Source organism: Pseudomonas sp. S1_G07 (assembly GCF_054668565.1).
The window spans coordinates 3,200,095-3,257,471 of the sequence record NZ_CP162778.1 but is presented as its reverse complement, the minus strand read 5'-3'; the positions used below and the strand labels follow the sequence as shown (position 1 = coordinate 3,257,471).

The window sequence follows — 57,377 nt, the reverse complement described above, 5'->3', positions numbered from 1 at the left end:
ACACACCGCCCAGCGGCGGCAAAAACCGGATCCCTGCCACTTGTTCAATTGATAAGGTTATGTTTAATAACTATCTCAGCCGTTACTCATATCGATCATTCGCTTTGCAGGGGCATAACAATGACCAATCCCCACAGCGCTGTGCCTGAACATCCGACGGCCACTGCGCCCTATCATCCGCGCGGCGACAGCCGCCAACTCAGCGACAACAGTTCGCCGACGCCTGCGGAACTGACCGACTGCCTGTTCTTTTCTCCCGAAGACGGACGCATCTGGCTCAATGACCAGCGCATGCTGTTGCTGCACAGTTCCGCCTTCGGTGCCCTGCGCGGGGAAGTCATCGAACGTCTCGGCCTGGAGCAGGCGCGCGGTCTGTTCACGCGCACCGGTTACGCTTCCGGCCTGCGGGACGCTCGCTTGATCCGGGAACGCTGGCCCCAGGCCGATGCCGCTGCGGTGTTTCGCGCCGGCACGCACCTGCACACCCTGGAAGGCATGACCAAGGTGGAACCGCTGCACTTCAAATTCGATGCCGACTCGGGGTTCTATGAAGGCGAGTTTCTCTGGCACCACTCGTGCGAGGCCGATGAACATGTGAGCGCCTACGGGATCGGCCAGGACCCGGTGTGCTGGACTGAAACGGGCTACGCCATCGGTTTCGTCAGTGGCCTGTTCGGGCAAATGGTGATTTTCCGTGAAGTGCAATGTCGAGGCATGGGCCACAGCAGTTGTCGGGTGGTGGGCAAGACGGCCGAGCAATGGGGTGACGTCGAACAGGACCTGCGCTACCTGAATGTGTTGCAGCCCGGCACCAGCCCCGCCGCCGCCGCCCCCACCCCGCCGCTCAGTGGTGGTGCGCGGCTCGACCAGCCGCAACCGTTGATTGGCGCCAGCGCCGCCTTCAACGCCGCGACCCAAGCCCTGCAACGCGTCGCGCTGACCCCGGCCACGGTGCTAATCAGCGGTGAGTCCGGGGTCGGCAAGGAGATGTTTGCCCGCCAGTTGCATCAGCTCAGCCCGCGCCGCGACAACCCGTTCGTGGCCCTCAATTGCGCGGCCATCCCCGACAACCTGATCGAGGCCGAACTCTTTGGGGTCGAGCGCGGCGCGTATACCGGCGCGACCCACTCGCGCGCCGGGCGTTTCGAGCGCGCCCAGGGCGGCACACTGTTTCTGGATGAAATCACCAGCCTCAGCCTGGCCGGGCAAAGCAAACTATTGCGGGCCTTGCAGGAACGCGAGATCGAACGGGTCGGTGGCGTACGCGGCATCAAGGTGGACGTACGGGTGGTGGCCGCCACCAATATCGATCTGCGCAAAGCCGTGGCGGACGGCACCTTTCGCGAAGACCTGTTCTACCGGCTGAATGTCTACCCTATCGCCCTGCCGCCCCTGCGCGAGCGCCGCGATGACATCCCGCTGTTGATCAATGCGTTCCTCACCCGCTTCTGCCAGGAATATGCACGCACGCCGGCGGGCTTGACCATGCGCGCGCTGAAGGTGCTGCTGCGTTACGACTTCGCGGGCAATGTGCGCGAACTGCAGAACCTGATCGAGCGCGGTCTGATCGCCAGCGATGAAGGCCAGGCCATCGACCTGGTGCACCTGTTTCGCAACGAAGCCCTGCCCGCCGATCCCTACAGCCTGGATGACCACGGCAGCCTGTCAAACAGCGGCCCGGTCGCGTGCCCCGCACTGCTGGACACCCTTGGCCAATTGGACCAGGGGTTTTCCATCGAAGGCCTTGAATCACGTCTGATCAACGAAGCACTGCAACGCAACGCCGGCAACCTGGCCGCCGCAGCCAGACTGGTAGGGCTTAGCCGCGCGCAGTTTGCCTACCGCTTGAAGAAACATCAGCGGCAGACCCGCTGAGTTGGCGAACACAATCGCCGGCCTGGCAATCAATGCTTTAAAAGTTTTACCCAATTAAGTATTTTGCTGGGGTAACGGGCGACAAGCGCCCTCTTCTTCCTCGTGACAAGGACCCCCCGTGAGCGGACTGCGTGAACGTCAGAAAGCCGAACGACGGCAAGCCATCAGCCAGGCGGCCATCGAGCTGTTCGAGCGCCAGGGCTTCCAGAACACCACCATCGAGCAGATCGCCAGCCAGGCCGGCGTATCGCCGCCCACCGTGTTCAAGTACTTCGGCAACAAGCAGGAAATCATCCTGGAAATCCTGCACCACGCCGACCAACGCGCCATCACCGACACCCGCCGCCTGATCAAGGACATCGAGGACCCGGTCGACGCGATGTGCCATTTGGAGCGACTGCTAACCGGTTACGCCCTGGAAGTCATGCACCCCAGCCTCTGGCGCGAACTGCTGCCGTTGATCCTGTTCGGCGGCAGCAACGAACTGCCCGCAGGCTACCGGGCCATGAACGATGCGCTCAGGGCCGAAATCAGCCAACTGCTCAGGGAACTGCAACAGGCCGGCAAACTGCGCCCGCAACTGGATGTGGAACTGGCCGCGTTCCTGTTGAACGACTACTCACACCTGCAACTGTTCCGGCTGGTAAACCAGGAGCAACCGGATATCGAGGCGCACTCCTTGCAGGTCAGGCGTATCACTGAGCTGTTGTTTTATGGCATGCAGGCCTGACAGACCGAAGTGCCTGCATCGCAGCATAGGTATCTACACAAAGGTGTAACCACGATGCGAAGCGAGCCGCTCTTGATCTTGCTTTTGATCTCAGACGCCCCGTTAACCACGCTGGCCGTAATCCGATATTGATTTGGGGGGTAAACCGGCAGGGATGCCGGTTTAGCCGCCCCGCGCCATGGATGGCGCGTGGCGGCGGCCCCCCAAATCAATGTCGGATTACGGGCACACCGAGCCTGGGCGAGGTGCCAAGTGGTGGGGCAAGACCTTTGGTTACTTTTGGGGCGTTTGCCAAAAGTGACCCGCTGTAAGAGCGGAACCCTAAGTCGCCGTTACCGCAGCAATGGATATGTACTCATTCCACTCCAACATCCTGGTCGGCCCAGATGCCGCCATCGGGAGCAAACTCTCACAGAAAAGCAAAAACAGTTCTGCTTTTGCTTTTCTTTTGATCTGAGGCGCCCGTCAAACACGCTGGCCGAACGCAGGCTTTGGAGCGTGCCACCCCGCACCGGGCCACACTGATCAGCGGTTGGTCTTGATGGCGGTCCAGGTACGGTTGCGGATGCGATCCACTGCGGCTGGTACCGGTTCCAGGGCGAACAGGGTCTTGCGTGCTTCATCCGGCACATACATGTTGGGGTTGTTGCGGATACTGGCATCCACCAGCGCGGTGGCGTCCTTGTTCGGGTTGGGGTAGCCGATTTTGTTGCTGATGCGGGCGATCACGTCCGGGCGCAGGATGTAATTGATAAACACATGGGCCTCCGACAGGTCGGGGGCATTGGCCGGTATCATCATCACGTCCGACCACATCGGTGCCCCTTCCTTGGGCAGTGCCATCTCGACGTGGACGCCCTTGCCGGCGGCGTCCGCCAATCGTGTGGCCAGTGCCACCCCACCCGACCAACCCACACCGATACAGATATCGCCATTGGCCAGGTCCATGCCATAGCGCGACGAGTTGAAGTAGGTGACGTAAGGGCGAATCTTCATCATCAAGGCCTGGGCCTGCGGATAGTCCTCGCGTTTCTGGCTGTTGGGGTCAAGGCCCTTGTAGTGCAAGGCAATGGGCAGGATCTCGTTGCCGGCGTCGAGAAAGCCCACTCCGCAACTGGCGAGCTTGGCAATGTTTTCTTCCTTGAAGATGATGTCCCAACTGTTCATCGGCACATCGGGCCCCAGGGCTTTGCGCACCTTGTCGACGTTGTAGCCGATCAACGTGGTGCCCCACAGGTAAGGCGCGGCGTAGCGATTGCCGGTGTCCCCCACCTTTTCCAGCGACTGCATGAACTGCGGGTCCAGGTGCTGCCAGTTCGGCAACTGTTTGCGGTCCAGGGGCTGGACGGCACCGGCCGTGATCAAGTGCCCCAGGTTGGCGGTGCCCGGAAACACCACGTCATACCCGGAGTTGCCCGTCAGGAGTTTGGACTCCATGGTTTCGGAACTGTCGAACACATCGTAAATCGGGCGAATGCCGGTTTCTTCCTGGAAGCTCTTGAGCACTTCCGGCGGCAGGTATTCGATCCAGTTGTAGATGCGAACAGTGCGCTCTTCGGCCAGGCAAACCCCGCTGAGCACCAACGAAGCCAGGGTGCCCAGCAAGGTGTTACGCAAAAAACTATTCATGATAAAACACTCCAGCGCGGCCGCGATGGCTCGCAGCACTTAATAGCGATAGGTGAAATACAGTTCCAACGCACTGAACTTCTGGTCGTTGCCGAACACTTGCTTGGCGGCGGCCAGTGGCTTGACCCAGTTATAGGACAGCGACGTATAGAACGACGGCGTGGGCGTCCAGTCGAGGAATATCACGCTCTCATCGGCAAAACGCCGGTCGCTGACCGCCGCGCCCATGTAGTTTTTCTCATCCAGCCAGAACTGGTAGTGAATCGCGCCGAGGGTCAGGGTCTCGTTGAGGTGGGTCTTGAGTGAGAACTGCTGGACATTTTCGTTGCTGTTGAACAGCAGGTAGTTGCCGACCACGTCGCCGACGAGCCATGTGCTCCAGTCGACGAAACCCTTGCTCAACGGGTCCCAGGCTTTCTGGCGGTTGTCGGCCAGGTTGTCGTCGCCGGAAAAGCTCGCGTAGCGATAGCCGATGACAGGCGTCAGCGGCAGCGTGCTGAAGGCGTAGTCCGCCTGACCATACCAAGCCTCGGCATCGTAATCGACACCCTCGCCACTACCTCGCTCCAGCGCGTATTCGGCGTTGAGGGTCAGTGCAGGCACGCCCGGCACCTTGGCGTTGAGCGCCCTCACGTTGTACACCAGCATCCCGTCCCGCCGACGCGGCAGTGTGCTGCCTTTGGGGCCCAGGGCGTTGACCTTCATGGCCATGGCACCCAGGGTTACCTGGTCGTCGAGGTTGTAATCGAGGTTGACACCGGTCATACGGAAGTCGCCCAGATCATCATCGGTGCGCAAAGTGAACGCCTGCGACTTCAGCGCGCCATGGTTCCAGGCCAGGACCGCCGAATCCTTGAAGGCGGTTCGAGGGCCCAGCCAGTAGGCCCCATCCTTGAACTGGTCGAGGTTACCGTCCATGACGATGAACCCGGTACCGATCATGTAGTTCTGGCGGCCTGCGGTGAACGTCCATTCGCCGCTGCGAAAACCACCGTAGAGTTCTTCGGCGGCGACCTTGCCGTCGGAGCTGCGGGTGAAGCCGCCCGCATCGCCATCGCCGAACGTGGTGGCGGCCACCAGGGAACCGCCGGCCAGCAGGCTGAAATCGGGTTGCAACGTGTAGTCGAGCTTGACGCCCGGCTTGACGTAGAACTCTTGCCAGCCAATGCGGCTGCCGCCGTTCTTGCCGTTGCGCCCATCGACACGACCGCTGCCGAAGTTGACGCCACGGGTGGAGAGCGTCGCACCGCCCATCGTGAGGTTGACTTCACCCTTGAGGTTACCGTCCTCAAAGGTGTAGCCCGCCAACGCGACATGGGTGGTCAAGGGCAAGCCGACCGCTAGGAACGCTTGAGAGAATCGCTTGGTGAACACCATGAAAAGCTCCTGTGGAATTATTGTTGTTACAGGGCAGTCAACGGCGACGCAACGCGCCGCCAACACCTGGCCAGGGCCAGGTGAATAGAACGCAGGACTCTTATTGTTGGGCGTGTGTCAGTGGCTCAGGTGGTCGGCAATCGCGCGCAGCATGCGCACGCTGTCGGCATCGAACGGGCCGACCGCCTCAGTCAATGACGATTGCTTGACGATCACCACGCCGGACGGCTTGTCGATGAACAGGTACTGGCCGTGGATCCCGCCGGCCATCAGGGCTTGGCTGTGGTCGTTGAACACGTACCACTGGCTTCGATAGGACGCACCCGGCGTCCAGCTGGCGAACTCGGTATTTTGCGCGTAGATCGCCGGATCGGACCCGGCGGCGATACGGGCCACGGTCTGCGGCGACAGCAGCTCAACCCCCTCGTGGCGCCCGTCATTGGCCAGCAGGCGGCCGAAACGCGCCATGTCTCTCAAGGTGGCACTGAAACCCGCCCCGGCCACATTGCGCCCCCAGGGGTCGGCCATGAAATAGCCGTCGCGGTCGCACCCCAAACGCTCCCAGATCGCCTCCAGCATCTGGCTGCACGCCTTGCCCGAGGCACGCTCCATGACCCAGGCCAAGGCTTCGGTGGTGGCGGTCACGTAATGGAAAAAGCCGCCGTGACTGCCGCGCTTCTGGAGCGACGGCAAGTACTGGTACAAGGATTCGAACTGCGCGTATTGCGCCGGTGCCGGTTGAAAGCCGCAGGCATAACCGTACTGCGAGCTCTCTGAGGCCGGATCGTCGTACACCTCGCTGTAGTTGATGCCGACCGCCATATCAAACAACTGGCGCACCGTCGCATCACCAAACGCACTGCCCGCCAACTCGGGCACGTAGTAGGCAGCGGGCAACTCCGGCTTGAGCATCCCTTGGGTCACCAGTTGTTCGCCCAGGGTTCCGATCAGCGACTTGGTCACCGAGAACATGATGTGGCGGTCACTGGCGCGCTGCCCGTTGAAGTAACGCTCAAACAGGACGGTGTCGCCCTGCATCACGATAAAGGCGTCGGTCTGGCTGGCGACAAGGTGGTCGCTGACGCTGATGCTCAACCCGCACTCGCTGTTGAAATGCACCGCATCCAGTGCTGTCGGAGCCTCCTTGAGCGGCCCCGCAGACGCTGCGCCTGCTTGCACATCGATGGTGGGACGCAGGCGCGCCAGGTTGCGAAACCCCCATTGACTGAAGGGCGGGCTCATCCAATTGCTCCACGTGACCCGGTGTTTCGGTTCTGCCGGGAAGCCCTGCATAAGGACCGGCGCCAAGCGCGGCTCGGATAAGGACTCGGCAGTCTGGACATAAAGACTGGCGAGTGACGGCGTGATTTTCTGACCCATGGCATAACCCTGGAAATGACTCTGCGTTCGAGCAGATGCGCAGCAATCATTAACCAGCAAATATTCTTTAGTCAATAAAATATTTTACAGACATCAACAATGCTCAGCCATCGATCAGTCCGCCCAACGACAACGGATGAGCATGCTTCAATCCTCTATGCACACACGCCTGGCAATCGTCGCCCGTGCTGTCAGCAGGCTTTCGACGCCTGGCCCAGACGGTGGTAGGCGCGGTTGAAATACACCAGCCCTTCGTCGGCGCCGCTCTGGCGAATGGTCTGGATCTCGCAGTAGAAAATACTGTGGGACCCCACCTCGTGTACCTGCGCGATACGGCAGTCGAAATTCACCAGCGCTTCAAGCATCACCGGCGCACCGCTTTCGAGCGTGGTCCACTCGGTGACAGCAAAGCGTTCATCCATTGTCAGCGTGCGGTCGGCGAAGGCACCGGACAGGTGCTGATGATCACCACACAAGGTGTTCACACACACCGAGCCGTTGCGCTTGAAATGCTCGTTGGAATGGGAAGACCGGTTCATGCACACCAACAGCGTGGGCGGTGAATCGGTCACGCTGCACACCGCCGAGGCGGTAAAGCCGAACCGCCCCGCCACGCCATCGGTGGTGATGACCGACACAGCACCGCCCAGCATGGCCATTGCATTGCGAAAGCTGCCTACGTCTACCATGGTCGTTCCCCTTAGATATCCAGCACGAGTTTTTTGGATTTGGCTCGTGAACAGCACACTAGAATTTGATCGTTGCCGGCCTTCTCATCGTCCGTGAGGTACACGTCACGATGGTCCGGCTCACCTTCGAGCACGTCGCACAGGCAGGTCCCGCACACACCCTGCTCGCAGGAAATCTCGATCTTGATACCCACCTGCGCCAGTGCGGCGAGAATGCTCTGCCCTTCGGCCACCTGGACGGTCTTGCCACTACGGGCGGCCACCACTTCGAAACTGCCACCCGAGCTGTCCACATCCACCTGGAAATACTCCTTGTGGATATGCGCCTCGGTATAGCCCTGGTCGCGGGCGCCCTGGATCACCCAGTCCATGAACCCGGCGGGGCCGCAGGTGTACAGGTGCACGCCGGCCTCGCCACGGCCCAGCACCTTGGTCAGGTCGAGCTTTTGTTCAGCGCCTTCATCATCGAAGTGGGTGAACACCTGCGCGGCAAACGGCGCGCCGGCCAGTTCCGCCAGAAACGCACTGCGATTGCGCTCACGCCCGCAATAGTGCAGCTCGAAGGTCTGGCCGGCCGCGTGCAGCGCATAGGCCATGGCGATCATCGGCGTGATGCCGATCCCGCCGCCCAGCAGCAGCGAACGCCGCGCCTCGGCCGCCAGCGGGAACAGATTGCGCGGCGCGCTGATCTGCACCTCGCGGCCTTCGAGCAGGGTGTCGTGCACCCCGACCGATCCGCCACGCGAGGCCGGGTCCTTGAGCACGCCCAAGCGATACAGGCTCGAGTCGGCGGGGTTGCTGCACAGCGAGTACTGGCGCACCAGCCCGGGGCCGATATGGATATCCACGTGGGCACCGGCATCGAATACCGGCAGCGGCGCGCCGTCGCGCCGGGTCAGGTCCAGAACGACAACGCCGTCCCCTTGCAGCTCGCGCTTGCGCACGACTACGTCCAACAATTCTTCAGTCATGGCGTTATTCCATGGAGTTCGCGAAGGCCGCCGTGGCGGCCGGTATCAGTCAGCGCATGAACAGGCCGCCGTTCACGTCCCAGGTGGCCCCGGTGGTGAAATAGGCTTCAGGCCGTGCCAACTGCACAATCAGGTCACCCAGAAAATCCGCATCACCCAGACGCTGCACCGGAATATTGGCCAGCAGGCCCGGCAAGCGTTCCGGCGGTATCGCCGCGCGCACCGCCGCCGACTCGATCGGGCCCGGGGCAATGGCGTTCACCGTGACCCCGCGTGCGGCAAATTCCTTGGCGAAGACCTTGGTCAAGGTCACGATGCCGCCCTTGCTCGCGGCATAATGCGCGCCGGTCGCGGTGCCGCCGTTCTGCCCGGCCAGGGACGCCATGTTGATGATGCGCCCGTAGCCGGTTTCGGCCATGTACGCGCCCAGCACCTGGCACCCCAGGAACACGCTGCGCAGGTTCAGCCCCACTACGGCGTCGAATTCCTCGGGGCTGATCTGCATCAGCGGCGTGGTCTTGGTCACCGCGGCGTTATTGACCACCACATGCAGCGCGCCAAAACGCGCCAGCACCTGGTCCAGGCCAGCCTCGAAATCGGCCTTGCTGCCCGCGTCCAATTGCAAGGCAAGGCTGCGCTCGCCACTGGGGTCCAGGTGTTGGGCGCAGGCGTGTGCGGCCTCAAGCCTGATGTCGGTGATAACCACCGAGTACCCCGCCCGCAGCAGGCTGGCGCAGAAATGCTGCCCCAGGCCCTGCCCCGCCCCCGTTACCAATGCGATCTGGCTCATGTCGGCGCTCCTTAAAGGATGTAGCCGATACCGGCGAGGGCATCGTCACTGTTGATAAGGCTGACCACTTTGCGCTGGATCTTGAACCCCGTGTCGCAGCGGATCAGCTCGTAGGTGAGGTCGGCGCTGTAGAACTTCAGGCTTTCCTTGCGGAACTCACGCACGTTCTGTGCACAGCGCACGGTAACGGACTGGCCGTCATCGCTCAGCACCCGAAAGCGCGATTGCATACGCACCGTGCGTGGCTGCGGGCTGGTGGAAATCGACTCGCCGCCGATCAGGCGTTGCACGCGCAGTTCACGCATATGATGGTCGTCGTAGGCGTAATTGAGCGTGTTCTCGAAGTCGGTTTCCCTGGGGTCGATGGGAATGATGTAGGTACCTTTGTCGGTCCACATCTTCAACCAGCTGGCGTATTCACCGTGGTCGAGCATGTCGCCTTCCTGCCAGATGAAAGCGGTTACTTCTTGCAGCAATTGCAGGTTCATAAGGTTCTCCACAGGTCAGGCCGACATCATCTTCTTCCACTGCTGGTACGCAGCGCGCATGCCGGTCTCGGCACTCACGTCAGACACCCGCCCGTCTTCACTGGGTTGCTCGCCGGGCAGGCCGCGATTGAGCATGATCCACAGGTCTTCACCGGCGCTGGCGCCCTTCTGCACGCGCTCCCAGGCCTCCGAATCGTCCGGGGTGCCGAAGCCCATCGGGCCCTGAAAGTGCTCATGCAGGCGCAGGCGATAACGGTTGGCCACGGCCGGCCCGCCGTCCATGGTGATCACCGAGTGGTGGATTTCGGTCTCGGTCACCGAGATCGGTTGCAGTACCCGGAAGAACGCCATCGAGCAGGCGACGTTAGGGAACAGGTTGAGGTTGAAGCCGGTCCCCCCCACCGCACGCACGATCCGGCGCACCTGTTGCTCTTCGATGCCTTCGTCACGCAGCTCGGCTGCCAACGCCATGAAGCGCTCGGGGATCGGCTTGTCCAGGTCGGCTTCGAGGTCGATCAGGTCGGGGATCATCACCATCACGCTATGGCCGTTGCCCAGGTCTTCGACGTAACCGGGGCCCTTGACGAAATCGAACAGCTCCAGGGTCTGCTCGTCCACCGACGACAGGAAGCTCTTGTGCACCAACGGAAAGTGGTAGGCGTCGGTGGTGTTTTCCAACTGGATCTTCCAGTTGCCGGGGAAGCGGAAACGGTGTTCGCCCGGTACCTTGATGCCGTAGCCGGCGCCCTGTTTCATGAACAGGTCCATCCATTTCTTCGCTGCGCCGAGGTAGTCCTCCAGCGGTTCGATGTCGTCCTTGAAGGTGGCGAAGATCATGCCGGCATAGCTTTCGGTGCGCAGGCTGACCAGCGGCAGCTCGGCCTTATCGATGCAGTCGCCATAGCTTTCCGGGTGCGGAATGCCGCGCAGCGAACCGTCCAACGCGTAACCCCAGCCGTGGTACGGGCAGACAAAACTGTTGGTCTTGCCTTTCTTGTGTTCACACACCGTGGCGCCACGGTGACGGCAACGGTTGAGCAGCACGTGCACGTCTTTCTTGCGATCACGCACCACAATCACCGGCTGCTTGCCGATGTAGGTGGTCTTGTAGCTGCCGTTATCGGGGATCTCGCTGGCGTGGGCCACCCAGATCCAGGTGCTGTAGAAAATCTTCTCCAGCTCCGCGTCGAACAGTTGCTCATCGGTGTACATCGAGGTGTGGACGCGGTCGGCCTGCACCAGGTCGGCGGGGTCGACGGCAAGGTTTACAGCGGGAATCAGCTTGGTCATGGGAATGTCCTCGTCGGCATCAGGTACGCTGAATGATCAGCTCGCGCCCAACCCGGGCTTCAACCTTGGTGTAGCGCCACAACTTGTACGGGCCATCGCCCACGGGCGTGCTGCGGAACAGGTTGCACGCGGCATGCACGGTCTCGATATCCGGCACATCGGCCAGCAGGTAGGTGGTCCACGGGAAACCGTCGGAAGGCCCGACCATGCTCTGGTCGTCATCCATGTTGCCCAGGACCTTGACCCCGGCGAGGTCGTGGATGCCGTTCCACATGGCGCTGAACGCTGCCCACACCTGCAGCTGCTCGTCGCGCGCGGCATCGAAAAAATTCTGGTTGATGCCCATGCAGAACAGCACGCGCAAGGTCTTTTTATCGCTCATTTTGGTTTTCTCGACGGTTAGAGGTAGCCGGGCAAAGGCTGTTTGCCGAAGAACATGGCTCCGGCGTTCTGATAGGTGATGTCACCCATGAAGGCGTGCTGGGTCACCACCTGGGCGTCGTTGACGCAGCGCGCCAGCGGGCTGTCGTTGTACACGCCGCTCATGCCCGAGAGCATCTGCGCGGTCCGCGCCACATCCGCGGCAACCCGGGTGGCATGGGTCGACGACAGGCGCAACAGGTTGATCGCGGCCACGGGCACGGTATCGCCGGCCAGAACATAGTCCCAGGCACGGTCGATGGATTCGTAGAAGAACGCCCGCGCGGCGCGCAGGCTGGCTTCCGCCCGGGCAATGTCGACCTGGGCCAGGGGCCGATCGGCAATCGCCGGGGCGCCGGTGACCGAGGCACGACCGCAGGCCATGTCGCCCAGGGCATCGAGTGCCGCACGCGCGACACCCAGGCCAACCACCGAAAGCACTTGGGTGGCGAATGACAGCGACGGGTAGCGGAAGAATGGCTCGTCCAGGTTCGGCAGGCCGCCGCGCACGAAGGTCCACTCCTCGTCGACCCGCACATTCTCGGCCACCAGGTCATGGCTGCCGGTGCCGAGCAAACCGACGGTGTCCCAGGTTTCTTCGATCCGGATCGCGCTGCGCGGCATCACCGCTATACGCGGCAGGCCGAAGGTGTCGCCGTTTTTCGGGGCGATGCCGACACCGACGATGTCCGCGCCCAGGGAGCCGCTGGAGTACTTCCAGCGGCCATTGACCACAAAGCCGCCCTTGACCACTTCAGCCGGCTGCGGCGGGAAGATACCGCCGGCGAACACCCGGTCGGGACCGTCGGCATACACCTTGGCGATGCTGTCGAGCGGCAGTGCGGCGAGGTACACCGGGCTCATGCCGAAACTGGCGACCCAGCCGGCGGAACCATCGGCCTGTGAAATGCGCTCGATCACCTGGCAGAACTCGGCGGGCGAACACTCCAGGCCACCAAAGCGTTTGGGCACCAGGGCCCGGTAAATACCGTGCTGTTTGAAGGCCTCGATCACATCCGACGAGATATGGCGCTGACGGTCGAACTCACCGGCACGGGCACGCTCACGCACATCGTCAAGCAACACATCGAACGTGGGGCCATCGGCAAGCGAACTCACCGCACCCACCGCTGGTTTTTTTAGCGAATGCATACATTTACTCCGTTGTCAGGAACGGTATTGGGCTGGGCAGGAAATCAGTGTCGGGCTGAGACGGGGCGCGGGACGAGCGGGATGGATCGGCATAGTGGTTACCTTTGTTTTTGTGGGTGCCGTTGCAGCGAATTTGATCTCGATTACGTGAATTGTCAATTGATTTATCATGCTAAAAAACACCACTAATCACGTAAAAATAACGCAAAAGAACAAGATAAAAACAAACTATCTATTTGTTTTTATTGAATAAATACTCAAACATCCACTCTTAAAAACCTTCGATAAACATTGGTAGTTATTTATTTTTTAATCGTCAAAAAATATGAGAGCGGGCTTGCTCGCGAGGGCGGTGTATCAAGCCAACATGAGTCGACTGACACTGCGCTTTCGCGAGCAAGCCCGCTCCCACATGGGATCTGCGTTGCTTTGGAGAGAGGGGTTATGCGTGAGCGCTTGGGGTCACTGCGCAGCAGGCTGGGGCACCGGTAGCTCGGCGTCACTGTTCCACGCCTGCACCGGACGGCCGAACAGGTTTTCGGTCTGGAAATGCGCCATGCGCCACTGCCCCTCTTCTTCAGCGAAACGCACGGTCAGGCGGGCGGCATTGAGATGGGAAGCGCCGCTGGCGAAGGTGGACGTTTGCAACATCACCCAACGGCCGATGACCGCTTCGTCTCGCACCTCGATCAGTTCGCTGGTGAGGAAGTGCACATTGAGGGCAAAGTGCGCCGGCGTTTTCATGTAGCCGGCGAACATCGCCGCAATGGCTTCGCGCCCGCGATAGCCGCCGAAACTCTTGGCGTACTTGGCGCCCTTGCCCTCCCACACTGCGTCATGGGTAAACAGCCCGGCCAGTTCGTCGAGGGGCGTGTGCGCATCGAGGGCGTCACACAGCACCATGTAGCGGTTCATGCAGGCGCGGGCGCTGTCCTGGATTTCAAAACGGCGCAGGCGTTGTTCAAGGTCGGCGCGCGGGATGGCTGTGCTCATGCTCATGTCACCCCTCATGCCCGGCATACAGACGCTCAAGCAAGCGGCCGGCGATAGCCAGCAGTTGCTCATCGGCGCCCTTGGCCCCCACCAGTTGCAGGCCCACCGGCAACCCCTCGGCGCTGGCCAACGGCATGCTCAGCGCCGGGTGGCCCGACAGGTTGAACGGTCGCACGAACGCGGTCATGCCCAGCACCGCCTGGGTATCGGTCGCGTCGGCGAGGGTCAAGGGGAAGTCCGGCATGGTCGGCAGCACCAGCACGTCGACCTGCTGCAATGCCGCGTCGACCTCAGCGGTGAACTGTGTGCGCACCCGCTCGGCCTCGGCCAGCGCCGCCGCCGTGGTGTTGCCGGCGGCGGCCAGGCGAGCGGCGATGTCGGCGCCCACTTTGCCGGTGCCCAGCAAGTGCCCGCAGGCATCGAAGGTCTCGCGGTTGATCACCACCATGCCGGCGTCATAGGCCGCCTTGAGGCTGGGCAACGTGATGGGCTGGCTGGGCAGCCGGCTGGCGGCGATGGCGGCGGCGATCACGCGCTGTACGGCAGCGCCGGCCTGCACCGTCACGATGCCCAGGCGCGGTGCATCCGGTGCCGGTGCGGGCTTGAAGGTTGCGTCGATCATCTGCATGGCCGTGACCAGCATCGGCAGGCTTGCGGCAAACGGGCCAACGCAGTCGAGGCTACTGTGCGTCGGCATCACGCCACGGCGGCTGACCCGCCCGAACGTCGGTTTGAACCCGAACACCCCACAGCAACACGCCGGGATGCGCACCGAGCCCCCGGTGTCGGTGCCCAGGGAAAAATCCGCCAGCCCGGCCGCCACGGCAGCCGCCGAACCACTGGACGAGCCGCCGGGAATACGCCCGGGAAACCGCGGGTTGGGCGCGGTACCGGTCCAGTGATTGATGCCCGTGGTGCCGAACGCCAGTTCATGCAGACTGGTCTTGGCCACCAGGCGGCAACCCTTGTCCAGCAGGGCCTGCACCACATCGGCGTGAGCCGTGGCGGGTGCGGCGTCAGCCAGTGCCCGGCTCGAGGCGCGCGTTGGCAGGCCGGCCACATCGAGGGTGTCCTTGACCATCACGGTCGGCCCATTGCCGCCAAGGGAAAGCTGTTCAATCACCAGGGTCATGTCACGTCACCTTCAGTGCAAATGCGAAATGGGGACGCGCGATGCGCCCTTTCCTTTTTTTCACACTCACCGAATTTTACGTGAATTGTCAATCAAATTTCAGCAGCTCCCTGCGACGATCACCCGCACTGCCTGCGCGTCATTAATCGCGCCGAAATCACGAGAAAAGTCTATGATTACTCGCCTCCTCTGACCTGAGCACGCCATGACTTCCAGCAAAAAAACCACAAACCGCTACGACCCCGGCAGCGAAAACTTTCACAAGGAAGACTTTCCGTTCTACTGGCTGGCCATGGTGCACGGCCGCTACAGCCAGTACATGGAAAAGGCGCTGAAGAAAATCGGCCTGGATATCCCGCGTTGGCGCGTGCTGCTCATCCTCAAGGAGAACGGCCAGTCAAGCATTTCCGAGATTTCCACCCACGCGATCGCCAAGCTGTCGACCATCACCAAGACGGTCTATCGCATGAAGGAAGACGGCCTGGTGGATACCGCACCCTGCGAGGACGACGGCCGGGTCACCCAGGTGCGGATCACCGCCGAGGGCCGCGCAGCGATCGAGCGCATCCAGGCAGCGACCAGCGACGTCTTCAAACGCAGCTTCGCCGGCATGACGCAAGCACAGATCCAACGCCTGAGCCGCCTGCTCGAAACGGTGTTCGATAACCTCGGCGAACCTTAGGCCGGCCCGTGCCCCAGCCCGTCAGGCATATCCAAGTCCCAGGCAGGCTCGAACAAGCAGACAGACGCGCATCCGTTTTTAATGCAAAGGTCTTTCGAGCGCCCACCGCCACAATCGGCCCGGGCGCGACAAACCCTTCGTTGGAGCGCCGCCATGCACATTGCCTTACTGCCCTCAGTCTCTGCCTTCCTGGGCCGCGACCATTCCAACTTCATCGATGGTGCTGTGCAGATCAGCGCGTCCATCCAGCGCATCCCCCTGGTCGACCCCGCTACCGGCGAGACCATCGCGCACCTGCGTGACGCTCAGGCCGAGGATGTAAACCTGGCCGTCGACAGCGCCGCCGCAGCCTTCAAGGGCGCTTGGGCCCAGGTCACGCCCTACCAGCGTGGCGTGCTGCTCAATCGCCTGGCTGACCTGATCGAGGCCAACGGTGAAGAGCTGGCGCAATTGGAAACCGTGAGCTCCGGCAAATCGATCAATTTGTCGCGGCATATTGAGGTGGGCCAGAGCGCGGTGTTCCTGCGGTACTTCGCCGGCTGGGCAACCAAGATCGGGGGCCAGACCATGACCCCTTCGTTCCCCTCGATGGACGGCGAGCAGTACAGCGCCTATACCTTGCGCGAGCCGGTGGGCGTAGTGGCGGCCATCGTGCCCTGGAACTTCTCGTTGATGATCGGCGTATGGAAGCTGGGCGCCGCGCTGACCACCGGCTGCACGGTGGTATTCAAGCCCAGCGAATACACACCGTTGTCCCTGCTGCGCCTGGCTGAACTGGCGATCGAAGCCGGGATTCCGCCAGGCGTGATCAACGTGGTCAACGGCCGCGGCCAGGTTGGTCGGCAGTTGATCGAACACCCTGGCGTGCGCAAGGTGTCGTTCACCGGTTCGGTGCCCACCGGCATTGCTGTGGGCAAGGCCGCCATGGCCGCCGACCTGACCCGTGTCACCCTGGAACTGGGGGGCAAGAATGCCGCTGCGCTGCTGGCCGACGCCAATGTCGATGACGCCGTGGCGCGCTTCGTGCAGTCGGCCTATGTGCACCAGGGCCAGGTGTGCGCATCGCCCGAGCGCTTGTACGTGCACCGCTCCATTGTCGAGCCCGTGACGCAGAAGATGGCAGCGATGTTGTCGCAGATGGTCATTGGCTCGCCCCTGGATGAACACGCCCAGTTCGGACCGCTGTCGAACAAGCCGCACTTCGACAAAATCCTCGGCTTTTTCGAGCGCGCCCTGCGCGGCAACCAGGTGGTGTGCGGTGCGCGCGCCGTGGACCGCGCGGGTTACTACGTGGAGCCGACGCTGATCGTGGCCAGCGGCAAAGACGACCCGCTGCTGCATGAAGAAACCTTCGGCCCGGTGGTGTGTGTGCTGGCGTTCGATGATGAAGAAGAACTGGTCGAACTGATGAACGACAGCCCGTTCGGCCTCACCGCCAGCATCTGGACCAACGACCTGTCCAAGGCCCTGCGCCTGATCCCGCGTATCGAAGCGGGCACGGTGTGGGTCAACATGCACACGTTCGTCGACCCCAGCGTGCCATTTGGCGGGATGAAGGCTTCGGGTGTTGGCCGCGAATTCGGCAGTGCGTTTATCGACGATTACACCGAACTGAAATCCGTGATCATCCGCTACTGAAAGGCCTCGATAGCGCCGCTGTCCGCATCGGCGCGCAGGGTCAGTGCCCCCGGTTTCTGTAGAGGCTGGGTGTGAGGCCCATCTGTTTCTTGAACGTTTTGGAAAAATGCGCCGAGTCGGCGAACCCCCAGTAGCTGCCGATCTCGGTAATTGAGCGATGCGCGCAAACGGGGTCACGAAGATCCTGCGCGGCCTTCAACAGCCGCTCACGCAGGATGTAACGGCAAACACTATCGCCACTCGCCTCGAACAGCCTGTAGAGCTGACGGCTGGAAATGCCCAGCTCTTCGGACAGCGACGCAGGCGACAACCGCGCAGAGTCAAGCCTTTGCTGAATGACTGATTGCACTTCATGCAACTGCCATCCCGGCGAGTGGTCGCTCGCACGATACTCCAGCACCGACTCAAGCAAGGCCACCAAGGCCTTTTCCACGCCAGCACCATCCTGCGGGCACGACCACTGAGCCAGCTCGCCTCCAGCGACTTGACGCACCAGCGTGCCAAGCAGTTGGCCACAGACCCCCGTGGTCGACAGCTTGTCGAAGCGATTGCGGTCCAGGCCTTTGAACAACTCACGCGGAAAAGGAATCGAGACATGGGAGAACAACCCTTTGGGTGTCATTTTCACCGCGTCAGTGAAGTCGAGCAAAGCGAGGTCGCCTGCCCGCAGGTCAACGACCCGGTCGCCCAACTCAATGGCCATCGAACCCTGCTGCTGTAACACAAGGAAACACCTGGCCGATAAATCGCGCGCGCTTGACCGCCCTGCCTTGGCAATCACATTGGCATTGCTGCGAATGTGGGCAACAGCCGTGCTACCCACCTGGGTTTGCTTCATTTCCCCAATGAAAAGGCTCTGACAGTGGTCATAGCGCGTTTCGAAACGACCGCAGGCCGCGCGTACACGTTCGTTCCACGCCGACAATGCTTGACCACTCATAGATATCCTCCTCGATGCACGCCCAGAATTAGTGCGCTTTTCACGTGATTCCGGTAACAAAACAAAACACTTGAAAAAGATAGGCACAGAGCGGGCCAACTTGCGACAAAATCGCCCTTTTTGCTCACGGCGGTGCAGAACAACGTGCAGGTCGAAGGCCCGTCCCAGGCGCACCTGCCGATGCCGCGCAGGTACCTGCACGGCATCGAGATGTCTATCGGTAGGTGACTACGCCACCGCCAGCGAACGCCTGGCGGCGTTCATCCAGGGTAGCGGCCAGTGGCGGGCTTCACAGCCTGGAAAGGACTGCGGCGTCTGAATCCTGGGTGAGCTTGAACGCGAGCTCAGCTCTCAACACAGCGGCACCATAGACGGCCAGGGTCACCAGCGAACAGCCACCCGAGAACACCAATACCGCGGAGTAGCCGAATTCCTCGATCAGGAACCCACCCATGGCCGGTCCGAATGCCGCACCGAGGGACAGGCACAGCGCACCCAGCGCAACGAGCTTGCCCGACAGGTCAAACTCAGCCATCACGCCAAAGGTGTATGCCAGCACGAAGCTGATCGAAAACAGAAAGCAGATAGCCCCTGCAACATAGGTGGTAAGCGAAGAGAACTGCGCCAGCGCCACCAGCCCCAGCAGCTCCGCCAGGATGATCACGGCCATCGGCATGAAGCGCCCCACCTTCAGGCCAATCGCCGACGCGATGAAGCCACCGCCTGCATTGATCAAAAAGCCTAATGCCAGCACCATCCCGATGGTATCGGAGGTCAGGCCGGTCTTTTTCCCCATGAGTTCAAGGAACGCCCACACCGACATGATGCCGGTCAGGAAAACCAGGCTGGCAACCAGACTCAACCACACGATGGCGCGACTCTCGGCGCTGGCAATCAGCACAGCAGTATCGGACGCATCCAGTTGACGCGCGCTACGGCGCGGGACCCAGGGCAATGGCAGGATGCCCATCACCACCATGGCAATGGCGACAGTGATCAGCATGCCTTCAAAGCCCCAGACCGGCGCCACCGCCACCGGCAGCACGATGAGCAGGAAGGCGCCCGGCACGGTCTCGATCCCCAGCTTGAAACCAAACGCGCGTTCAGGCTGCGAACTGTCACCGAAAATCGTCATGGCCAGCGCATACAAAGCGCCTGTCCCGGCGCCCGCCAAGGCCATGATCACCAGCAGCATTTCATAGGAAGGGTCACGCAAGACAAACAACACTGCACCCACCACCAGCGCCGACGACAGTGCCGAAATAACCCGCCAACTGAGCCGGTGAATCCACAGCAAGGACGCCAGCCCGAACGCACCGAACCCCAGGTTCATGGCCATGGCGAGGTTGCCCAGTTGCTGTTCGCCGAGCCCGAAACGCTCCGCAAACGCACCAAACAGCACGGGTAGCACATTCAATAACAGCGCACCTGCGCCCGAGACCAGCCCTGCACACAGGTAAACGGATATTTTATCGATCGGATTTTTTTTTGTAGTTTTCATTTAGGTATCCCGGCTTGATAAACAGAAGCTCACGCTTGCTTAACGACGGCCTACGCTAGGCATTGAGTTGGCGAGAAACCTTGCCCACAGGACCACGCAGTCACGGTTGCCAGCCCAGGATGCACCGCTGACCAATATTGCATTGGCCGCGCAATGCGCATCCGAACGACACCGCCCTGCTTATCGCGCCCACAGTGTGTAGCGGATCGGCATGGCGGGCATGTCCAATATCGCCGGATTTTTGGTCAAGGCTGACAACTCACCCGCCGGCGGTCTTAAGACTGCACGGCGACCGCACGGACCGGCACGCGAAGAGTGACGGCATAGGCGAGCAGACACCCCACGCCGCAACACCCCACCACCAGACACATCGGCCACGCCGTGCCATCGGCCAGGTAGCTGACCCACAGGCTGGCCAGCGCTCCGGTGGCGAACTGCACCGAGATCCCCAGCGCGACGGTCGCCCCGGCCTGGCGTGGAAACAGCGCCATCAGGCTGGCCGTGCAATTGGCGCCAAGCAGGCCGGTCACGCCCATGTAAAGCACCATGCAACCCACAATGCTCGCCAGCCCGCCCCATTCGGTCAGCCCCACGACCATCAGCGCCACCCCTGCCCCGCCCGCCAATACGGCGCCCATGCCGAGCATGCGTTGCGGACCGTAGTGCCCGACCCAGCGCGCATTGATGAAGGTCACCAGGATGATGCCCAGGATGTTCAATGCGAACAACGCGCTGAATACCCGTGGCGACGCGCCGAAGTATTCGACATACACAAAAGGCGAGGCCGTGATAAAGGCAAAAATGCCGCCAAACGCCAGTGACATGCACAGGATCAGCGCCACCGCCTTGGGTTGCCGGGCGATGGCGAGGTAAGCCGCAAAGGCCGCTCCCACCGTCGCGCCACGCGCCTGCACCGGCAGGCTCTCCTTCAAGCTCAGCGCGACCAGCAACAGGCACAGGCTGGAAAGGATGAACAAGGCGGCAAAAATCGTGCGCCAGCCGTGGATCAGCACCAGCCAGGTGCCCATCATCGGTGCAACCAGCGTCGCTATCATCGTCAACAGGTGCATCCATGACAGCACCTTGGCCGCCTGCACCAGGCCCACCACATCCCTGGCAACGGTACGCGCCAGCACCAAGGCACCCGCCCCGCCCAACGCCTGGACAAAGCGCCAGGCAATCAATTGCTCGACGCTGCCGGCAAACAGGCAACCCAGGGTCGCCACCCCATACAACGCCAGGCTGCCCAGCAGCAGCGGACGACGACCATAGCGATCCGACAGCGGACCATAGAACAGCATGCCCAGGCACAGCCCGGCGAGGAAGGCGCTGATGGTGTGTTGCACTTGCGCCGTACTGCTCGACAGGTCATCGGCGATCTGCGGCAGGCTGGGCAGGTAAGTGTCGATCGAAAAAGGCACGAAAGCCGTCAGTGATGACAGCAGTGCGATCAGACGCGCCCGCGCCTTCATCGCCCCGCAATCGCGAGACTGTCAAGAAACTCGACGACCAGGCGGTTGAAGGTTTCGCCCTGATCGTCGTGCACATAGTGGCTGGCGTCCGCGACTTCTACCGTGCGCACCTGCGCATTGCTGTCGCGCATGGCCTGCAGTGTCGCGGCCGGCAAAAAGTCAGAACGCATGCCGCGAATGAACAACGTCGGGCAATCCAGGGCCCTGACCGCCGGCCACAGGTCGGTCGGTTCAATGCTCAGGCGCGCCTCGGCGATGCCCTGCTGATCGTGGCGCCAGGTGATCGCGCCCGCGCTTTCCTGCATCGAATGCGCCAACCGCGACGCCAGGCCCTGTTCCGACAAGCCAGGCCGCGACGCCTGCCAGAACGCGCGTGCCGCCTCCCAAGTGTCGAAACGCAAAGGCGTCTGGTTCATCTCGCGACGAATGCGCGCCGCACCGTCGCCCTGGCTTGAAGAGCCGGGCCCGATGTCTTCGATGATCAAGCCAAGCAGGCGCCCTGGGTTCTGCCGTGCGTACTCCAACGCATTGGCGCCACCCAACGAATGCCCCAGCAACACGAACCGCTGCAAGCCAACATGCTCGACAAAGTCTTGCAGGTCCTCCACGTAGGACTGCGTGTGATAGCTGGCGGACGGCGCCCAATCACTCAGCCCGCGACCACGCTGGTCCAGGGCATGGATGTAATAGCCATCGCCCAGCGCCTCTACCAGAGACTCCCAGGTCTGGGCATAAGCGCGCAAACCATGCAGCAGCACCAAGGGCGTACCGCTCGGGTCGCCCCAGCGTAGAAAATGCAGACGCAAGCCTGCACGATTGGTGAAAAAAATACTGTCTGGTGACATTGCCTGGCTCCGCCGCTCAGTGAAGGAAAAACACCGCTTTTCTGGGACTGTCGCGGTGCATGCGACCTAGAAACGATCAAAACGATAAGGGCTCGGATCGATGATCGGGGTATGCCCGCTGACTATATCGGCCGCCAGGTGACCCGCCGCCGGCGAGGTGCCGAAGCCGTGCCCGGAGAAACCGGTGGCCACGGTCAACCCAGGGATCTGCAAAACGGGCCCGATCACCGGGTTGGAGTCCGGGGTCACGTCGATCGTGCCTGCCCAGGCCTGGGCTATCCTGGCTTGCTCGAATACCGGCCAGGCCGCCTTCAGGTTGTTCATCGCATCGTTGTTGAGCTGCGGGTTGGCGGCAGGGTCCTGCACGCGCACGCGTTCGAACGGGCTGACACTGTCAGCCGACCAGCGCCGCGAAAGCGCCAGGTCTTTAAAGAAATACTTGCCCAGCGACACGTTCAACACGCTGCGTTGCGCACGAAATTGCGGCATGTATTGCTTGGCCAGCAACAGGTGATCGAGGGTCAGGAAGGCATCCAGCTTACCGCGCTGGGTAATGATGAAGCCGCCATCCTTGTGCTTGCGAAAGGAGAAGTCCGGCGCGCCCACGGCAATTTCCGTGGGGCCCTGCATCGGATGGGTGCGCAACACCGAACAGGTCAAGGCCAGGGTCGGCAACGACACCCCGAGGTTGCCCAAAAAGCGCCGCGACCACATGCCGCCCGCGAGCAACACCTGGTCGCAACGAATCTCGCCTTTTTCGGTGACCACGCCACTGACCTTGCCGGCGGACATCTGCAGGGTACGCACCGCACACTGCTCGATAATCACCACCCCCAGGGCCATGGCGGCCTTGGCGATCGCACTGCTGGCCAGGGTCGGCTCCGCACGGGCATCAGACGGCGTGTAGATCCCGCCCGCCCAGTCACCCGCGCCGCCCGGCACCAGCGCCGCGATCTCGCGCTTGCTCAGCAATCGCGAGTCAAGCGACAGGTGCTCGACCGATTTGAGCCAGCCTTCATGCATTGCCATTTGCGCTTCATTGCGGGCAACGAACATGATGCCCTCCTGGCGATACCCCACATCCGCGCCAACCCGCTCGGGCATTTGCGCCCACAAGCGATCCGCGGCCAGGGCCAGCGGAATATCATGGGCATGGCGGCTGGTCTTGCGCACCCAACCCAGGTTGCGCGATGACTGCTCGGCGGCAATACGGCCTTTTTCCACCACCACCACCGAGATGTTGCGTTCGGCCAAGGTCAGCGCGGCCGTCAGGCCGATGATCCCACCGCCGATGATGACGACGCAGGCCTCGGAGGGAAACACAGTGGACGTTGTCACGGGCGCTATAGTCGGTGCCATGATCAAGACTCGGTAAACGAATAAGGGCGGCCACGCCTGCGCATGGCCGCATTACGATTATTGCGACAGACGAATGACGTCGACTTGCGCCTTGGACGCACCGCGATAGGCCGTCACTTCCAACTCCACTTTGTACACCGTCGATCCCAATGGCGGGCAGGTGACCGTGCTGGCCGGGTCGACGCCGCGAAACTTTTCGCCGATCAGGGTCATCACGGCAGGAACATCCTTGGGGTCCTGGATGAACACCCGCGAACACACCACATCCGCCAGGCTCGAATCGACCGCTTTCAGCGCCGACTCGATGTTGGCAAATACCTGGTGCGTCTGCTCGAGGACATCTTCCGGGATCAGCTTGGTCTGCGGGTTGCGGCCTGCGGTGTTGGACACGTAGATCCAATTGTCCACGACCACCAGGCGCGAGTAGCTGCCCTGATCTTCAAACGGCGAACCGGTCTTGAGCTTGATGATTTTTGTCATAGCGAATGCCTCGTAGAGAAAGTGTGGGATGGCTTAACGCAGTACCGGGGTTTCCCAGAGGTTCAAGGTCACGCCGATGCCTTTTTCGATGGCATTGCGGTACACCACCGTGCCCCAGGCCACGTCTTCCACCGGCATGCCGCCAACCGACATGATGATGATTTCTTCATCGTGCAGACGGCCCGGCGCGGCCCCGGCGATGATCTTGCCGATGTCCTCGACGTCTTCGAGGCGCATCTTGCCTTCGGCAATCATGTCCATGAAACGCACACCAATGACCGGCACATTGTTGTGCGCAGGCTTGGGCAATTCTTCAAACCAGGCCTGGTACAAACCGGTGTTGTCCAGCACCTTGCGTACGTCGAGCTGTTCCATCCCGGCATCGAGCGAGCAGGACGCCGGCATGGCCAGGAAGGCACCTGGCTTGACCCATTCGCGCCGCACAATTGGGTACATTGAGGGGTCACCTGTTTCGCCGGAGCTACAATAAGTAACAAGGTCCGAGTCGCGGACCACCTCTTCGAGTGTGCCCACCACGTTTATCGTGGTGATCTGCGGATACGTTTCCTTAACCCACGCGATAAAGTCGTCGAGACTCTTCTGGCCACGGCCTTTGATTTTCAGCGTGTCGATGTGCGGGCAGACCGCCATGAACGCCGCCAGCGTGGTTTTGCCCATCACCCCTGGGCCGAGCAGGCCGACGACTTTCGAGTCCTTGCGGGCCAAATGGCGCGCGCCCACGCCGGGAATCGCACCGGTGCGGTACGCCGACAGCAGGTTGGCCGACATATGCGCCAAGGGTGCGCCCGTGTCGGGATCGTTCAGGGTGAACATCAGGATGGAGCGCGGCAGGCCTTTTTCGCGGTTGGCGATATTGGAGCCGTACCACTTCACCCCGGCGGTGCAAAAGTTGCCGCCCAGGTAGGCGGGCATGGCCATCATGCGTCGATCAGCCGTGGGCTTGGGCATCTTCGGGAACGGCGAATCCGGCGGAAAAATGACCATCGCGCCATGGGAATCATTGTTCGGGCCGGCCATGCGGTAGTCACCGGCATACAGCAAGCCGAACATCTCTTCCATGGTATTCACGCACGCCAGCATGTCGGTCACGCCCGCGCGGATCATGTCTTGCTCGGAGAGGTAGATGAAGTCGATTTTTGTATTTGTGGACATAATTATTCTCGGGCTGAAGGTGATATCGCTGCGGTAGGCGCAGCTCCACGCTGTCGACGTCGAGTATCAAGTGGGGGTCGTGGGCGGTATTGTAAATTTCGGACATCTGCGGCGACCCGACGCGACAGAGTTGGCGCGATTAATGCGTGAAAATTCGCGTATTGCGGCAGTCCCAAGGTGTAACCATGATCAAACAGAGCGAGCCGACTCCCCGGCACCATACGGCGAACGAACAACCCTGGTTCGTGCTCAACTCTTCACGCTATTCGGTAATGCCTTCCGGGCACCCGGCGATCTCGCATTTCTACGCCTTCGATGTGGCCCTATCGACCAATATGATGGCCGTGCCGGACGGCTGCGTGGATATTGTTTTCGACTGCGATGCCACCCGCCCCAGCGCCAGGATCTGCGGCACACCGCTGTCCGCCCAGGCCGTTGAATTGCAACAGCACCATCACTACTTCGGCGTGCGTTTTTCACCGGGCATCGTTCCCGGTTTCATCAATGTGCTGGCCGAAGATCTGACCGAACGGGAACTCGACCTGCTGGAGGTCTCGGGGTTTGCCCAACGCATTTTCGAAAGCATCGTTCAGGCACCGCTGCTGGGCGATCAAATGCGGCTGTTCAACGACTATCTGGCCCCGCGCCTGATGGGTAAAACGTCCAGGCTTACGGCCATGGTCATCCAGCAGACCCTGCGCCATCGCGGTGACATTCGCATCCAGCAACTCGAGGACCTCAGCGGCTACACCAGCCGTACCTTGCACCGCCAGTTCAGCCAGGACACCGGCATGTCGCCCAAGACGTTTTGCCGAATCATCCGCTGCCAGGCCGCCCTGGACACCCTCAACACCCAACGCGATGTGTCGTTTTCGCAGTTGGCCCTCGACCTGGGTTTTTCCGATCAATCGCACTTCCTGCGCGACTTCAAGAAACTGGTCAGCACCACGCCCTGCGACTACCAGCGCAAAATGATGCAGAACGCCTACAGCGACAGAATCAACTACGCCTGACCAGGGCGTTCGCAAAAAAACCGCCTCTCCATCATTTCTCCATAAAACCTCCCATGAAAGCGCATGCTCGTGGTGCACAGTGCTCTTCGTCGCCCCGTGGAAAATTCGCCATACTGCGATGAGCCAATAGCACACGGCCCCCAAGACCCGAGCAGACCATGACCGAATCGCACCTTGCATCGACAGCACCGAACCTCGCGGACAAACGCCAGGCGTTGGTATTGATCGCCGAAGACGAACCCGAAATCGCCGACATCCTGGCGGCCTACCTCAAGCGCAGCGGCTTCCAGACCGCGCATGCCCTGGACGGGCGCCGGGCCCTGGAACTGCATCAGACGCTCAAGCCCGACCTGGTGCTGCTGGACGTGCTGATGCCGAAACTGGATGGCTGGATGGTGCTGGCCGAGATCCGGCACCGGGGAACCACCCCGGTCATCATGCTGACCGCGCAGGACCAGGACATGGACAAGCTGATGGGGCTGCGCATCGGCGCCGACGACTACATCATCAAACCGTTCAACCCCGCCGAAGTCGTCGCCAGGACCCAGGCCGTACTGCGTCGTTCGATCGACCATGGCCACGACACCCGCCAGAGCGTGCTGCGCGTGAATGCCTTTGAAATCGACATCGACAGCCATGAAGTCAGCGTTCAGATCGGCGCGCAGAAGCACGCCCTGAACCTGACGGTCACGGAGTTCAGGTTGCTGGCCCAGTTGGCCAAGGCACCCAAGCGCGTCTTCAGCCGCGCCGAGTTATTGGCCCTGTGCTCGCCCGAAAGCGACAGCCTGGAACGCACGGTCGACAGCCATATCAGCAAGTTGCGCAGAAAAATCGAAGACCTGGGTCTACAGGGAGTACCGACCAGCATCCGCGGCGTGGGCTACCGATTCGGGAGCAGTACATGAGAATCGCCAACAGCTTGAGCCGACAGATCATTCTGTCGATGTCAGCCGTGGTGTTGTGCGTGATCGCCCTCGCGATCGTCGGGTCCTACGTGTTTTACGCGCTGCTCTGGATGTTCTGGCCGCCGTCGGACCTGGACCTGGACGAGTGGCTGCCCACCGGCGTGGAATGGGCCTGGATGGCGCTGATCACCTGTATCAGCCTGGCGGTGGGCGCCGTGGTGGCGATCAAATTGGCGCGCCGCATTCTCATGCCCTTGAACTCTGTCGCGGCCAGCCTTCGCCGCCTGGCCGATGGCGACCTGGACGCCCGGGCGGTCGCTTCCGACCGCCCAATGGCAGAGGCCGCCCTATTAGTGGATGACTTCAACAGCATGGCGACACGATTGAAACGCATGGCCGAAGAACAGTCGTTCTGGAACGCCGCCATTGCCCACGAACTGCGTACCCCGCTGACCATCTTGCGGGGCCGGTTGCAGGGTTTGGCCGAAGGGGTCTTCACACCGGACCAGGCACAGTTCTACAGCCTGCTGTCCCAGGTGGAAGGCTTGACGCGCCTGATCGAAGACCTGCGGGTCGTCGGCCTGGCGGACAACGGTTACCTGGAAGTCCATATGCAAAGCGCCGACCTGGCCAAGGAGATCGAGGCAGACGTCGACCTGTTCGAACCGGGCCTGCTGGCCAACGGGTTTGTGCTTCATCTGGACCTGCTCAAGCAGCCGCTCCATTGCGACCCGGCGCGGATCCGCCAGGCCTTGCTGGCCATGCTGGACAACCTGAAACGGCATGCAACGCCAGGCAACGTCACCGTACGCCTGAGCAGCCAGCACGGCCTGAATGCCTTGAGCGTCGCCGACGAGGGCCCGGGGATCGATGAAGCCTTTGCAACCCATGTCTTTGAACCGTTCCAGCGCAGGGAAAGCTCCCGCTCCCGCGCTCAGGGCGGCAGCGGCCTGGGGCTTGCCGTGGTGCGCGCGATTGCCCTGGCCCACGGCGGTACCGTGACCTGCCGGAACCTGGAGAGCGGCGGCACCTTATTCGAACTGAGTTGGCCCGACCAACTCGCCCCCTCTGAATCCAACCGCCTCAGGTGAAGGCATGTGCCTCTCTTTTTTTCGCGCCAACCGCGCTCAACACTGTCACCACTTTGCCTTGCTCGACCTGCAGGGACGCTGTATCGCTTTCAAGAGTTGCGAAGGGATTCCACGCAATGGCGAATGGGTGCAAGTCAACGAAGTCAATCTCGCCTGGCTCAACCGGACCCTGCCGGCACGCGCCGTCGTCAGGTCACACACCCTCCCCATATAGTTCACTCACGGGTTGCCTGTATGTCTACTCACTACCGCGATCGAAACACGACCGACTCGGCACTGCTGGAAGAATCCGTCAGGTTCTACAGCGCCAAGCTCAGGAAGTTGCAGCGCTTCTGGATTCCCCTGCAAAAACAGGCACCCCGTCTGGTGTTGTTGCTGTGGGTGGTTGGCGTTACCGCGTCGCTGTTCACCCAGTCCTATTCCCACTGGGTAATTACGGCTCCGGCCATTTGCCTGCTGATCACCCTGGAAATCGTTATCGAAGAAGTGCAGACCGACCTCTTATTGATGACCGAGGAGACCCGTTATCTGCTCGACGTCACCCGCAGCCTGTATATCAGCACACTGAGTTCTCCCCCGCGCCCTATGCGCAAGCCAGGTAACCCATGTCTTCCGTCACACCTCCAATACTGATCGAACACAGCCGCAGGATCGGTCAACAGTCCGCTAGCCAAACACTCAAGGCCATCGCCAAGGCTTATCCCGGCAAATTGTTTTGCACCCTGTCGCTGGTGGCGTTGGAAAACGCGCTGCTGCTGGCCTACCCGCTGTTTGCGGGGTTCGCCGTGGACGCGATCATCCGTGGCGATGCCGGCAACGCGCTGTTCTATGCGGCCGTGGTCCTGGGTTTCTGGGTGGTGGGTGCCGCGCGACGAGCCCTGGACACCCGCACCTTTACCCGCATCTATGCCGACCTGGCGGTGCCGGTGATTCTCAACCAGCGCCTGCAACGCCACAGCACCTCGAAGGCGGCGGCGCGGGTGGTGTTGGCGCGGGAATTCGTCGATTTTTTTGAAACACACGTACCCACTATTGCCACGGCGCTGGTCTCGATCATTGGCGCGGCGGCCATGTTGCTGGTGATTGAACCCTGGGTCGGCCTGGCGTGCCTTGTCGCGCTGGGGCTGTGCCTGGTGGTCGTGCCAGGCTTCGCGCGGCGCAACCAGCAATTGCACGAGCGCCTGAACAACCGCCTGGAAAAAGAAATCAGCCTGGTCGACAGCGTTGGCGCCCCCACCCTGCGCCGTCATTATCAGGTGCTGTCGCGGTTGCGCATTCGCTTATCCGACCGTGAAGCGATCGCCTTCCTGAGCATCGGCATCATCGCGGCGTTGCTGTTTGTGGTGGCGATCACTCAACTGGCCCTGGCACCGGCGGTAAAGGCCGGGCATATCTATGCCGTGATGACTTACCTGTGGACGTTCGTCAGTTGCCTGGATGAAGCTCCCAGCGTGATCGACCAGTTGGCCCGGCTCAAGGACATCGGCAAACGCGTGGATCCGGGGTTGGGCGAAACCGCCAGCTGACCCCTGGTCGCCGTCAGCCCAGCGCCCGTCGGGTTTCGGACGGCGACTCGCCAAACAATGCACGGTAATGCGCGGCAAAGTGGCTCAGATGGAAAAACCCCATGGCCACCGCCACCTCACCGACGTTCTGGGAACTGGCGGGGGTGGCGATCAAACGTCGGCGCACGGCATTGAGGCGCAGGTTTCGCAGGTACTCGACCGGGCGCATGCCGGTCACCGCCTGGAAACTGTTCTGCAGGGTCCGCCGGCTCACCCGCAAGTGTTCGCACAGGTCGAGAATGCTCAACGGCGTATCGCCACTGGCGTCGATCAATTCCTGGCAGCGCTTGACCAGGTAAGCACTCACGGTGAAATTGCCGCGACGGCAACGCACCTCGTCGGTGGCGTTGCTGAACAAATCGAGGAACGCCATGAGCAGCTCGTCCTCGAGCATTTTTTCGGCGGTGGTGCTGACAGCGTCCGGTTGTTCCAGAAGGTGACAAAACAGCGGATAGATACGCTGGCGGATACGCAGCAGTAACGCGTCGTCCACGCAGAGCTGGGAGCGGGTGCTCAGGCGCTTGAGCTGATCGCAGGACAACTCGAACGCTGCCAGTTTGGCGAAACGTACCGTGTCGACATTGAAGGCGAAGAAGTGCGTGCCTTCAGGCGCATGCAACACGAACTCCTCACTGTCACGCAACAACACCACGCTGTGCCTGCCCACCTGCTGCCCCTGCACAACCGGCTCGCTGCCCAACGACATCGCCGCGCACAGGCGTCCCTTGGGCGCATAGCCACGCTGCACCACGCGCTTGTCCAAGACTTCCTGAAAAATCTGGAAGCGGTCGGCGGACAACTGGCGCAGCTCACTGGTCAGGCAGCCACGGCCGAGCTGGTCGTAGACTTGCCGCCATCCCTGGATGGAGCCGGCGTGTTGTTGAGAGTCATTGAAGGTTCGAACTTCAGCAAGCATGGTGGTCGTTCCTCGGTGGCCCGTTGTTTTTTTCGGCCTGAAAGGGACTTAAGTCATCCTTGACGGCTCGGTTCACACAGGGGCGGTGTCCGCGGTGAAAACCAAAGCCAGTTCCGTGCCAAACATATGCAGGCGGTAGGTGGTGGGCTGAATGTTCATCGGCGCCAACAGCGCCCCGGACAGCACCACCTGCCCTGCGGCCACCGGCTGGCCGTCGGCCAACAAGCGGCGAATCAACCAGCACAGATTGGCCAGGGGCTTGTCCTCACGGTCCTGGGTATCGCCGTCGCCACAGGGCGCGCCCGCGCATTCCAGGCGATAACCGACGTTGGCGTGCCGTACCGGGTCGAACGCAATGCGCGGCCCCAGGCAATACAGCCCCGCCGCCGCGTTATCGGCCAGAAAGGCCCCCACGCCGAATGTCCAACCCTGCCAACGGCAGTCGGCAATCTCGAACGCCGGCGCAACCTCACCGATGGCCGCCAGGATCTCCTCGTCGCGGTAGTCACCCGGCGCCAGGTCGCGCGCCATGACGATGGCCATCTCGATCTCCAGCTTGGGCTGGATCAACGATGAAAGCGCCACTGCCGTGTTCGGCTGCACGCGCATCCGATCGGTCAGGCCGCCATACACCGGCTGATCCAGGCCGAAGCGCCGTTGCGCGGCGCTGCCGGCGAAAGCGATCTTCCAGCCACTCAACTGTTCGCCCGCGGCCAGGCGCCTATCCAGCGCCTGGCGTTGCAACGCGTACCCGGCAAGCAGATCCAGCGCCTCTGGCTCCAGCGGCGCAATGGCCTGCGCCAGGCGCGTGGCCTGGTGCAAGCGCTCCAGCAGCGGGTGATCGCCGTTCATGACAGCTGCTCCGCCAATTTACGCAGGACACCTTCAAGCCGCTCAGGCGTGGTAATGGCGGCGACGAAGCGGTCCGGACGCACCACTACGATGCAGTCACGCACCTTGGAGAACCATTCACCGAGGCGGTTATCCACATCCTCCACGCTGATCGCGTCCGTGGCCGTCAAGGGCTGGTTTCGGCCGATGCCACTGCGCGAGCGGTTGACCTGAATGAAACGGGTGTCCCAGCGCGCCCAGAAAGTGGCCATGTCTTCGCTGAGCTGCTCACGTGGGTTGACCCGGTACCCCAACACCGCATAGGAACTGCCCAGCACATCATCCAGGCGCCGACGCTGCCCCTGGGCGTCTTCGATATACGGCTGCACAAACAGCTGGCCGACCAGGTCGTCTTCGCGCAATTCGGCACGCTCGTGATAGACCAGGCCTTTGGTCAGGGTGGCCTTGGGTTTGAACTTGAACTCAAGCAGGTGTGAGCGCAGGTTGTCGACGCTGTTCACCGCCTGGAACAACCAGTCACGCACGCCGGCCATCAACGGGTTGGTCAACCCGAGCACGGTGCCCATATTGTCGGCCAGCGCCACCAGCTCGGTGGCGTGGCCACGGCGCTCCTGGTCATAGCTGGCGAGGATCTTATGGGAGGCACGCCCCTGGATGATGGCCGCCAGTTTCCAGGCCACGTTGGCCACGTCGCGCAGGCCGGAATTGAGGCCCTGCCCGGCCCAGGGTGGAGAAATGTGCGCCGCATCGCCCACCAGCGCCACGCGCCCCTCGACAAACCGCGCCGCGACCCGCGAGTGGTGGGTATAGGCACGAATGCGGATGATGTTGAGCTGGTCGACGGCGTCGCCGATATGCCCATGTATGAGTGTGCGAATAGTCGCCTCTTCGCACATTTTGCCTTCGTCTTCGCCCTCCATCAGCATGAATTCCCAGCGCCGCTGCTGATACGGCAGGTAGATGCACACAAACGGCCGCTGCGGATCGGCATGCAGCGCAGTATAGGGCGCATCCAGGGTGTCATTGGCGGTGTCGACCACCACCCATTTACGTGGGTGGGTCAACCCGATCAGCTCGACACCGAGTTTTTTGCGCACGGTGGAGCGCCCGCCATCGGCACCGATGACATAGTCGGCGCGCAGTTGATATACCTCGCCCCGGGCATCGCGCACCTGCAGGGTGACGCCGTCGCCGTCCTGCTCCAGTTCGAGCATTTCATGGCCTTGGCGCAACGTGACACTGGCACGCTGCACGAGGGTTTCGCGCAGCGTGCCTTCGAGCAGCTGCTGCATGAAAATGTTGCGCATCGGCCAGCCGTACTGGGCGGTACTGGGCTTGACCTCGGCAAAACACACACCGCGCGCGTTGTAATAACGCAGCGGCACATCGCAAATCATGTCGCGTACGGCCAGTTCAGCCACGCCGATACCCTGCATCACGCGCAGTGCTTCATCATCCATGCCCACTGCGCGTGGATACGGCAGTATGCCGTCGGCAAGCTCAAGGACGGTGCAGTCGATACCGTACATCCCCATATAGTGCGCGGCGGTGATCCCGTTGGGTCCGCCACCGACAATGACAACTTGGGTCTTCTCCTGCTTCATCGCTATTCACCGCTTCTTGTTGTGGTTTTAATCCGGCGTCGCCGTAGCCGCACGCTTTTAATCAATGCAGTCCGTCAATGCCTATGACGTCTTCAGCCTGCAGGCCGCCCAGCCTTGCATGCAAGCGCCCGCGAGTGGCGAAGGCCCAGATCACGATCACTTCATCCGGTGCGGGGCCGTCACCGAACATCAGCGACATGCTGTCATAGTGGGAACGCACATACAGCGCATCCTTGTGAGCCAGGGGTACGTCAATGGTCGAACCCGGGCCGCCACGCTTACCGGTGGAGGGCACCCACGACTTACCGCCACCCAGCGCGACGCGGATCGGATCGGCGGCCGGGTTGGTCAGGAAGGCGTTGCCGTGCTCGTACTCGCCCGCGCTGCCCACCAGGATCGCCTTGCCATAGCTGACAATCTCATGATCACCGGCCAGTGCCAGGATGCGCCGGCCAAACTCTGCGCCCAGCAGCGGCGAAGAGGCGACCAATTGCTCGAGGTTCTCGCTGTAGCGCCCGGCATAGGGGTTGTGGATCACGGCGGCCACGGCGTACTTGAACAACGGTTCGCCGTCGGCCAGCTGGCCCGTTTCATTGGCCAGGGCTTCTTCGACAAAGCTGTACCATTTGCGGATGTGATAGGTCGCAAAATTCGCGGTTTTCATCAGGTTTACCTTTAAAGGGGATCCAGTGGGTCCAGGTTGAAATGTCGGCTGGGCGCGCCGGCGGCCTTGAACCGGGCCTTGCCGAGCGCGTCGTCATGTTCGGTCTCGAGAAAAAACTCCATGCGATTGCCGTCGGGGTCGTTGAAGTACACGCCATGGCCGATCTCGTGATCGGTGATCTTCACCACCTCGACGCCCTTGCCCAGCAACATGCCGTAGAGCTGGCGCAAGGTGGTCATGTCGCCGGCAATTTCCAGACCGTAGTGCTGCAATCCCAACCCGCCCTGATGGGCGCCGGGATCTGCACGAATCAAGGCAATGTCGTGATGCTTGCCGCCAAACGCCATCATGACCCAGCTCTCGCCACGGGCACTTTCGTGCATGCCCAGAATGTCGGCGTACCAGCGTGCCGACACATCAGGGTCACTGACCCAGAGCGATAAGTGAGTACGCAGGATCTCGACCTTCATGACGATACTCCTCAGTGTTTTTTGACGATGGATTGGTGCCCGGCCTTGATCTGCGCCACTGCTGGCGTCCAGAGCACGTCAGCGATCTCGCTGAATTCGCGCCAATGCTTCTGCCAGCCGTCACCGCCATTGTCGGAGGTGAACAGGTGTCCATACTTGGTGCCCGCCACGATCTGGCGCGGGTTGGCCGGGTTGAAGGCGATCGCCCAGACACAGGAGTTGGGCTGTTGTGGCAGGGGCAGCACTTCCCAGCTTTGCGCAGCGTCGCGGGAAACCAGGATCTTGCTGGTGGTGCCGGGCGTGCCGTCGGAAATACTCAGGTACAGCTGGTCCTGTGTGCCCAACGGCGCGTTCATGGCGCGTATGTAGTACAGGCCGAAGGCTTCGCGACCGATGATGCCGGTCCAGGTCAGCCCCTCGTCCAGGCTGCGGTAGACCGCGTTGACGCAGACCACCACGATGACTTTCTCGCCATGGTTGGGCAGTACCAGGATGTTGTGGATGTCGGAGTTGAAGTCCCACAGCAGGCGATCATCGACGCGGGTCCAGCTGTCGCCACCGTCACGCGAATGGAACAGCCCGCCCTCCTCCAGGCCGAACCACACCTGGTTGCGGTCGGTGGGGTCATAGGCGAAGGCCAGCAGGCGTGGGCGGCTGACGCCGTCACAGAACTCCGGAATCTCCACCGGCGCACGGTCCCAACTGGCGCCACCGTCCAGGGTGCGCCACAGCACGGCGCGCGAAGGCGCACCCGTGCCGACGAAAATCCGCTGTGCATCCTGGGGATCCACCGCCACCTTCCACACGGTCTCGCCGTTGAACGGCGAGTCGACCCGGTGCCAGTGCCCGCCGGTGTCATGGCTGACACACAGACCGATATCGGTGCCGGCATAGATCACTTCCGGCGTGCCGGGGTGCATGCTCAGCGAGCGGGTGATCGCGTCGAATTCCAGGTCTTGCCCCAGGCCCAGGCGATGCCAGGTCTTGCCATCGTCGGCGCTGCGGATCACCGCCTGGCCAACGGTGGCGACTAAAAGGGTTCCGCTACTCATCACTGATACTCCTCAGATATAGATGCCACGGGTCAAACCACCGTCGATACCGATGGACTCGCCCGTCACCGCGCCGGCCTTTGGCGACGCCAGGAAACCAATCAGCCAGCCCATTTCCATCGGCGCGAGGGTGCGGCGAATCGGCGTGGCGTCGATGTAGGCCTGCTCGACCTGCTCCGCCGTCTTGCCTTGCTTGACGGCTTCGCGCTCGTACAGCTCCTGGATATGCGGCGTGTCCACGACGCCTGGGTGAATCAGGTTGACCGTGATGCCCGATGGGCCCAACTGGTCGGACAGGGTTTTGGTCATGTGGGCGATGGCCAGGTTGCGCATGCCCGAGAGGACTTTGCTGCTGCGCCCGGTGAGGCCGCCGATGTTGATGATGCGACCGAAGCCGCCGGCTTTCATGTGCGGGGTCACGGCCTTGGCGCAACGGAAGTAGCCGATCACCTTGGTGTTGAGGTCCGACAACAGTTCCTCGTCACCGGCGTGTTCGATGTCGTTGCGCACCACACCCGACGGTGCTGCGGCACCATTGACCAAGATGTCGATACGGCCGAAGTGCTTGTATGCAGCCTCGACCATCTCCGCCACGGCTTTCATGTCATTGGTGTCACAGAACAGCGGCAGGACTTCATTGCCGGTCTGTGCGCTGATCTCTTCGGCGGCCAGTTGCAGGAACGCCATACGGCGCGCGCAGATCACCACCTTGCAGCCTTCCTCGGAGAGAAAACGTGCGACTTCCTTGCCGATGCCCATACCACCACCGGTGACAATGGCCACGCGGCCTTTCAATTCCAGATCCATAGCAACTACCTCTTGTGATTATTCTGTTCAGGCCAGATCGACAAACACGCTTTTGGTTTCGGTGTAGGCATCGATCACGTTTTTTCCCATTTCCCGGCCCCAGCCGGATTGCTTGTAGCCGCCGAACGGCGACGCCGCATCGACCACGTTCCAGCAGTTGACCCACACCGAGCCTGCTTTGAGTTGCGCCGCCACGCGGTGCGCCGAACGCAGGTCGCGGGTCCACAGGCCGGCCGCGAGGCCATAGGGCGAATCGTTGGCGCGCAGCACCAGGTCGTCGATTTCGGTCCAGCTCATGACGGTCAGCACCGGCCCGAAGATCTCTTCGCGGGCCACACAGGCACGCTCGGCGCGATCCAGAAACACGCTGGGGGCAATGAAGTGACCACGCTCCAGGTGGGCCGGACGCCCGCCACCGCAGATCAGTTCGGCGCCCTCCTCCTGGCCGCGTTGCAGGTAGCCCTTGACCGTATTGAGTTGGCGACCCGACACCAGCGGGCCCATGCTGCTGGCAGGGTCCAGGCCGTTGCCGAGCACGTGGGCGGCGGCATGCCGTTCCAGCTCTTCCAGCACCTGGTCGAGCACGCTGGCGTGCACGTACAACCGCGAGGCGGCGGTGCATACCTGACCCTGGTTATAGAAGATGCCATCGGCGGCACCCTTGGCGGCGCGCACGATATCGGCGTCCGGCAAGATGATGTTCGGCGACTTGCCGCCCAGCTCCAGCGAGACCTTTTTCATGTTGCGGGTGGCCGCTTGGGCGATCAGTCGACCGACCTGGGTCGAGCCGGTAAAGGCAATCTTGTCGACGTCGGGATGCTCGGCCAGCGGTGCGCCGGTCTCGGCACCCAGGCCGGTGATCAGGTTGACCACACCGGCCGGGAACCCGGCGGCCTCGATCAGCTCCACCAGGCGAATCGCTACCAGCGGCGTCTGCTCGGCGGGCTTGAGCACCGCCACGCAACCGGTAGCCAACGCGGGGCCGAGCTTCCATACGCACATGTTCAGCGGGAAGTTCCACGGCACGATCAGCGCACACACCCCCACCGGCTCACGCAAGGTGTAGTTGAGCATCGGCGCACCACTGGCCGGCGACACCGGCAGCGTGCTGCCTTCGATCTTGGTCGGCCAACCGGCGAAGTAACGCAGGATGGTCGCCGCACTGGCCGCCTCGCCACGCGCGGCAGCGATGGGCTTGCCATTTTCCAGGGTGATCAACTGCGCCAGCTCCTCGCGGTGCTGGTCCAAAAGGTCCGCCAGGCGGAACAGCAGCAGGCCGCGCTGGGCAGGCGACTGCTGTGCCCAGGTGCCGGTGAAGGCCGAGCGCGCGGCGGCCACCGCCGCATCCACATCCCGTGCGTCGCCTTGGGCGACTTCGGTCAGGGTTTCTTCAGTCGCCGGGTTTTCCACGGCAAATCGCCGGCCAGCGGCAGCATCCTGCCAGCTGCCACCGATAAACAAGCGGCCTGGCCGGGCCAGAAAGGCCTGGACAGCGGGTAACACTTCGAATGCTTTCATCATCGACTCCTTCACAGCGCCATTTCGATCAGGCAAGGACCACCGTCGACACTGGCATTGGCCAGCGCCCGTTGCAGTTCGGCATTGGTTTGCACCGTGCAGGCCGGCACGCCGTAGCCTTTGGCCAGGGCTTTCCAGTCAATGCGCGGGCTGTCGAGCACGGTCAGGCGCAGGGCCTGCGGGTCCATCTCGGTCATGCCGAAACGACGCAGTTCGTTCTGCAAAATCGCGTAGCGGTGGTTAGCGGCAATCAGGATCACCACCGGCAACTGTTCGCGGGCGATGCTCCACAGGGTTTGAATGGTGTACTGCGCGCTGCCGTCCGATTGCAGGCAGAACACGCGGTTGCCCCGCTCCGCCAGAGCGGCGCCGAACCCCACCGGAATGCCCTGGCCAATCGCGCCACCGGTATTGGTCAAGACCCGATGCCGCGCGGCGCGGGCAGAGGCGGTGAAGAAGGGATAACCGCAGGTGCCGCCTTCGACCGAGACAATGCTGTCGTGCGGCAGAGCGGCGGCCAACACTTGCCCGATCGACTGCGGGGTCAGCTCGGCATCGCCGGGCGGCAAGTCGATACCCTGCGGGGTCGGCACGTAGGCCGGCGCATTCAGGGCGTCGGCCAGCGCGGTCAGCGCACCGGCCACATCGTCACCGACATCGGCCAACGCCAGCAGGCGGTCACGCTCCGCGAGACGCGAGGGGATGCCTTCGTAACCAAAATAACTGATGGGTTCCGGCACGCCGGCGCAGACGACCAGGTCGTACTGCTCAAGAATTTCAATCGCCACTTCCGGGAAGTACGGCAGGCGATCCAGGTCCGGCAAACCACCGCCGCGGTAGCTGAGCCGTGGAAAGGTCTCGGCAAACAAGCGCACGCCGGGCAATTGGGCCAGGCGCCCGGCGGCTTGCAGACCCGCGACCGATAACCCTTCGTCGCCGACGATAAACACCAGGCGTTGCCCGTCACGCAGTGCCTGCGCCACGCTCTCGACCCGATCACCGGCAAACCGGCGAACCGGCGCGCGCAGCGGGGCGAACACACCGTTGTGCGTCACGGTGTGGGCCTGCAGGTCCATGGGCAGAATCAGGCTGGCGATTTGCCCTTTGGCCTGCCAGGCCGCGCGCACCGCTTCCTGCAAATCCTCACCGATCCCGGCCGCCGTGCGTGAAGTGCGCACCCAGCCGGAGACGGTGCCGGCCAGGGCCTGGATGTCACTGGCCAAGGGTGGATCGTAGTTGACATGCCAGGAGGCGTGATCGCCGATCACGTTGACGATGGGGGTATTGGCGCGCCGTGCGTTGTGCAGGTTGGCGATGCCATTGGCAAACCCTGGGCCCAGGTGGGTCAAGGTCATCGCCGGCTTGCCGGCGATCCGGCCATAGCCATCGGCCGCGCCCGTACATACCCCCTCAAACAGCGACAACACCGGCTTGAGAGCAGGTGCGCTGGCCATGGCAGCCACCAACGGAATCTCGGTGGTCCCGGGGTTGGCGAAGCAGTATTCGATACCGCTTGCCGCTGCCGCATTCACTATCAGTTGCGCACCATTCATTTTCAGCCCTCTTGCTTGAGCATTTGCAGTGATGAGATTTATCACACGAAAATAAACATCCAACAAGCATTTTATTAGTATTTTTCTCATTTAATGAGATTTATGCGAGTTAAATGCGTCAAAAAAGCGACTCGAGATTGCGTTTTTCCGCCACTGCGGTAGTGTGGCGCCAGCGTTTGGCGCTCGCACGGGCGGCCCGATCAAGGCCCGCACGCAGCCGGCGTTCTCCCCCTTCTCTTAGGAACGAAATGAGCAGCCTGAGCAAATTGCTGGGTGTGCTGGACCTGTTTGGTCCCCACACACTGAAAATCGACCCCGACACCATCGCCGAACGCATGGAGCTGTCGCGGGCAACCGTGTACCGCTACGTCAAGGATCTGTGCGACGCCGGCCTGCTGACCCGCGTGGACGCCGGCAGCTACAGCCTGGGGCCGCGCGTCATCGAATTGGACTGGATGATGCGCCAGTACGACCCGATCCTCGTGGCCGGGCGCGAGCTGATGCACCAGCTGTCCGCCGAAACGGGCCTGGCGGTGTTCGCCAGCGTGTTTTACGACGGGCGCATCATCAACACCTACATCGCCGAACCCACCGACACCTATCACTTCGCGTTCGGACGCGGGCAACCGTTGCCCTTCTTTCGCGGCGCGCAATCGAAGGTATTGATCGCCTTTCAGAAGGGTCGCCGCCTGCAGCGCCTGTTCAACGAACACATGGCCGATGACCCCGACAGCCCGTACGACTGGGCGGGCTTCTCAAAGGCCGCGAAAAAGATCCGCAAGGACGGTTACTGCCTGACCCACGACGAACTCAACCTGGGCCTGACCGGTATCGCCGCGCCCATCCTCCAGGCGGATATCGACGAAGTGGTCGGCAGCCTGTCGGCCGTCGGCAGCAGCCAGAGCTTCAAGCTGCTGCGCGAGGAAACCGTGATCGAAATGGTGATGGACACGACGCGACGGATTGCCGAAAACATGCGCAACCCATCGCCCGCCACCGCGCCCTAGCCGACGCATCTGGACCTGGAACGCGGCGCCTGCAGGGTCAGAACGGCACGGCCACCGTCAATTGGCTATACACGTTGGTGCCATTGCCACCGACCTGGTTGCCACCGGTGGTCGAGTCCTGCTTGGGTTTGTACAGCCCCACCAATGGCGTGATGATCAAGTGCGGGTTAACCGCCCACTCGGCGTACACGTCCAGTTCGCGCGCATTGAGGTCCAGGGCATTGCGTTTACGCACCGTGTCGAAATCGAAGTACAGCGCGCCCAAGGTCAGGTTCTCCAGGGGCGTGGCCTTGAGCCCGACGTGCTGGATGCTGGTATTGGTGTTGAACGGCCCGGCGTAGTTGCCAGCCACTTCACCCTGGAACCAGGTCCCGTAGCCCATGCTCAGGCCGGTGAACATCGCGTCCCACTTCTGTGAGTAGCGGGTATAGCGATAAGTGACCTTGGGCGCCCAGGCGGTATCGGCAAAGGTGTAGCCCGCCTCGCCGTACCAGGCTTTTTCCGGCCCGGTGTCCTTGTCCTGCCAGGCATACTCGAACGCCAGGCTGACGTTCTGGATACCCGCATCACCTTCACCGCGCACGCTGTAGATATTCATGCCCTTGCGTTGGCGTTGAAAGTCGCTGGCCCATTGATCGTTCACGTCAATGCCATGCACCCAGGTCAAACCGATCGTGCCCGGCTTGGCGGTGTAATCCAGCGTACCGGCGGCCAGTTCGGTTTCGGCCTGGACACGGTTATCGGACTTGAGCCACATCATGCTGCCGTGCAGGCCATCCTGCCCGCCCAGGCGCAACACCGCGGTTTGATCGAAGGCGTGCCGGGCGGCCAGGTAATACGCCCCGCCACGGTTCATACGCCCATCGGCCGGACCCTTGCCCAGGTTCAGTCCGTCATCGTTGATCAGGAACCCTCGACCCACCTTGACCACCTGGCGCCCACCGGAAATGTCGACCCCGTCCTTGCCCAGCGCGGGGAACAAATCGCCGGAACGCCAGCCCAGGTAAGCGTCTTCGATCTTTGTCGTACGCTCGGTGCCAAGGCTATTGCCACCCGGATCACCATCGCCCCAGGTGGCGGAGCTGACCAGGGAGAATGCGCCGTAGGCGGTGCCATTGCCCCCCAGCGCCTGATCGCCACTCAAGCCGTATTTGATAAAGCCTTCACGCCAGGTCGACCCGCCCGACCTGCCATCGTAGTTCTTGCGGCTGTTGAATTGGCCGAACACCGCCGTCATGTCGGCGTTGAGATGGCGGCTGTCATCGCTGTACAGCTCATAGGCCTGTGCCTGATGGGTAGCGCCGAGCGCCAAGGTGCACAAAAGTGTGCAACCGAATACCGGATGATGTGAGAGATAACGCATGGTTCAAGCTCCTTGTTCGACATCATGCTTTCGCACAAATAACAGTTGTTGGCCGGTGAACTCCAGCAGTCCCTCAAGGCCGAATTCCACACCAAAACCCGACATCTTGCTGCCACCAAACGGCGTATTCGGCTGGATCTGCGCATGGCAATTGACCCAGGCAACGCCGCTTTCCAGGCGACTGGCCAAGGCCTGGGCCTGCTCGACATCCGGCCCCCAGACCGACCCGCCCAGGCCCATGTCACCGGCATTGGCGCGCTGCAATACCTCCTCGACATCCCGGTAGGCAATCAGCGGCAACACCGGGCCGAATTGCTCCTCGTCGACCAGGCGATGACCGTCGGTCACGTCGGCGACCAGTGTCGGCGGGTAGAAAAAGCCAGGCCGATCCAGGCGCGCGCCACCGCACAGTACCCGCGCACCGTTTGCCCGTGCGTCGGCGACCAATGCCTCCACCAGCGTCAGTTGCTCAAGGTTCTGCACAGGCCCGAAGGTGACCCCCTCCTCCAGCCCATCACCCACCACCTGGCGCGCCGCGATCTGCGTCAGCGCCTCGGCAAAGGCCTGGTACTGCGACTCGTGGACGTACAGGCGCTTGAGGGCCGCGCAAGTCTGGCCCATGTTCAGGAAGGCGGCCTGGAAGATGTCTTCGGCCACCGCTTCAACGGGGGTTCCCGGCAATACGATGGCCGCGTCGTTGCCGCCCAGTTCCAGGGTCAGGCGCTTGAGATTGCTCGCCGCGCCACGCATGACGCTTTGCCCGGTGGCGGTGGAGCCGGTGAAGACAATCTTCTGGATACCGGTGTGCGCGGTGATCGCGCTGCCGAAACCCTGTTCGCCGGTCACGCAATTGATCACGCCATGCGGCACATGGCGGGCGATGATCTCCACCAGGCCCAGGGTGCTCAGCGGCGTCAGGCTCGAGGGTTTGCTGATCACACAGTTACCGGCACGCAGCGCCGGCATGATGTGCCAGACGGCGATCATGAACGGCCAGTTCCACGGCGTGATCGACGCCACCACGCCCAAGGGCTTGCGGTGCAGTTCGACCCGTTGGGTGGGGGTGTCTTCCACCAGCTCCACCGCAAGCTCCTGACCCGCCGCATAGCGGGTCCAGGCGGCGGCTCCCATGACCTCGGAGAACGCCAGCGCCAGCGGTTTACCTTGTTCCTGCACAATCAGCCGGGCCAGTGGATCGGCGGCCTGCTCGATGTCCGCCGCGATCGCCAACAGACGCTCACAACGGTCAGCGTGAGTGCCGTGCCGCCAACGCTTGAATGCCGCCTGCGCCGCGTTCACGGCCTGGTCCAGCTGCCCCAGCGAACCGGCCGGGCATTGGGCGAATACGGCACCAGTCGCCGGGTTGATCACGTCGAACTGGCCCTGTTCACCGGCAACCTGAACGCCGTTGATGAGCATCTTGTAATTGTGCATTTGAAACCTTCCTTTCACACACGGACAAGCCATGCCGAACACCGGCAGGCTGGATTAGTCTGGTTGGTCGAGCGTTGACGAACTGGGCCTAAAGCTTGTGGCTACCCAAGGCAAGAAAGCGTTGCGGCGAGCTCTTGCGCAGGCGTGCAGCGAGCACGACGCCGATGATCAAGGCGGCGGGAATAATCGCGCAGAGGCTATAGGACAGCAGTTGGCTGGCACCTGTCAGCACGTCGAAATGCACCACCGCCAGCACCAGCACCGACACCAGCGCCAGGCACGAGAAACCGGGCAGGATACGGCCACGCCAGATCCCCACGTTGAGTTCAGGATGACGATGGAAGTAGGCGAACACCGCCACCGAAGTCAACGCCATCAACAGGATCACGCACAGCGTCGCCAGGTTGGACAACCAGGCAAACAGCTGCAGGATCGGGTCGGCATCCATCGCGGCGAACATCAGCACCACTACCGCCGCAATCAGACTCTGCAAGGCCGAGCCCATGTGCGGGCTCTGATGCACGCGGTGGGTGGTGCCCAACAGGCTGTGCAGCAACCCGTCACGCCCGATGGCATAGAAGTAACGCGCGGCGGCGTTGTGGAATGCCAGCAGCCCGGCGTAGATACTGACCATGAACAGCACGCGGATAATCTGGGTCAGGTGCGGGCCGACAAAGTGGTCGGACATGCCATAGATAAACGTGGTCGGGTCTTGCAGGGCTTGGAGCATCGGCACGATTTTGTCCGCCCCCACGCCTACCACCATCGACCACACCGAAATCGCATAGAAGCCGCCAATCAGCAGCACCGAGCAATAGGTCGCGATCGGAATGCTCCGTTGCGGGTTCTTGGCTTCCTCGCCGTAGATGGTCGTGGCTTCGAAGCCGATGAAAGCGGCAAAACAGAACAGCAAGCCGATTGACGGCGTACCGCTGAACACGTGGTTTTGGCTGAACGCATCGAGGTTGATACCGCTGTCGCCGCCGGTCTTGAGGATGGAGAAATCCAGGATCAGGATCGCCAGGTACTCGGCGATCACCACCACCGACAGCACCCGCGCCGACAGGTCGATCTTGCGATACCCAAGGATCGCAATGCTCGCCATCGCCATCAGCGAGTAAGACCACCAGGGCAACACCAGGCCGAACACGCTTTCCATGGTGCCACTGACCACCCCGCCGAACATGCCATACAGCCCGACCTGCAGGATGTTATAGGCAAACATCGCCAACACCCCGGCGGCACCGCCCGCCAGGCCACCCAGGCCACGGGAGGTAAAGGCATAGAAACCACCGGCATTGGTCACGTGGCGCGACATGGTGGTGTAACCCACCGAAAACGCCAGCAGCACCGCCAGGGCCAGCAGCAGCAAGGCCGGGGTACCGGCGCCGTTGCCCAGCATGATGCCAATCGGAAAGCCACCGGCGATCACGCTTAACGGACTCGCCGCCGATATCACAAAGAAGATGATGAAGCCCACACCCAGGGCACCACGCTTGAGCTCCGTGGAGCTGTTGACCGGGATAGATACACTCATGTTGTTGACCTTATTGTATGAGGCAGTCGCTGTAGGGGTGGCCCGACCAGACTGCATCGGTGCCGCTAGCGTTTTTGTTTTGGTTGCACGCTGAATTTGATGCTATGCCCGCCCCACCCCCCTCGCTATCCCAAATCGGTAGCATCCGAGGTCACGCCCCAAAACAGGTCGAGGTTACAGGGGTAACTCCAGCGCTCTTGCCGATTCGGGATAGCCGCCCGAGCTGTCATCCCCGCACTCTAGGCTTACCCGTGCTATACCCGGATGCCGGCCAAGACAATAAAAACCGAGGGTTTGCTCCCCGACCCATCGCCGCCAACGCCCCCTGCAGGAAGCCCCCCGTCATGCGTCTACCTCACCTCACCCTCCAATGGCGAATCACACTGCTGAGTGGGCTCTGCCTGCTGGCTGTGGTTGGCGCGCTGATAGGCGCCTCTGCCTACCAGAATCAAACCAGTGCACAGCTGCTCAAAGAGCAGAGCGGCGAATTGCTCGGGCAGGCCGCTTTAGCGCGCTTGCAGGCCCAGGCCACGGCCCACGGCCAACAGGTGGAGCGTTTTTTCAACGAAACCGCGTTGTATGGCGAAGGGTTTGCGCAACAGGTACTGCAACTGCGCGAACAAACGCTCAATGGCCGCCTCACGGTCGCGCAACTGCGCGAAGCCTTGATCAACACCGCCCGTGAAACCCTGAAAAAGCGCGAAAAAGTCCTCGGCCTGTACGTCATCATGCTGCCGGACGCACTGGCGGGCGCCGACGCTGAGTGGCGTGGCCAGCGCGCCCTGGCCGGGAATGAAACCGGCCGCTTTGCGCTATATTGGTCGCAGAGCCAGCCAGGGCAATTGGTACAGGAGGTGCTGAGCGAGGAACAAATCGCCGCCAACACCGCGCCACCCGGCAGTGAACCGGCAAACGCCTGGTACGCCTGCCCTCAAACCCAAAAGCGGATTTGCGTGGTCGAGCCCTACACCATCGAAGTGGAAGGCCACAACGTCCTGATGAGCAGCATTTCCATCCCTCTGATCGTCGACGGCAAGACGCTCGGCGTAGTGGGCATGGACATCAGCCTCGACACCCTGCAAAAGTTGGCCGCCACCCTCGGCCAGGACCTGTACCAAGGCCACAGTGAAGTGACCATTGTGTCGTCCTCGGGCCAAGTGGCGGGACGCAGCGGCGACGTCTCGGGGGCTACGCTCGATATACGCCAGGCCGTGCAGACCGTAGCGGGCAACCCGCCCTGGCAATTGCAGTTCAAGGTCCCGCAGGCACAGGTGCAGGCACCGGCCAAACAGATGCAGCGTGAACTGGACGACAAAAGCCGTGAGTCGAACTGGCTCAACCTTGGCCTGGGCCTTCTTGCCAGCAGCCTGGGCATGCTGCTGATCTGGCTGGCCGCCTTTGGCGTGACACGCCCGTTGCTCAAGATGGCCGAGCTGCTCGAGGCGATCGTCCGAGGCGACGGCGACCTCACCCAACGCCTGCCCGCCGGGGGGCGCGACGAGTTGGGCCAACTGGCCAACGGGTTCAACGGTTTTCTGGACACCTTGCAACCGATTATTCGTGACATCCAAACCGCGTCCCTCAACACCCGCGACAGCGCCGACACCTCCTCAGGCATTGCCCGCGAAGTCAGCGCCGGCATGCAACGCCAGTACCGCGAAGTCGAGTTGGCGGCGACCGCGCTGCACGAGATGAGCGCCAGCGCCCAGGAAGTCGCGCGCCACTCCCACAGCGCCGCCGACGCCGCCACCGCCGCGGAAAGCGCGAGCCGCTCGGGGCAAGCCGTATTCTCCAGCGCCGAGCGCAGCATCGAGGCCCTCGATCAACGCCTGGAAACCACCCTCAAGCACGTCAACGCCCTGGCCAACAGCAGCAGCCAGATCGGCCAGGTCCTGGACGTGATCAGCAGCATTGCGCAACAGACCAACCTGCTCGCATTGAATGCGGCCATCGAAGCGGCGCGGGCGGGCGAACAGGGACGTGGCTTTGCGGTGGTGGCCGATGAAGTCAGGCACCTGGCCAGCAATACCCAGAGCTCGGTCGAACAGGTGCGCAGCGTGATCGAAACGCTGCAACAGCTGAGCCTTGAGGTGGTGCACAGCACCCAACTGAGCCGCGAGCAAGCCGGCGGCAGCGTGATCCAGGTACAACAGACCAGGGTGGCGCTGGAAAGTATTTCCCAGGCGGTGGATGTCATCGAACAGATGAATCAGCAGATCGCCAGCGCGGCCCTGGAGCAGAGCAGCGTGGTGGAGGACATCAGCCATCGGGTCAGCGACATCCGTGGGATCAGCGAAACCCTCGCCAGCCGCATGAACGATGCCTCGATGGCCAGCGACTCATTGCATGAAATGGCCCATCACCAACAGCAACTGGTCGGCCATTTTCGTGTGTAACGGGTAAAGCGCCTCGACCGCGTTAAAGTCGCGCGGCGGGCCAAGTCGAGCAAGCAACCGCCCCAGGACACGCCTTAAAGCTTGTGGCTGCCCAAGGCCAGGAAGCGCTCCGGCGCGGCCTTGCGCAGTCGAGCGGCGAGGACCACACCGCCCAGCAAGGCCAGCGGAATAATCGCGCAGAGGCTGTAGGACAGGCGCTGGCTGGCGCCGGTCAGCACATCGAAATGCACCACCGCCAGCACCAGCACCGCCACCAGGGCCAGGCACGAGAAACCGGGGAAAATCTGGCCTCGCCAGGCGCTCACCTTGAGTTCGGGACGACGTCGGAAGAACACCAATACCGCGGCCGACGTCAGCGCCATCAGCAGGATCACGCACAGGGTCGCCAGGTTGGACAACCAGGCAAACAGCTGCAGGATCGGATCAGCATCCATCGCAGCGAAAATCAGCACCACCACGGCCGAAATCAGGCTCTGCAACGCCGAACCCATGTGCGGGCTCTGGTGCACGCGGTGGGTGGTGCCCAACAGGCTGTGCAGCAACCCGTCACGCCCGATGGCGTAGAAGTAACGCGCGGCGGCGTTGTGGAATGCCAGCAGCCCGGCGTAGATGCTGACCATGAACAGCACGCGGATAATCTGCGTCAGGTGCGGGCCGACAAAGTGGTCAGACATGCCGTAGATAAACGTGGTCGGGTCTTGCAGGGCTTGCAGCATCGGCACGATTTTGTCGGCGCCCACCCCCACTACCATCGACCACACCGACAGTGCATAGAAACCACCGATCAGCAGCACCGAGCAATAGGTGGCAATCGGAATGGTGCGCTGCGGGTTCTTGGCTTCCTCGCCGTAGATCGTCGTGGCTTCGAAGCCGATAAAGGCCGCAAAACAGAACAGCAAGCCGATTGACGGCGTACCGCTGAACACATGGCGTTGGCTGAAGGCATCGAGGTTGATGCCGCTGTCGCCGCCGGTCTTGAGGATGGAGAAATCCAGGATCAGGATCGCCAGGTACTCGGCGATCACCACCACCGACAGCACCCGCGCCGACAGGTCGATCTTGCGATACCCAAGGATCGCAATGCTCGCCATCGCCATCAGCGAGTAAGACCACCAGGGCAACACCAGGCCGAACACGCTTTCCATGGTGCCACTGACCACCCCGCCGAACATGCCGTACAGCCCGACCTGCAGGATGTTATAGGCAAACATCGCCAACACCCCGGCGGCACCGCCCGCCAGGCCACCCAGGCCACGGGAGGTGAAGGCATAGAACCCACCGGCATTGGTCACGTGGCGCGACATGGTGGTGTAACCCACCGAAAACGCCAGCAGCACCGCCAGGGCCAGCAGCAGCAAGGCCGGGGTACCGGCGCCGTTGCCCAGCATGATGCCGATGGGGAAACCACCGGCGATCACGCTCAAGGGGCTCGCCGCCGATATCACAAAGAAGATGATGAAGCCCACACCCAGGGCGCCACGCTTGAGCTCCGTGGAGCTGTTGACCGGCATAGATACACTCATGTTGTTGACCTTATTGTATGAGGCAGTCGCTGTAGGATCGGAGCCGCCGGTTGTTCACCGCCGCCCAATGGCTTGTCGTTCTTGTTGCACACTGGCATTGATCCTATGCCTGCCCACGAACGCCCCGGTATCCCAAATCGGTAAGGCAAGCACCCACAGCGAAACACCTGCGTATCCCGAGCAGGCGATGCAGGTTATTCAAGGTCTTTTCACACGTTCTTTGTATTCAGGCACGCACGCAGGCGGCGATGGCCGCGCGGGCAGTCTGGGACGGCAGCTCCGCGAACAGCTCCTGATACTCCGCCGCAAAATGGCTCAGGTGATAGAAGCCCCACTGGGACGCGGCATCCCCAATCGAAAGGTCGGCTGCGCGGGTCGACATCAAGGTGCGACGTACGCCATTGAGCCGCACGGAGCGCAGGTAATTGAGCGGTGTTGTCTCGGCCACCGAGCGAAAGCTGTTCTGCAACGTACGCCGACTCACCTGGAGGCGTTGGCACAAGTCGATCACGCTGGGCACGTTGATCATTTCCGCGGTCGTCAGGCGGTGGCATTTCTCGACGATGAAGCTGCGCGTGGAGCTGGGGCTGCGCTGGGACTTGTCACAGGCCGGGTCGGTCATCAGTTGCAACAGCTCGCCGAGCATGGCCTGCTCCAGCGCCGCTTCACGATCGGGCGCGCTGTCGAGGTCTTCATCCGCCAGGGCCTGGGCGAACAGCGCCAGCAATCGGCGCCGCGCCTGGGCGAAACGCTGGGGAGACACCCTGATCACCGGCTGGCGCAGCAACAGGTTGAGTTCCTTCGCCGAAGCCGTTTGCTCCAGCGCCTGCTCGAACAACTCACGCTCGAAGGTAATGGACAGCAGTTCCATGCCCATCGGCATATGGAACATGAACTCCTCGCCGCCGTGCAGAAAGAACAGGCTGCTGTCATTCACTTCCCGGCCCTGCATCCGAATCGAACCTGGGACGTTGATCGGCACGGCAAAACACATTTTGCCGCGTGGGGCCACGCCGTTCTGCACGACACGCTGGTTGATCTGCTCGAGAAACAAGTGACAGCCCGGCGTCGTCAATTGCATCAGCGTGCTCTCGGCCGAGCCGGCGGTCAGTTGGCTGTAGTCCTGGTTCCACTGCTGGACGGTGGCCGCATGGACATGGACGTCTCGAAAATGGCTGATCGTTGGGTTTTTCATGGAGTTGCAAGCCTCGGCCAGAATTCTTGTTTTCATATCGCCGTCTCGTCTGATATTCGCACATAGCACACCAGCTGCAAGCTGTTTGTGGTATCGGCGCCTGCGCAGGCGTGCGCATGCCCATGTGCCAATTCGGGCTACCGGTTCGGAACTCGCCCCGGAGATGATCGGCACACTTGAATCGACATCCCAGAGAGACCGTCATGAGTGAAGCCAAATTTGAATCCCTGCACTTCGCCGATGCTCCGCAGATTACTTCCAGTACGCTGCCAGGCCCGAAAACCCGCGAAGCCCTGGCGCTGTCGGCACACACCGAGTCGATGGCACGCGGCGGCGGCCGCATGCCTATCGCCATGGACCGCGCGTTCGGCGCGACCTTCAAGGACCCGGACGGCAACACCTACATCGACCTCTCTGCCGGTGTAGGCGTGAGCAGCGTCGGCCGGTGCCACCCGAAAGTGGTGCAAGCGATCCGCGATCAATCCGAAGTGCTGATGCACGCCCTGGAAATCAACAGCACCCGCCGCACCGAACTGGCAGCCAAACTCTCTGAAATCGCGCCCGACGGTTTACGCGGCGACTGCATCACCTTCTTCACGCAAAGCGGCAGCGATGCGTTGGAAGCCGCGATCAAGTTCGCCAAACGTATCACCGGGCGTCACCAGATCATCGCCTTCCATGGCGGCTACCACGGGGTCTGGAACGCCTCGGGTGCCCTGACCACCGGCACCGCCTACCGCAAAGGCTACGGCGCGCAGATGGGCGGCGTGATTCATGCCCCCTACCCTTATGCCTACCGCTTCCCTTTCGACACCACGCACAAAAGTGCCGAACAAATTGCCGGCGAGTACGTCGACTACCTGTTGAATACCCCCTACACCGCCGCCGATGACGTGGCTGCGGTGATTGTCGAGCCGGTGCAGGGCGAAGGCGGCTACGTGCCGCCGTCCCCCGAGTTCCTGCAATTGTTGCGCCAGGCGTGCGACCGCAGCGGTACATTGCTGATCGTCGATGAAGTGCAGTCCGGCGCGGGCCGCACCGGCAAGATGTGGGCCGTGGAGCATTCCGGGGTGAAGCCCGACATGCTGACCTTCGGCAAAGGCATCGGCAGCGACCTGCCGATGGCCGGCCTGATCATGCGTTCGGACCTCGCGGCCAAGATTCCCGACGGTTCGATGCCCAACACCTTTGCCGCCAACTCACTGTCGGCGGCGGTGGCGCTGACCAACATCAGCATTCTGCAGGACCCGGAACTCGACCTGCTCAATCGCGCGCACACCCTGGGGCAGGAAGCCCAGGCCTACATCCGTGACTTCAACAGCCCGCTTGTCGGTGAAGTGCGAGGCCGCGGCCTGATGATCGGTATCGAGCTGGTCGAAGACCCCGCCACCAAGGCGCCGCTGGCACCGGAAAAAATCGGCCAGCTCATGGGTTACCTGCTCAACCACGGCGTGCTGATGATTCCGTGCGGGCGCTACAGCAACGTGATGCGTGTGATGCCCTCGTTGACGATCTCCCGCGCGCTGTTCTTCAGGGCCCTGGATGTCTTCCGCGACGCGCTGGCTTCCCTCAAGGCATGACCACTGCACATTACTTATGGACTGCACAATGACTGAGCACTTGAATCACTTCATCGCAGGCGCGACCTGCGAATCCTCCGATGGCCGTCGCATCGACCTCGTCAACCCCGTGACCGAGCAGGTGTATGGCAGCTCCGCGCGCGGCACGCCTGCGGACGTGGACCGCGCCGTGAGCGCGGCATACGCTCAGCTGGAGCATGGCGACTGGAGTCAGCTGAGCGGCGCCCAACGCGCCCGCCTGCTGCTCAAACTGGCCGATCTGGTCGAACGTGACAGCGAACTGCTGGCCGATATGGACGCCGACGCCATCGGCCGCTCGCCGATTGAACCGCGGCGCATGGACCTGCCCAACGTACTCGCCAACCTGCGCGCCGCCGGCGGTTGGGCCAACCAGCTCGAAGGTCGCACCATTCCCAGCGGCGGCTACTTCGGCACCAAGACCCTCTCGTACACAGTGCGCGAGCCCGTGGGCGTGGTCGGCGCCATCGTGCCGTGGAACTCGCCGCTGATGATCACCGTATGGAAACTCGCCGCGCTGCTGGCGGCAGGGTGCACCGTGGTGATCAAGCCTTCGGAAGAAACCCCGCAGTCGGCCCTGTACCTTGCTGCACTGGCTCAGGAAGCCGGTTTCCCGGATGGCGTGATCAACGTAGTCACCGGCTACGGCACGGAGGTCGGCCGAGCCTTGTGCGAGCACCCGCATATTTCCAAGGTCAGCTTTACCGGCAGTCCCGAGGCCGGGCGTGAAATCCAGCGCACCGCCGGGGTGCTGTTCAAGCATGTTGCCCTGGAATTGGGCGGCAAAAGCCCACAGATCGTGTTTGACGACGCCTCTTTCGATGACGCCCTGCGCGGCTGCTCGCTCGGCCTGTTCGCCAACCAGGGCCAGATTTGTGCCGCCGGTTCGCGCGTTCTGGTGCAGCGCAGCCTCGCCGATCGCTTCGCCGCCGCCCTGGCCGATGCCGCGCGCGCGGTCAAGGTGGGCGACCCTCGCCAACCCGGCGTACAGATGGGGCCAGTGGCCAAAAAGGCGCAATTGGAACGGGTGAACCGTTATATCCAACTGGGTATCGACGAAGGCGCCACGCTCCTGGCCGGCGGCGTATCGTCGCCTGAACAGGGCTGGTTCGTGCGCCCGACGATTTTCGCCAATGCCCGCAACGACATGGCGATTGCCCGTGACGAGATCTTCGGCCCCGTGGGCACCGTGATCCCGTTCGACACCGAAGCCGAGGCCATCGCACTGGCCAACGACTCCAGCTACGGCCTGGCGGCCACTGTCTGGACCGCCGACCTGGCACGCGCGCACCGCGTGGCTGCTGCGGTGAAAGCCGGCGCCGTGGGCATCAACTGCTGGAGCCCGTTGGACTCCAACCTTCCCTGGGGCGGGCTCAAGTCCAGCGGCATTGGCCGTGAAGGCGGGTTTGGCGGCGCGCTGGCCTACACCGAGGAAAAAGTCATTACCGTGCTGTTGCCCGCCTGAGAATAAAGGTTACGCCCACCACCCTTGAGACCTGAATTCGTCAAGGGTGGTATTGGACCGTGCTTTTTTCGATGCCCTGATGATCAATGAAGAGACTGCGATGAACACTCAAGAACAAGCGACAATTGATCGGTACCCTACCTCCCTGCGCCTCCTGCACTGGGTACGCGCCATCGTCATAGCCGGCCTGCTCTGGGCCGGCTGGCACATGACCGGGCTGGATGACGAAGTGGTAAGCAAATACACGCTCTACTATCCGTGGCACAAATCCTTCGGGGTGCTGGCGTTCCTGCTGGTGCTGGTGCAGATCGCCCTGCGGGTGCGTACCCCCGCACTGCCGCTGCCGCCTGTAACATTGGCCGGGCACGAGCGCTTCATGGCCCGGTTTGTACAACGCTCCATGTACGTACTGATCGTAGCCGTGCCGTTGATGGGGTACTCGATGTCGAGCACCTACACCATGAGCGACGGCGTGTTCTTCTTCGGCGTGAACCTCCCGGAGCTGCTGCCGAAAAATGACAACTGGTTCGTCGTGTTCCAATGGCTGCACAAAGTACTGGCCTACACCTTGCTGGTGCTGATCGTGCTGCATATTGTGGGCGCCCTGAAACACCGCTTTTTCGACAAAGACCCTCGCAACGATGTGCTTCGCCGCATGCTCTGATGTGAGCGAACGTCGTTAATTCAAAGGGCGCCACTGCAAGAGTGGCGCCGCTGTTCAAGCCAAGCGGTGACGCATCAGTAGGCGACCCACACAATGAACTGAAAATACGTGTTCGTTGCTGCACTCCCGCTCTGCCGGCCACCATTACCTAACCATTTGTCAGGCTTGTAGAAACCGACAAGCGGTGAAAGCGTGATGTTATCCGTCACCATCCAGTCCAGGAACAAGTCCACTTCGCCCGCGCTGTAGTCCACCTCTTGCTTGCGGGAGAGCTGGTGGTAGTCGAAGTACATGGCGTTAAGGGTCAATTTGTCCGTGGGTTTGACGGAGAACAGCACGTCGTGAATGCGCATGTTCGAGGTGACGGAACCTGCGTAGTTCACACCGACTTCCCCCTGGAGGCGCTTGCGGTAACCACCCTGGAACAGGAAGTCCCATCCTTCGGAATAACGCGAGAAACGATAACTCACGCTCGGTTGCCATTGGACATCGGCAAAGGTGTAGCCGGCGTCGAAAAACATCGCCCGCTGCGACCCTGAACGTTTTTCCTGACGCGCCACCTCGAACGCGAAATCGGCATTATCGATACCCGCATTGCCCTGGCCACGAACGCTGTAGATGTTCATGCCCTTGCGCTCCATCCGATCGCCGAAGGCATAGCGCTCCTCCACGTCCAGCCCGTGCACATAGGTCGAACCGAGCGAGCCGATGGGCGTGGTGTAGTCGATGGCGGCGGCGGCCACTTCGGTCTTGGACTGACCGGGATTGTCCGATTTCAGCCAGATCAGGCTGCTGTGGAGCCCCTCGGTGCCGCCCAGCTTCAACACGGCCGTGTTACCGAACGCCAGTCGCGGCCCCAGATAAAAGGCACCGCCGCGATCGAAGCGACCATCGACCACGCCCTCGATGGGGTTGAACGCTTTACCGGGTGAGAAGCCATCATCGGTAATCAGAAAGCCGTCCACTGTCACCAACTGCCGGCCAAAGGAGAAGTCCACGCCATCCTTGCCCAAGGCAGGAATCAGGTCGCCCGACTTCCATCCCAGGTAGGCATCCTCCACAGCGGTTCTTCTCTCCTCACCGGCGGTGTTCGCGCCACTATCCCCGTCGCCCCATGACCCGGTGCTGATCATGCTCAAACCGCCGTAGATCGAACCGGCGGTGACCTTATCGGTCTTGCCGCTCAGCCCATACTTGGCGAAGCCCTCCTGCCATCGCATCCTGCCGGGCTCGGCCTCGGGGTTGCCGAGGTAGTTTTTTTCGCTGCCAAACCAGCCAAACCCTGCCCACAGCTCGGCGTTCAGCGTCGTTGCACCATCATTTTCGTTGTACAGCTCATAGCCATGAGCCTGCGGTTCAAACGCACAAAGTGCGACCAGCGAAAGCAATGGGCCGTAAGGGGGTGTGCGCATAACGTCTCTCCTGTTTTTATATTTATGAGGCGAGCCGGCAGTGTTCAGTCTGAATGACGCAGGCGTTAACCCAAATCAGCACTTGTGAAGGGTTGATCACATGTTCTTTTTCACCCGAGCGCTTCGCCCTGGCGAGCACCATAAGAGGGCAATCAATGGTTGCCGTTTTGGGCTAGGGTCCTGCCCCGATCCACCCTATGCTGCGCCCATAAGAACGTATAAGAATCGAGGCATTCGCTATGACACTTTTGTTGTCTTCCCCACGATTACGCAAGGGGCTTGGTCTGCTGACCATCGTCGCCTGCGTCGCTTTGCCCTCGGTGGTCTCTGCCCACCATTCCTTCGCGATTTTCGACCAGAGCAAAACCATCACACTCAAGGGTGTGGTCGGGCGCTTCGTTTGGACCAATCCCCACGTCTCGATCTATTTCGATTCGCCAGGCCCCCCTCCTCAGCAATTCAAAATCGAAACCGGCAGCGTCAATGCCTTGAGCCGCACTGGCTGGAAGGCTGATTCGATCAAAGCCGGCGACGTTGCCGAGGTCACCTTCAAACCGCTGAAAAACGGTGATCCGGGCGGGCTGCTGGTGGAGATCAAGATCGGTGACGTGGTGCTGAACGGCGGCGGATGAGCCGCCACTCCCGTTCCATGGATGCCTGAACAGACCAACGTGATTGGAGACGCCCGCAATGAAATCGACCCGAACCTTGAACCCGGCAAGTCTCTTGCTGAGCGTGGTGCTCATGACCGTCACCGGGATAAGCATCGCCGCTTCAAAACCCCAGGATGGCAAGCACGCGGCGGGCACCCGCCCCGACATCAGCGGTACCTGGGAGCGAACCCCGGACGACTGGTTCGGCGAGAACCCGGACGACCCGGTGCACCCGGGCGGGCCGATGGACCTCAAACAGCCCTACGCCAGCCAATACACGGACCTCAAGAAGCGCCAGGCGGTCGCCAACGAAGCCGGTACACCGCTGGCTACCACCAGTTCCAGGTGTTTGCCCGAGGGCATGCCTGTGTTAATGGCGGCGCTCTTTCCTATTCAGATCATTCACGACGATAAGCAAGTGGTGGTGCTCGGCGAATATCTCCAGCAAGTGCGCCGCATCATCCTCAACGAAGCGATGCCCGCGCTGGATACTTTGGACCCCAGCTACCAGGGGTATTCGCGCGGCCACTGGGAGGGCGACACGCTGGTGGTGCAAACCCAGGGCGTGCGCACGGACGTGGCGTTCTACGACGTTCCCCATAGCAAGAACATGACGATCACCGAGCACATCAGACTGACTGCGCCAGACCGCCTGGAAAACAAGGTCGTGATCGAAGACCCGCAGGTACTTAACAGTCCTTATCGCTTCACGTTCGACTACAAGCGGTCCGACTATCGGATTCACGAGTACGTCTGCGAGAACAATCAGATCGTGATCGACAGCGAGGGCAAGACGAGCCTCAAGCGCGACTGACCCCATGCCCTCATCGATCCTCACACTGGAGGTGAGCGAATGGAACGACTGAGCACAATCGGCATCCTGCGGCCATCGATACAAAGCGTGTTGCTGTCGCTGTGTCTGATCTCGCATGCGCTTGCCGAGGTACCCCGGATGCCCACCGCCATTGCGGTGCCACCTTCCGGCCAACCGCCACTGTCGTCGGCCACACGTGCGGGTACCGAGTACATCGATCTCGAACGTTACGGCTACATCGAGCAGGAGTTTTACCTGCAAGGCATCGCTGCAGCGATCACCGCCGAGGGCAAAACGCTGTTCGACGCGCCTTACACCACGCGCATGCTGATTCGCCGGCCGGCGGACCCGGCGCACTTCAACGGCACCGTGGTGATCGAGCCATTCAGTTGGTTCGGCGAGCGCGCTGCCGGTTGGATCCTGACCCGCGATTACTTGCTGCGCCATGGCTACGCGTATGTCGGGTACACGTTGAACATCAACCAGCCGGCGCTCGACCCGAAGTTCATCTCGGAGACCCCGGCCGCCGAGGCCGAGCAGATCGCCCAGTATGGACGCATCGTCAACTTCGAGTTCATGCGCCGCTTCGACTATGCCCGCTATGCGCCGCTGGGTACCTATTACGATCCGCAACGCTTCATCCGTGGCCAGGCACCCGACCCGTTCGCACCGCAATCCCAGAGCATCGGTGCGCAGTTGGCGCTACTGCTCAAGAGCAATGCCCCTCAAGGCCCGCTGGCAGGCCTTGACGTGCAGCGCGTGTATGTCGACAGCTGGGCCGTTACCGCGCAGGTGTGGATGGACTACCTCGATCAGGGCCGCCATCAGCAATGGCGCATGCCCGACGGACGAGCGTTGATCGATGCCTATATGACAGGTCGCATGGCCTATGGCGAGGTGGGCGGCGACGTCGTTCGAGTGCCGCGCCGGATGCCCGAAGACGTGCCGTTCGTGACCGTCTTCAGCCAGTCGGAACTGATGCACGACGTGATCGAAGGTATCCCCCTGCCAGCGGACACCGACAGCCCCCGGCTGCGCTATTACGAAGTGACCGGCATGCCCCATCTGCGCCTGGCCGACCTCGGCACCGAGCACACCGAACATGTGGCTGCCGACATCGGCAAGGGCGATGACCCCCAATGCCGCACGCTGTACGACGAGCCGGTGGAGCTGGTGGTGTCGGCGTTGCTCGATGGCATGGACAAATGGGTGCGCCAGGGCAAGCCGATGCCAAAGGCTCCCCGGGTGGTGCGCAACGGCAACACGGCCGTGCGCGACCCCGCCACCGGCAACCTGCAAG

At 62.0% G+C, this 57,377-nt stretch carries 51 protein-coding genes and 1 pseudogene (1 of these 52 running past the window's edge); 18 read left to right on the top strand and 34 right to left on the bottom strand.

Annotated features, from left to right (window positions below; all coding sequences use genetic code 11):
• Nucleotides 1–120 precede the first annotated feature (120 nt).
• Together AB4O05_RS15095 and AB4O05_RS15090 are read left to right on the top strand one after the other, a co-directional pair.
• Nucleotides 121–1,875 carry a sigma 54-interacting transcriptional regulator gene (locus AB4O05_RS15095; protein ID WP_460136814.1) on the top strand — a complete coding sequence of 585 codons (1,755 nt, stop codon included), beginning with the start codon at nt 121–123 and terminating at the stop codon, nt 1,873–1,875.
• 118 nt (nt 1,876–1,993) lie between these two features.
• Entirely contained in the window at nt 1,994–2,605 is a 612-nt protein-coding gene (locus AB4O05_RS15090) for a TetR/AcrR family transcriptional regulator (protein ID WP_460136815.1), read from the top strand.
• Between the two features lie 525 nt (nt 2,606–3,130).
• Here the strand turns inward: AB4O05_RS15090 and AB4O05_RS15085 are convergent.
• The 12 genes from AB4O05_RS15085 to AB4O05_RS15030 all read right to left on the bottom strand — a co-directional run bounded on the left by AB4O05_RS15085 (nt 3,131) and on the right by AB4O05_RS15030 (nt 14,916).
• Nucleotides 3,131–4,234, bottom strand: a complete 1,104-nt coding sequence (locus tag AB4O05_RS15085) for a polyamine ABC transporter substrate-binding protein (RefSeq protein WP_460136816.1) — start codon at nt 4,232–4,234, stop codon at nt 3,131–3,133.
• A 39-nt stretch (nt 4,235–4,273) separates the two neighbouring features.
• Complete coding sequence (locus AB4O05_RS15080) at nt 4,274–5,611, bottom strand: alginate export family protein (protein WP_460136817.1); 1,338 nt, start codon at nt 5,609–5,611, stop codon at nt 4,274–4,276.
• 117 nt (nt 5,612–5,728) lie between these two features.
• Nucleotides 5,729–6,991: a serine hydrolase domain-containing protein gene (locus tag AB4O05_RS15075; protein ID WP_460136818.1), complete on the bottom strand. Its 1,263-nt coding sequence runs from the start codon at nt 6,989–6,991 to the stop codon at nt 5,729–5,731.
• 191 nt (nt 6,992–7,182) lie between these two features.
• Entirely contained in the window at nt 7,183–7,680 is a 498-nt protein-coding gene (locus tag AB4O05_RS15070; protein WP_460136819.1) for a flavin reductase, read from the bottom strand.
• 11 nt (nt 7,681–7,691) lie between these two features.
• Nucleotides 7,692–8,651 carry a PDR/VanB family oxidoreductase gene (locus tag AB4O05_RS15065; RefSeq protein ID WP_460136820.1) on the bottom strand — a complete coding sequence of 320 codons (960 nt, stop codon included), beginning with the start codon at nt 8,649–8,651 and terminating at the stop codon, nt 7,692–7,694.
• Between the two features lie 49 nt (nt 8,652–8,700).
• Complete coding sequence (locus tag AB4O05_RS15060) at nt 8,701–9,441, bottom strand: SDR family NAD(P)-dependent oxidoreductase (protein WP_460136821.1); 741 nt, start codon at nt 9,439–9,441, stop codon at nt 8,701–8,703.
• Between the two features lie 11 nt (nt 9,442–9,452).
• Entirely contained in the window at nt 9,453–9,929 is a 477-nt protein-coding gene (locus AB4O05_RS15055) for an aromatic-ring-hydroxylating dioxygenase subunit beta (protein WP_460136822.1), read from the bottom strand.
• A 15-nt stretch (nt 9,930–9,944) separates the two neighbouring features.
• A complete protein-coding gene (locus AB4O05_RS15050; RefSeq protein ID WP_460136823.1) occupies nt 9,945–11,219 on the bottom strand; it encodes an aromatic ring-hydroxylating oxygenase subunit alpha in 1,275 nt (424 codons plus the stop codon).
• Between the two features lie 19 nt (nt 11,220–11,238).
• Nucleotides 11,239–11,601, bottom strand: a complete 363-nt coding sequence (locus AB4O05_RS15045) for an IacB protein (protein ID WP_460136824.1) — start codon at nt 11,599–11,601, stop codon at nt 11,239–11,241.
• Nucleotides 11,602–11,618: 17 nt separating this feature from the next.
• The gene (gene iacA / locus AB4O05_RS15040; protein WP_460136825.1) at nt 11,619–12,791 is read right to left on the bottom strand and encodes an indole-3-acetate monooxygenase; all 1,173 of its coding nucleotides are present in this window, start codon (nt 12,789–12,791) and stop codon (nt 11,619–11,621) included.
• Nucleotides 12,792–13,253: 462 nt separating this feature from the next.
• Nucleotides 13,254–13,784, bottom strand: a complete 531-nt coding sequence (locus AB4O05_RS15035) for a nuclear transport factor 2 family protein (protein WP_460136826.1) — start codon at nt 13,782–13,784, stop codon at nt 13,254–13,256.
• 7 nt (nt 13,785–13,791) lie between these two features.
• Nucleotides 13,792–14,916, bottom strand: coding sequence for an amidase (locus AB4O05_RS15030; RefSeq protein WP_460136827.1), 1,125 nt, complete (start codon nt 14,914–14,916; stop codon nt 13,792–13,794).
• Nucleotides 14,917–15,121: 205 nt separating this feature from the next.
• Here AB4O05_RS15030 and AB4O05_RS15025 point away from each other — a divergent pair, with 205 nt between their 5' ends.
• Nucleotides 15,122–15,598 carry a MarR family winged helix-turn-helix transcriptional regulator gene (locus tag AB4O05_RS15025; RefSeq protein ID WP_460136828.1) on the top strand — a complete coding sequence of 159 codons (477 nt, stop codon included), beginning with the start codon at nt 15,122–15,124 and terminating at the stop codon, nt 15,596–15,598.
• 153 nt (nt 15,599–15,751) lie between these two features.
• On the top strand, nt 15,752–17,236 hold the full coding sequence (locus AB4O05_RS15020; RefSeq protein WP_460136829.1) for an aldehyde dehydrogenase family protein: 1,485 nt from the start codon (nt 15,752–15,754) through the stop codon (nt 17,234–17,236).
• 40 nt (nt 17,237–17,276) lie between these two features.
• Here the strand turns inward: AB4O05_RS15020 and feaR are convergent, their stop codons facing one another.
• The 7 genes from feaR to AB4O05_RS14985 form a co-directional block, all read right to left on the bottom strand.
• Nucleotides 17,277–18,176, bottom strand: coding sequence for a transcriptional regulator FeaR (gene feaR / locus AB4O05_RS15015; RefSeq protein ID WP_460137578.1), 900 nt, complete (start codon nt 18,174–18,176; stop codon nt 17,277–17,279).
• 289 nt (nt 18,177–18,465) lie between these two features.
• Nucleotides 18,466–19,677: an MFS transporter gene (locus AB4O05_RS15010; RefSeq protein WP_460136830.1), complete on the bottom strand. Its 1,212-nt coding sequence runs from the start codon at nt 19,675–19,677 to the stop codon at nt 18,466–18,468.
• Between the two features lie 275 nt (nt 19,678–19,952).
• Nucleotides 19,953–21,149: a multidrug effflux MFS transporter gene (locus AB4O05_RS15005; protein WP_460136831.1), complete on the bottom strand. Its 1,197-nt coding sequence runs from the start codon at nt 21,147–21,149 to the stop codon at nt 19,953–19,955.
• Nucleotides 21,146–21,994: an alpha/beta fold hydrolase gene (locus tag AB4O05_RS15000; protein WP_460136832.1), complete on the bottom strand. Its 849-nt coding sequence runs from the start codon at nt 21,992–21,994 to the stop codon at nt 21,146–21,148. The genes AB4O05_RS15005 and AB4O05_RS15000 overlap by 4 nt, the downstream gene beginning before the upstream one ends.
• A 66-nt stretch (nt 21,995–22,060) precedes the next feature.
• Entirely contained in the window at nt 22,061–23,353 is a 1,293-nt protein-coding gene (locus AB4O05_RS14995) for an NAD(P)/FAD-dependent oxidoreductase (RefSeq protein WP_460136833.1), read from the bottom strand.
• 57 nt (nt 23,354–23,410) lie between these two features.
• A complete protein-coding gene (locus AB4O05_RS14990; protein ID WP_460136834.1) occupies nt 23,411–23,833 on the bottom strand; it encodes a RidA family protein in 423 nt (140 codons plus the stop codon).
• A 33-nt stretch (nt 23,834–23,866) separates the two neighbouring features.
• Nucleotides 23,867–25,006 carry a tyramine oxidase subunit B gene (locus tag AB4O05_RS14985; protein ID WP_460136835.1) on the bottom strand — a complete coding sequence of 380 codons (1,140 nt, stop codon included), beginning with the start codon at nt 25,004–25,006 and terminating at the stop codon, nt 23,867–23,869.
• A 185-nt stretch (nt 25,007–25,191) separates the two neighbouring features.
• On the opposite strand from AB4O05_RS14985, the gene AB4O05_RS14980 reads away from it, so the two are divergent.
• The 5 genes from AB4O05_RS14980 to AB4O05_RS14960 all read left to right on the top strand — a co-directional run bounded on the left by AB4O05_RS14980 (nt 25,192) and on the right by AB4O05_RS14960 (nt 29,541).
• Entirely contained in the window at nt 25,192–26,019 is an 828-nt protein-coding gene (locus AB4O05_RS14980) for an AraC family transcriptional regulator (protein WP_460136836.1), read from the top strand.
• Nucleotides 26,020–26,177: 158 nt separating this feature from the next.
• Nucleotides 26,178–26,924 (top strand): response regulator, encoded by a 747-nt coding sequence (locus AB4O05_RS14975; protein ID WP_460136837.1) that lies wholly within the window; start codon nt 26,178–26,180, stop codon nt 26,922–26,924.
• Entirely contained in the window at nt 26,921–28,015 is a 1,095-nt protein-coding gene (locus AB4O05_RS14970; RefSeq protein WP_460136838.1) for an ATP-binding protein, read from the top strand. The genes AB4O05_RS14975 and AB4O05_RS14970 overlap by 4 nt, the downstream gene beginning before the upstream one ends.
• Before the next feature lie 234 nt (nt 28,016–28,249).
• The gene (locus AB4O05_RS14965) at nt 28,250–28,648 is read left to right on the top strand and encodes a hypothetical protein (protein ID WP_460136839.1); all 399 of its coding nucleotides are present in this window, start codon (nt 28,250–28,252) and stop codon (nt 28,646–28,648) included.
• Nucleotides 28,621–29,541 carry an ABC transporter six-transmembrane domain-containing protein gene (locus AB4O05_RS14960; protein ID WP_460136840.1) on the top strand — a complete coding sequence of 307 codons (921 nt, stop codon included), beginning with the start codon at nt 28,621–28,623 and terminating at the stop codon, nt 29,539–29,541. The genes AB4O05_RS14965 and AB4O05_RS14960 overlap by 28 nt, the downstream gene beginning before the upstream one ends.
• A gap of 13 nt (nt 29,542–29,554) precedes the next feature.
• On the opposite strand, the gene AB4O05_RS14955 is transcribed toward AB4O05_RS14960, so the two are convergent.
• From AB4O05_RS14955 to AB4O05_RS14915, 9 genes are all read right to left on the bottom strand, one after another.
• The gene (locus AB4O05_RS14955) at nt 29,555–30,496 is read right to left on the bottom strand and encodes a helix-turn-helix domain-containing protein (RefSeq protein WP_460136841.1); all 942 of its coding nucleotides are present in this window, start codon (nt 30,494–30,496) and stop codon (nt 29,555–29,557) included.
• Nucleotides 30,497–30,568: 72 nt separating this feature from the next.
• On the bottom strand, nt 30,569–31,348 hold the full coding sequence (locus AB4O05_RS14950; RefSeq protein ID WP_460136842.1) for a 2-keto-4-pentenoate hydratase: 780 nt from the start codon (nt 31,346–31,348) through the stop codon (nt 30,569–30,571).
• Nucleotides 31,345–32,952: a bifunctional 3-(3-hydroxy-phenyl)propionate/3-hydroxycinnamic acid hydroxylase gene (locus AB4O05_RS14945; protein ID WP_460136843.1), complete on the bottom strand. Its 1,608-nt coding sequence runs from the start codon at nt 32,950–32,952 to the stop codon at nt 31,345–31,347. Before AB4O05_RS14945 ends, AB4O05_RS14950 begins: the two co-directional genes overlap by 4 nt.
• 61 nt (nt 32,953–33,013) lie before the next feature.
• Nucleotides 33,014–33,616, bottom strand: coding sequence for an amino acid synthesis family protein (locus tag AB4O05_RS14940; RefSeq protein WP_460136844.1), 603 nt, complete (start codon nt 33,614–33,616; stop codon nt 33,014–33,016).
• 11 nt (nt 33,617–33,627) lie between these two features.
• Entirely contained in the window at nt 33,628–34,086 is a 459-nt protein-coding gene (locus AB4O05_RS14935) for a VOC family protein (RefSeq protein ID WP_460136845.1), read from the bottom strand.
• Between the two features lie 11 nt (nt 34,087–34,097).
• The gene (locus AB4O05_RS14930) at nt 34,098–35,138 is read right to left on the bottom strand and encodes a WD40/YVTN/BNR-like repeat-containing protein (RefSeq protein WP_460136846.1); all 1,041 of its coding nucleotides are present in this window, start codon (nt 35,136–35,138) and stop codon (nt 34,098–34,100) included.
• A gap of 12 nt (nt 35,139–35,150) precedes the next feature.
• Nucleotides 35,151–35,945, bottom strand: coding sequence for an SDR family NAD(P)-dependent oxidoreductase (locus AB4O05_RS14925; RefSeq protein WP_460136847.1), 795 nt, complete (start codon nt 35,943–35,945; stop codon nt 35,151–35,153).
• Nucleotides 35,946–35,972: 27 nt separating this feature from the next.
• Entirely contained in the window at nt 35,973–37,463 is a 1,491-nt protein-coding gene (locus AB4O05_RS14920; RefSeq protein WP_460136848.1) for an aldehyde dehydrogenase family protein, read from the bottom strand.
• 11 nt (nt 37,464–37,474) lie between these two features.
• On the bottom strand, nt 37,475–39,016 hold the full coding sequence (locus AB4O05_RS14915) for an acetolactate synthase large subunit (protein ID WP_460136849.1): 1,542 nt from the start codon (nt 39,014–39,016) through the stop codon (nt 37,475–37,477).
• A 248-nt stretch (nt 39,017–39,264) separates the two neighbouring features.
• On the opposite strand from AB4O05_RS14915, the gene AB4O05_RS14910 reads away from it, so the two are divergent.
• Entirely contained in the window at nt 39,265–40,023 is a 759-nt protein-coding gene (locus AB4O05_RS14910; RefSeq protein WP_460136850.1) for an IclR family transcriptional regulator, read from the top strand.
• 37 nt (nt 40,024–40,060) lie between these two features.
• On the opposite strand, the gene AB4O05_RS14905 is transcribed toward AB4O05_RS14910, so the two are convergent.
• The 3 genes from AB4O05_RS14905 to AB4O05_RS14895 form a co-directional block, all read right to left on the bottom strand.
• Nucleotides 40,061–41,386, bottom strand: coding sequence for an alginate export family protein (locus AB4O05_RS14905; RefSeq protein WP_460136851.1), 1,326 nt, complete (start codon nt 41,384–41,386; stop codon nt 40,061–40,063).
• A gap of 3 nt (nt 41,387–41,389) precedes the next feature.
• Entirely contained in the window at nt 41,390–42,820 is a 1,431-nt protein-coding gene (locus AB4O05_RS14900; RefSeq protein WP_460136852.1) for an aldehyde dehydrogenase family protein, read from the bottom strand.
• Nucleotides 42,821–42,908: 88 nt separating this feature from the next.
• On the bottom strand, nt 42,909–44,357 hold the full coding sequence (locus AB4O05_RS14895; RefSeq protein ID WP_460136853.1) for an APC family permease: 1,449 nt from the start codon (nt 44,355–44,357) through the stop codon (nt 42,909–42,911).
• A 104-nt stretch (nt 44,358–44,461) separates the two neighbouring features.
• On the opposite strand from AB4O05_RS14895, the pseudogene AB4O05_RS14890 reads away from it, so the two are divergent.
• Together AB4O05_RS14890 and AB4O05_RS14885 are read left to right on the top strand one after the other, a co-directional pair.
• Nucleotides 44,462–45,895, top strand: a pseudogene (locus tag AB4O05_RS14890) (PDC sensor domain-containing protein); the annotation flags it as partial.
• A gap of 102 nt (nt 45,896–45,997) precedes the next feature.
• The gene (locus tag AB4O05_RS14885; protein WP_460164911.1) at nt 45,998–46,753 is read left to right on the top strand and encodes a methyl-accepting chemotaxis protein; all 756 of its coding nucleotides are present in this window, start codon (nt 45,998–46,000) and stop codon (nt 46,751–46,753) included.
• Between the two features lie 74 nt (nt 46,754–46,827).
• On the opposite strand, the gene AB4O05_RS14880 is transcribed toward AB4O05_RS14885, so the two are convergent.
• Complete coding sequence (locus AB4O05_RS14880) at nt 46,828–48,276, bottom strand: APC family permease (RefSeq protein ID WP_460136854.1); 1,449 nt, start codon at nt 48,274–48,276, stop codon at nt 46,828–46,830.
• Between the two features lie 226 nt (nt 48,277–48,502).
• A complete protein-coding gene (locus AB4O05_RS14875; RefSeq protein ID WP_460137580.1) occupies nt 48,503–49,471 on the bottom strand; it encodes a helix-turn-helix domain-containing protein in 969 nt (322 codons plus the stop codon).
• Nucleotides 49,472–49,674: 203 nt separating this feature from the next.
• On the opposite strand from AB4O05_RS14875, the gene AB4O05_RS14870 reads away from it, so the two are divergent.
• The 3 genes from AB4O05_RS14870 to AB4O05_RS14860 all read left to right on the top strand — a co-directional run bounded on the left by AB4O05_RS14870 (nt 49,675) and on the right by AB4O05_RS14860 (nt 53,198).
• The gene (locus tag AB4O05_RS14870; protein WP_460136855.1) at nt 49,675–51,051 is read left to right on the top strand and encodes an aspartate aminotransferase family protein; all 1,377 of its coding nucleotides are present in this window, start codon (nt 49,675–49,677) and stop codon (nt 51,049–51,051) included.
• Nucleotides 51,052–51,079: 28 nt separating this feature from the next.
• Nucleotides 51,080–52,534, top strand: coding sequence for an aldehyde dehydrogenase family protein (locus AB4O05_RS14865; RefSeq protein ID WP_460136856.1), 1,455 nt, complete (start codon nt 51,080–51,082; stop codon nt 52,532–52,534).
• 100 nt (nt 52,535–52,634) lie between these two features.
• On the top strand, nt 52,635–53,198 hold the full coding sequence (locus AB4O05_RS14860) for a cytochrome b (protein WP_460136857.1): 564 nt from the start codon (nt 52,635–52,637) through the stop codon (nt 53,196–53,198).
• Nucleotides 53,199–53,272: 74 nt separating this feature from the next.
• On the opposite strand, the gene AB4O05_RS14855 is transcribed toward AB4O05_RS14860, so the two are convergent.
• Entirely contained in the window at nt 53,273–54,610 is a 1,338-nt protein-coding gene (locus AB4O05_RS14855; RefSeq protein WP_460136858.1) for an alginate export family protein, read from the bottom strand.
• 239 nt (nt 54,611–54,849) lie between these two features.
• Here AB4O05_RS14855 and AB4O05_RS14850 point away from each other — a divergent pair, with 239 nt between their 5' ends.
• The 3 genes in view from AB4O05_RS14850 to AB4O05_RS14840 are tightly spaced (at most 58 nt apart) and all read left to right on the top strand, a layout consistent with a single transcriptional unit that may run on beyond the window.
• Complete coding sequence (locus AB4O05_RS14850) at nt 54,850–55,242, top strand: DUF6152 family protein (RefSeq protein WP_460136859.1); 393 nt, start codon at nt 54,850–54,852, stop codon at nt 55,240–55,242.
• A 58-nt stretch (nt 55,243–55,300) separates the two neighbouring features.
• On the top strand, nt 55,301–56,077 hold the full coding sequence (locus AB4O05_RS14845; RefSeq protein WP_460136860.1) for a hypothetical protein: 777 nt from the start codon (nt 55,301–55,303) through the stop codon (nt 56,075–56,077).
• 39 nt (nt 56,078–56,116) lie between these two features.
• Nucleotides 56,117–57,377, top strand: the 5' portion of a protein-coding gene (locus AB4O05_RS14840) for an alpha/beta hydrolase domain-containing protein (protein WP_460136861.1). The gene runs 248 nt beyond the window's last position; 1,261 of the gene's 1,509 nt are visible here — the first part of the coding sequence; it begins with the start codon at nt 56,117–56,119; its stop codon lies off the right edge, out of view.

Excerpts from the sequence above, each read along its gene's own strand:
- AB4O05_RS15095 (WP_460136814.1), top strand. The coding sequence starts at position 121 with ATGACCAATCCCCACAGCGCTGTGCCTGAACATCCGACGGCCACTGCG.
- AB4O05_RS15085 (WP_460136816.1), bottom strand. The coding sequence starts at position 4,234 with ATGAATAGTTTTTTGCGTAACACCTTGCTGGGCACCCTGGCTTCGTTG.
- AB4O05_RS15080 (WP_460136817.1), bottom strand. The coding sequence starts at position 5,611 with ATGGTGTTCACCAAGCGATTCTCTCAAGCGTTCCTAGCGGTCGGCTTG.
- AB4O05_RS15075 (WP_460136818.1), bottom strand. The coding sequence starts at position 6,991 with ATGGGTCAGAAAATCACGCCGTCACTCGCCAGTCTTTATGTCCAGACT.
- AB4O05_RS15070 (WP_460136819.1), bottom strand. The coding sequence starts at position 7,680 with ATGGTAGACGTAGGCAGCTTTCGCAATGCAATGGCCATGCTGGGCGGT.
- AB4O05_RS15065 (WP_460136820.1), bottom strand. The coding sequence starts at position 8,651 with ATGACTGAAGAATTGTTGGACGTAGTCGTGCGCAAGCGCGAGCTGCAA.
- AB4O05_RS15060 (WP_460136821.1), bottom strand. The coding sequence starts at position 9,441 with ATGAGCCAGATCGCATTGGTAACGGGGGCGGGGCAGGGCCTGGGGCAG.
- AB4O05_RS15055 (WP_460136822.1), bottom strand. The coding sequence starts at position 9,929 with ATGAACCTGCAATTGCTGCAAGAAGTAACCGCTTTCATCTGGCAGGAA.
- AB4O05_RS15050 (WP_460136823.1), bottom strand. The coding sequence starts at position 11,219 with ATGACCAAGCTGATTCCCGCTGTAAACCTTGCCGTCGACCCCGCCGAC.
- AB4O05_RS15045 (WP_460136824.1), bottom strand. The coding sequence starts at position 11,601 with ATGAGCGATAAAAAGACCTTGCGCGTGCTGTTCTGCATGGGCATCAAC.
- iacA (WP_460136825.1), bottom strand. The coding sequence starts at position 12,791 with ATGCATTCGCTAAAAAAACCAGCGGTGGGTGCGGTGAGTTCGCTTGCC.
- AB4O05_RS15035 (WP_460136826.1), bottom strand. The coding sequence starts at position 13,784 with ATGAGCACAGCCATCCCGCGCGCCGACCTTGAACAACGCCTGCGCCGT.
- AB4O05_RS15030 (WP_460136827.1), bottom strand. The coding sequence starts at position 14,916 with ATGACCCTGGTGATTGAACAGCTTTCCCTTGGCGGCAATGGGCCGACC.
- AB4O05_RS15025 (WP_460136828.1), top strand. The coding sequence starts at position 15,122 with ATGACTTCCAGCAAAAAAACCACAAACCGCTACGACCCCGGCAGCGAA.
- AB4O05_RS15020 (WP_460136829.1), top strand. The coding sequence starts at position 15,752 with ATGCACATTGCCTTACTGCCCTCAGTCTCTGCCTTCCTGGGCCGCGAC.
- feaR (WP_460137578.1), bottom strand. The coding sequence starts at position 18,176 with ATGAGTGGTCAAGCATTGTCGGCGTGGAACGAACGTGTACGCGCGGCC.
- AB4O05_RS15010 (WP_460136830.1), bottom strand. The coding sequence starts at position 19,677 with ATGAAAACTACAAAAAAAAATCCGATCGATAAAATATCCGTTTACCTG.
- AB4O05_RS15005 (WP_460136831.1), bottom strand. The coding sequence starts at position 21,149 with ATGAAGGCGCGGGCGCGTCTGATCGCACTGCTGTCATCACTGACGGCT.
- AB4O05_RS15000 (WP_460136832.1), bottom strand. The coding sequence starts at position 21,994 with ATGTCACCAGACAGTATTTTTTTCACCAATCGTGCAGGCTTGCGTCTG.
- AB4O05_RS14995 (WP_460136833.1), bottom strand. The coding sequence starts at position 23,353 with ATGGCACCGACTATAGCGCCCGTGACAACGTCCACTGTGTTTCCCTCC.
- AB4O05_RS14990 (WP_460136834.1), bottom strand. The coding sequence starts at position 23,833 with ATGACAAAAATCATCAAGCTCAAGACCGGTTCGCCGTTTGAAGATCAG.
- AB4O05_RS14985 (WP_460136835.1), bottom strand. The coding sequence starts at position 25,006 with ATGTCCACAAATACAAAAATCGACTTCATCTACCTCTCCGAGCAAGAC.
- AB4O05_RS14980 (WP_460136836.1), top strand. The coding sequence starts at position 25,192 with ATGATCAAACAGAGCGAGCCGACTCCCCGGCACCATACGGCGAACGAA.
- AB4O05_RS14975 (WP_460136837.1), top strand. The coding sequence starts at position 26,178 with ATGACCGAATCGCACCTTGCATCGACAGCACCGAACCTCGCGGACAAA.
- AB4O05_RS14970 (WP_460136838.1), top strand. The coding sequence starts at position 26,921 with ATGAGAATCGCCAACAGCTTGAGCCGACAGATCATTCTGTCGATGTCA.
- AB4O05_RS14965 (WP_460136839.1), top strand. The coding sequence starts at position 28,250 with ATGTCTACTCACTACCGCGATCGAAACACGACCGACTCGGCACTGCTG.
- AB4O05_RS14960 (WP_460136840.1), top strand. The coding sequence starts at position 28,621 with ATGTCTTCCGTCACACCTCCAATACTGATCGAACACAGCCGCAGGATC.
- AB4O05_RS14955 (WP_460136841.1), bottom strand. The coding sequence starts at position 30,496 with ATGCTTGCTGAAGTTCGAACCTTCAATGACTCTCAACAACACGCCGGC.
- AB4O05_RS14950 (WP_460136842.1), bottom strand. The coding sequence starts at position 31,348 with ATGAACGGCGATCACCCGCTGCTGGAGCGCTTGCACCAGGCCACGCGC.
- AB4O05_RS14945 (WP_460136843.1), bottom strand. The coding sequence starts at position 32,952 with ATGAAGCAGGAGAAGACCCAAGTTGTCATTGTCGGTGGCGGACCCAAC.
- AB4O05_RS14940 (WP_460136844.1), bottom strand. The coding sequence starts at position 33,616 with ATGAAAACCGCGAATTTTGCGACCTATCACATCCGCAAATGGTACAGC.
- AB4O05_RS14935 (WP_460136845.1), bottom strand. The coding sequence starts at position 34,086 with ATGAAGGTCGAGATCCTGCGTACTCACTTATCGCTCTGGGTCAGTGAC.
- AB4O05_RS14930 (WP_460136846.1), bottom strand. The coding sequence starts at position 35,138 with ATGAGTAGCGGAACCCTTTTAGTCGCCACCGTTGGCCAGGCGGTGATC.
- AB4O05_RS14925 (WP_460136847.1), bottom strand. The coding sequence starts at position 35,945 with ATGGATCTGGAATTGAAAGGCCGCGTGGCCATTGTCACCGGTGGTGGT.
- AB4O05_RS14920 (WP_460136848.1), bottom strand. The coding sequence starts at position 37,463 with ATGAAAGCATTCGAAGTGTTACCCGCTGTCCAGGCCTTTCTGGCCCGG.
- AB4O05_RS14915 (WP_460136849.1), bottom strand. The coding sequence starts at position 39,016 with ATGAATGGTGCGCAACTGATAGTGAATGCGGCAGCGGCAAGCGGTATC.
- AB4O05_RS14910 (WP_460136850.1), top strand. The coding sequence starts at position 39,265 with ATGAGCAGCCTGAGCAAATTGCTGGGTGTGCTGGACCTGTTTGGTCCC.
- AB4O05_RS14905 (WP_460136851.1), bottom strand. The coding sequence starts at position 41,386 with ATGCGTTATCTCTCACATCATCCGGTATTCGGTTGCACACTTTTGTGC.
- AB4O05_RS14900 (WP_460136852.1), bottom strand. The coding sequence starts at position 42,820 with ATGCACAATTACAAGATGCTCATCAACGGCGTTCAGGTTGCCGGTGAA.
- AB4O05_RS14895 (WP_460136853.1), bottom strand. The coding sequence starts at position 44,357 with ATGAGTGTATCTATCCCGGTCAACAGCTCCACGGAGCTCAAGCGTGGT.
- AB4O05_RS14885 (WP_460164911.1), top strand. The coding sequence starts at position 45,998 with ATGCAACGCCAGTACCGCGAAGTCGAGTTGGCGGCGACCGCGCTGCAC.
- AB4O05_RS14880 (WP_460136854.1), bottom strand. The coding sequence starts at position 48,276 with ATGAGTGTATCTATGCCGGTCAACAGCTCCACGGAGCTCAAGCGTGGC.
- AB4O05_RS14875 (WP_460137580.1), bottom strand. The coding sequence starts at position 49,471 with ATGAAAAACCCAACGATCAGCCATTTTCGAGACGTCCATGTCCATGCG.
- AB4O05_RS14870 (WP_460136855.1), top strand. The coding sequence starts at position 49,675 with ATGAGTGAAGCCAAATTTGAATCCCTGCACTTCGCCGATGCTCCGCAG.
- AB4O05_RS14865 (WP_460136856.1), top strand. The coding sequence starts at position 51,080 with ATGACTGAGCACTTGAATCACTTCATCGCAGGCGCGACCTGCGAATCC.
- AB4O05_RS14860 (WP_460136857.1), top strand. The coding sequence starts at position 52,635 with ATGAACACTCAAGAACAAGCGACAATTGATCGGTACCCTACCTCCCTG.
- AB4O05_RS14855 (WP_460136858.1), bottom strand. The coding sequence starts at position 54,610 with ATGCGCACACCCCCTTACGGCCCATTGCTTTCGCTGGTCGCACTTTGT.
- AB4O05_RS14850 (WP_460136859.1), top strand. The coding sequence starts at position 54,850 with ATGACACTTTTGTTGTCTTCCCCACGATTACGCAAGGGGCTTGGTCTG.
- AB4O05_RS14845 (WP_460136860.1), top strand. The coding sequence starts at position 55,301 with ATGAAATCGACCCGAACCTTGAACCCGGCAAGTCTCTTGCTGAGCGTG.